This window comes from Corynebacterium sp. c7Ub_26, from assembly GCF_053760365.1.
Genome location: NZ_JBSNBL010000003.1, coordinates 346,030 through 395,922, shown reverse-complemented (window position 1 = coordinate 395,922; position 49,893 = coordinate 346,030). Strand labels below are relative to the sequence as shown.

41 protein-coding genes (1 of these 41 only partly in view) are annotated in these 49,893 nt (G+C 58.8%); 20 read left to right on the top strand and 21 right to left on the bottom strand.

Going from position 1 to position 49,893, the window contains the following annotated elements; genetic code table 11:
- The 5 genes from ACWORE_RS07430 to ACWORE_RS07410 form a co-directional block, all read left to right on the top strand.
- Positions 1–400, top strand: a 400-nt coding sequence (locus tag ACWORE_RS07430; protein WP_455303330.1) for a DUF2871 domain-containing protein, incomplete at its 5' end; no start/stop codon positions are given.
- A gap of 288 nt (positions 401–688) precedes the next feature.
- Positions 689–2,320: a peptide ABC transporter substrate-binding protein gene (locus tag ACWORE_RS07425; protein WP_455303328.1), complete on the top strand. Its 1,632-nt coding sequence runs from the start codon at positions 689–691 to the stop codon at positions 2,318–2,320.
- Positions 2,321–2,356: 36 nt separating this feature from the next.
- Complete coding sequence (locus ACWORE_RS07420) at positions 2,357–3,283, top strand: ABC transporter permease (RefSeq protein ID WP_455303327.1); 927 nt, start codon at positions 2,357–2,359, stop codon at positions 3,281–3,283.
- On the top strand, positions 3,276–4,370 hold the full coding sequence (locus tag ACWORE_RS07415) for an ABC transporter permease (protein WP_296136737.1): 1,095 nt from the start codon (positions 3,276–3,278) through the stop codon (positions 4,368–4,370). The genes ACWORE_RS07420 and ACWORE_RS07415 overlap by 8 nt, the downstream gene beginning before the upstream one ends.
- Positions 4,367–6,160 carry a dipeptide ABC transporter ATP-binding protein gene (locus tag ACWORE_RS07410; RefSeq protein WP_455303325.1) on the top strand — a complete coding sequence of 598 codons (1,794 nt, stop codon included), beginning with the start codon at positions 4,367–4,369 and terminating at the stop codon, positions 6,158–6,160. Before ACWORE_RS07415 ends, ACWORE_RS07410 begins: the two co-directional genes overlap by 4 nt.
- Positions 6,161–6,191: 31 nt before the next feature.
- Here ACWORE_RS07410 and ACWORE_RS07405 read toward each other — a convergent pair whose 3' ends face one another.
- The 4 genes from ACWORE_RS07405 to ACWORE_RS07390 are packed head-to-tail and all read right to left on the bottom strand — an operon-like array spanning position 6,192 to position 13,033.
- The gene (locus ACWORE_RS07405; protein ID WP_455303324.1) at positions 6,192–8,810 is read right to left on the bottom strand and encodes an ABC transporter permease; all 2,619 of its coding nucleotides are present in this window, start codon (positions 8,808–8,810) and stop codon (positions 6,192–6,194) included.
- A complete protein-coding gene (locus tag ACWORE_RS07400) occupies positions 8,807–9,574 on the bottom strand; it encodes an ABC transporter ATP-binding protein (protein WP_455303323.1) in 768 nt (255 codons plus the stop codon). Before ACWORE_RS07400 ends, ACWORE_RS07405 begins: the two co-directional genes overlap by 4 nt.
- Before the next feature lie 8 nt (positions 9,575–9,582).
- Positions 9,583–11,898 carry a hypothetical protein gene (locus ACWORE_RS07395; protein WP_455303321.1) on the bottom strand — a complete coding sequence of 772 codons (2,316 nt, stop codon included), beginning with the start codon at positions 11,896–11,898 and terminating at the stop codon, positions 9,583–9,585.
- A gap of 52 nt (positions 11,899–11,950) precedes the next feature.
- A complete protein-coding gene (locus tag ACWORE_RS07390) occupies positions 11,951–13,033 on the bottom strand; it encodes a pseudouridine synthase (protein WP_406605371.1) in 1,083 nt (360 codons plus the stop codon).
- Between the two features lie 184 nt (positions 13,034–13,217).
- Here ACWORE_RS07390 and ACWORE_RS07385 point away from each other — a divergent pair, with 184 nt between their 5' ends.
- The 3 genes from ACWORE_RS07385 to ACWORE_RS07375 all read left to right on the top strand — a co-directional run bounded on the left by ACWORE_RS07385 (position 13,218) and on the right by ACWORE_RS07375 (position 16,326).
- A complete protein-coding gene (locus tag ACWORE_RS07385; protein ID WP_406605372.1) occupies positions 13,218–14,378 on the top strand; it encodes an LLM class flavin-dependent oxidoreductase in 1,161 nt (386 codons plus the stop codon).
- Positions 14,379–14,620: 242 nt separating this feature from the next.
- A complete protein-coding gene (locus ACWORE_RS07380; RefSeq protein ID WP_455303319.1) occupies positions 14,621–15,520 on the top strand; it encodes a universal stress protein in 900 nt (299 codons plus the stop codon).
- A 185-nt stretch (positions 15,521–15,705) separates the two neighbouring features.
- A complete protein-coding gene (locus ACWORE_RS07375; protein ID WP_012730784.1) occupies positions 15,706–16,326 on the top strand; it encodes a TetR/AcrR family transcriptional regulator in 621 nt (206 codons plus the stop codon).
- Between the two features lie 235 nt (positions 16,327–16,561).
- Here ACWORE_RS07375 and ACWORE_RS07370 read toward each other — a convergent pair whose 3' ends face one another.
- Complete coding sequence (locus ACWORE_RS07370; protein ID WP_406605374.1) at positions 16,562–16,891, bottom strand: class E sortase; 330 nt, start codon at positions 16,889–16,891, stop codon at positions 16,562–16,564.
- Positions 16,892–17,536, bottom strand: a complete 645-nt coding sequence (locus tag ACWORE_RS07365) for a class E sortase (protein ID WP_455303316.1) — start codon at positions 17,534–17,536, stop codon at positions 16,892–16,894. It abuts the gene before it with no gap.
- A gap of 217 nt (positions 17,537–17,753) precedes the next feature.
- Between ACWORE_RS07365 and yidC the strand changes: the two genes are divergently transcribed.
- The gene (gene yidC, locus ACWORE_RS07360) at positions 17,754–19,097 is read left to right on the top strand and encodes a membrane protein insertase YidC (protein WP_455303314.1); all 1,344 of its coding nucleotides are present in this window, start codon (positions 17,754–17,756) and stop codon (positions 19,095–19,097) included.
- A gap of 30 nt (positions 19,098–19,127) precedes the next feature.
- On the opposite strand, the gene ACWORE_RS07355 is transcribed toward yidC, so the two are convergent.
- The 4 genes from ACWORE_RS07355 to ACWORE_RS07340 all read right to left on the bottom strand — a co-directional run bounded on the left by ACWORE_RS07355 (position 19,128) and on the right by ACWORE_RS07340 (position 21,442).
- Complete coding sequence (locus ACWORE_RS07355; protein ID WP_455303312.1) at positions 19,128–19,538, bottom strand: DUF2020 domain-containing protein; 411 nt, start codon at positions 19,536–19,538, stop codon at positions 19,128–19,130.
- Between the two features lie 3 nt (positions 19,539–19,541).
- The gene (locus ACWORE_RS07350; RefSeq protein WP_455303311.1) at positions 19,542–19,781 is read right to left on the bottom strand and encodes a hypothetical protein; all 240 of its coding nucleotides are present in this window, start codon (positions 19,779–19,781) and stop codon (positions 19,542–19,544) included.
- A gap of 146 nt (positions 19,782–19,927) precedes the next feature.
- Entirely contained in the window at positions 19,928–20,296 is a 369-nt protein-coding gene (locus ACWORE_RS07345) for a histone-like nucleoid-structuring protein Lsr2 (RefSeq protein ID WP_455303309.1), read from the bottom strand.
- A gap of 519 nt (positions 20,297–20,815) precedes the next feature.
- Positions 20,816–21,442 (bottom strand): DUF6474 family protein, encoded by a 627-nt coding sequence (locus ACWORE_RS07340; RefSeq protein ID WP_455303308.1) that lies wholly within the window; start codon positions 21,440–21,442, stop codon positions 20,816–20,818.
- 206 nt (positions 21,443–21,648) lie between these two features.
- Here ACWORE_RS07340 and ACWORE_RS07335 point away from each other — a divergent pair, with 206 nt between their 5' ends.
- Positions 21,649–23,616 carry a ribonuclease H-like domain-containing protein gene (locus tag ACWORE_RS07335; protein WP_406605381.1) on the top strand — a complete coding sequence of 656 codons (1,968 nt, stop codon included), beginning with the start codon at positions 21,649–21,651 and terminating at the stop codon, positions 23,614–23,616.
- On the opposite strand, the gene ACWORE_RS07330 is transcribed toward ACWORE_RS07335, so the two are convergent.
- Entirely contained in the window at positions 23,609–26,512 is a 2,904-nt protein-coding gene (locus ACWORE_RS07330; protein WP_455303307.1) for a multicopper oxidase domain-containing protein, read from the bottom strand. The two genes, ACWORE_RS07335 and ACWORE_RS07330, sit on opposite strands and share 8 nt — an antisense overlap.
- A gap of 166 nt (positions 26,513–26,678) precedes the next feature.
- Here ACWORE_RS07330 and msrA point away from each other — a divergent pair, with 166 nt between their 5' ends.
- On the top strand, positions 26,679–27,341 hold the full coding sequence (msrA, locus tag ACWORE_RS07325; protein ID WP_455303306.1) for a peptide-methionine (S)-S-oxide reductase MsrA: 663 nt from the start codon (positions 26,679–26,681) through the stop codon (positions 27,339–27,341).
- Here the strand turns inward: msrA and ACWORE_RS07320 are convergent.
- Positions 27,318–28,550, bottom strand: a complete 1,233-nt coding sequence (locus tag ACWORE_RS07320) for an MFS transporter (protein WP_455303305.1) — start codon at positions 28,548–28,550, stop codon at positions 27,318–27,320. The two genes, msrA and ACWORE_RS07320, sit on opposite strands and share 24 nt — an antisense overlap.
- Before the next feature lie 146 nt (positions 28,551–28,696).
- Entirely contained in the window at positions 28,697–29,302 is a 606-nt protein-coding gene (locus ACWORE_RS07315) for a superoxide dismutase (protein WP_455303304.1), read from the bottom strand.
- A 486-nt stretch (positions 29,303–29,788) separates the two neighbouring features.
- Between ACWORE_RS07315 and ACWORE_RS07310 the strand changes: the two genes are divergently transcribed.
- The 5 genes from ACWORE_RS07310 (at position 29,789) to ACWORE_RS07290 (ending at position 34,657) form a co-directional block, all read left to right on the top strand.
- Entirely contained in the window at positions 29,789–30,775 is a 987-nt protein-coding gene (locus ACWORE_RS07310; protein WP_296136789.1) for an L-lactate dehydrogenase, read from the top strand.
- A 42-nt stretch (positions 30,776–30,817) separates the two neighbouring features.
- The gene (locus ACWORE_RS07305; protein WP_455303303.1) at positions 30,818–31,228 is read left to right on the top strand and encodes a hypothetical protein; all 411 of its coding nucleotides are present in this window, start codon (positions 30,818–30,820) and stop codon (positions 31,226–31,228) included.
- Positions 31,153–32,856 carry a pyruvate kinase gene (locus ACWORE_RS07300; RefSeq protein ID WP_455303366.1) on the top strand — a complete coding sequence of 568 codons (1,704 nt, stop codon included), beginning with the start codon at positions 31,153–31,155 and terminating at the stop codon, positions 32,854–32,856. The genes ACWORE_RS07305 and ACWORE_RS07300 overlap by 76 nt, the downstream gene beginning before the upstream one ends.
- Positions 32,856–33,638: a glycerophosphodiester phosphodiesterase gene (locus ACWORE_RS07295; RefSeq protein ID WP_406605387.1), complete on the top strand. Its 783-nt coding sequence runs from the start codon at positions 32,856–32,858 to the stop codon at positions 33,636–33,638. The genes ACWORE_RS07300 and ACWORE_RS07295 overlap by 1 nt, the downstream gene beginning before the upstream one ends.
- A gap of 98 nt (positions 33,639–33,736) precedes the next feature.
- On the top strand, positions 33,737–34,657 hold the full coding sequence (locus ACWORE_RS07290; protein WP_455303302.1) for a DUF5926 family protein: 921 nt from the start codon (positions 33,737–33,739) through the stop codon (positions 34,655–34,657).
- A gap of 4 nt (positions 34,658–34,661) precedes the next feature.
- Here the strand turns inward: ACWORE_RS07290 and ACWORE_RS07285 are convergent, their stop codons facing one another.
- The 5 genes from ACWORE_RS07285 to ACWORE_RS07265 all read right to left on the bottom strand — a co-directional run bounded on the left by ACWORE_RS07285 (position 34,662) and on the right by ACWORE_RS07265 (position 41,518).
- On the bottom strand, positions 34,662–35,567 hold the full coding sequence (locus ACWORE_RS07285; protein ID WP_406605388.1) for an LCP family protein: 906 nt from the start codon (positions 35,565–35,567) through the stop codon (positions 34,662–34,664).
- Positions 35,543–36,103 (bottom strand): hypothetical protein, encoded by a 561-nt coding sequence (locus ACWORE_RS07280; RefSeq protein WP_406605389.1) that lies wholly within the window; start codon positions 36,101–36,103, stop codon positions 35,543–35,545. The genes ACWORE_RS07285 and ACWORE_RS07280 overlap by 25 nt, the downstream gene beginning before the upstream one ends.
- A 26-nt stretch (positions 36,104–36,129) precedes the next feature.
- A complete protein-coding gene (locus ACWORE_RS07275; protein ID WP_455303301.1) occupies positions 36,130–39,096 on the bottom strand; it encodes a glycosyltransferase family 87 protein in 2,967 nt (988 codons plus the stop codon).
- A 237-nt stretch (positions 39,097–39,333) separates the two neighbouring features.
- Complete coding sequence (locus ACWORE_RS07270; RefSeq protein ID WP_455303365.1) at positions 39,334–40,023, bottom strand: CPBP family intramembrane glutamic endopeptidase; 690 nt, start codon at positions 40,021–40,023, stop codon at positions 39,334–39,336.
- Between the two features lie 55 nt (positions 40,024–40,078).
- A complete protein-coding gene (locus ACWORE_RS07265; RefSeq protein WP_455303300.1) occupies positions 40,079–41,518 on the bottom strand; it encodes an amidase in 1,440 nt (479 codons plus the stop codon).
- A 115-nt stretch (positions 41,519–41,633) separates the two neighbouring features.
- On the opposite strand from ACWORE_RS07265, the gene pheA reads away from it, so the two are divergent.
- From pheA to ACWORE_RS07245, 4 genes are all read left to right on the top strand, one after another.
- Positions 41,634–42,821, top strand: a complete 1,188-nt coding sequence (gene pheA / locus ACWORE_RS07260; protein ID WP_455303299.1) for a prephenate dehydratase — start codon at positions 41,634–41,636, stop codon at positions 42,819–42,821.
- A gap of 81 nt (positions 42,822–42,902) precedes the next feature.
- Positions 42,903–43,298, top strand: coding sequence for a histidine phosphatase family protein (locus tag ACWORE_RS07255; protein WP_455303298.1), 396 nt, complete (start codon positions 42,903–42,905; stop codon positions 43,296–43,298).
- Entirely contained in the window at positions 43,213–43,797 is a 585-nt protein-coding gene (locus ACWORE_RS07250; protein ID WP_455303297.1) for a histidine phosphatase family protein, read from the top strand. Before ACWORE_RS07255 ends, ACWORE_RS07250 begins: the two co-directional genes overlap by 86 nt.
- A gap of 75 nt (positions 43,798–43,872) precedes the next feature.
- Positions 43,873–44,541, top strand: a complete 669-nt coding sequence (locus tag ACWORE_RS07245) for an aminodeoxychorismate/anthranilate synthase component II (RefSeq protein WP_455303296.1) — start codon at positions 43,873–43,875, stop codon at positions 44,539–44,541.
- Between the two features lie 104 nt (positions 44,542–44,645).
- Here ACWORE_RS07245 and pknB read toward each other — a convergent pair whose 3' ends face one another.
- The 3 genes in view from pknB to ACWORE_RS07230 are tightly spaced (at most 3 nt apart) and all read right to left on the bottom strand, a layout consistent with a single transcriptional unit that may run on beyond the window.
- Positions 44,646–46,787, bottom strand: a complete 2,142-nt coding sequence (gene pknB, locus ACWORE_RS07240; RefSeq protein ID WP_455303295.1) for a Stk1 family PASTA domain-containing Ser/Thr kinase — start codon at positions 46,785–46,787, stop codon at positions 44,646–44,648.
- Between the two features lie 3 nt (positions 46,788–46,790).
- Positions 46,791–48,677: a protein kinase domain-containing protein gene (locus ACWORE_RS07235; protein ID WP_455303294.1), complete on the bottom strand. Its 1,887-nt coding sequence runs from the start codon at positions 48,675–48,677 to the stop codon at positions 46,791–46,793.
- A 3-nt stretch (positions 48,678–48,680) separates the two neighbouring features.
- Positions 48,681–49,893: the 3' portion of a penicillin-binding transpeptidase domain-containing protein gene (locus tag ACWORE_RS07230; protein WP_455303293.1), read on the bottom strand. Its footprint extends 251 nt past the window's final position; only the last 1,213 of its 1,464 coding nucleotides appear in the window; its start codon lies off the right edge, out of view — the gene reads right to left on this strand; its stop codon occupies positions 48,681–48,683.

The following is a 49,893-nucleotide window of genomic DNA, read 5'->3' as shown; positions in this document are numbered from 1 at the left end:
TTGGTTGGCCATCGGGCTCATCGCCGGGGTCTTTTATCGCGAATTCACCAGAGCCCACGATTTCGAAGGCACCACTCAACTATCTGTGGTGCACACCCACTCGCTTATTCTCGGTATGACAATGAACCTCCTGTTCCTTGTCTTTGCCCTCATACTCCGAATCGACAAAGATCGGCGCTTCACCACATTCTTTTGGATTTACAACGCTGGTGCAGCTTGGACCGTCGGATTTCTCGTGTTTCACGGCATTCGTCAGGTCCTCGGTCAAGACTTTCCGGAATCATTGGCCATCTTCGCAGGTATGGGTCACATTATTATCACCGTTGGGTTCGTCCTCTTCTTCGTCATCTTGAATAAATATGTCAAAAGGTGGCAGAGGAAAAATAACGTATCTCAATAGTTGCGTCGTTTTTTGAACACGATTATCCGCAGGCGCTAATCATCGGATGGGTCAACCATTCGGGTGTAATGGAAAGTTTCCTGGACGTTAAATCTTTCCAAGGAGATAGGTAATAACGGGAAACCGACGTAATCTAAATTGCGTAATTACGCACTATCGTCCACCAGCGTCGTTTATTAAAGTCTTTTACCAAAACCCACATTGCCGCGCTTAAGCTATCCCGCCCTCGAAGGGCCCGCGCCTAACTTAAAAGCGGCTTTAGCTGTGCTGTTTAAAGGAGCCCTCATTATGCGTCTACGTTCAGTGGCTGCAGCTATCGCAACTCTGGCGTTATCCGCAACCGGCCTCGTTGCCTGCGGTGATGGGGGTGGGGCCACTCTCGACGGGGCGGGCGATCCCAACATCGTCCGGACCGCAGCTTCGGAACCCCATAACGGACTCATACCCACAAATACCAACGAATCAAATGGTTCCCAGGTACTGGAACTTCTGTATCGCGGCCTTGTGTCCTATGACGAAAATGGTAGGTCCCATAACCAAGTCGCTGATTCCATCAACTCTAATCCAGACAGCACAGAATTCACCGTCCGGCTCAAAGACGGGTGGACATTCACCGACGGAACACCCGTCATCGCAGATTCATTCATCGACGCCTGGAATTACGGAGCAGCCGGTAAAAACGCCCAAAAACAGCAAGACTTCTTCTCAAATATCAAAGGATTTGAGGACGTCAAAGACCCCAGCAGTAGCGTCGAAAAGCTGTCCGGGCTGCAGAAAGTGAATGATAAAGAATTCACGATTACGCTCTCCGATCCGGACTCCCAATTCCCCATCAGCCTCGGCGCGACGCCGTTCTTCCCGCTCCCGCAGTCGTTCTTCGATGATCCGAAGAGCTTTGGTGAGCACCCCGTCGGCAATGGTCCCTATAAGTTAGATGGCCAGAATGCGTGGACTCACAACAGTTCGATCCGAACAGTAAAGAACGACAAATACGCTGGTGACGACAAACCGAAAAACGGCGGTGTCACCTTTAAGCTGTACGAAAACCTTGATACGGCGTACACCGATCTGCAGGCAAGCAACCTTGACATCATCGGTCAGACCGTTCCGCCGACGGCGATGCAGACCTTCAAAGATGACTTCCCGTCCACGCACCTGGTGAAGCCGATCGCTTCCAACGGTGGCTTCGTCATTCCGCAATGGCTCGATCATTTCGGCAACGATGAAGAAGGGCATTTACGTCGGCAAGCGATCTCTATGGCGATTAACCGGAAACAAATTTCCGACAAAATCATGAACGGTACGCGCGTGCCAGCGAAGGACTTTACGGCGACGACACTCGGCGACGTGCCCAATGTCGAAGGCAGCGATGTCCTGGACTATAACCCAGACAAGGCCAAAGAGCTGTGGAAGAAGGCCGACGAGATCAAACCGTACAGCGGGAAACTGGAGATCGCGTACAACTCGGACGGCGGCCATAAGGAATGGGTCGAAGCCGTATCGAACAGTATTCACAACGTTTTGAGGATCGACGCCATGGGTAAGGCGTACCCCAACTTCAAAGCACTCCGAAACGAAGTATCGAGTGGGTCGATTCATACCGCTTTCCGAAGCGGCTGGCAGGCAGACTTCCCTTCACAAGCGAATTTCCTCCAACCCCAATTCGCGACGAATGGAGCATCGAATGACGGTAAATACACCAACGCGGAATTCGACAACCTCCTGAAAGACGCGTCGCAGGAAAGCGACCAGAAGAAAGCGCAGGAAATCTACGCGAAGGCGCAGGCGATTCTCATGCGGGAGCTCCCCGAAATCCCGTTGTTCTACTACACCGCCTCTGCCGCGTGGACTACCTCGCTGTCGAACGTGAATTACGACTGGAAAGGCGTCCCCATCTTCACCGACATCACGAAGAGCTGACCCATCGATAAGGCTCCCCCACGATAAGGACCCCTCATGCTTTGGTATATCGGAAAACGATTATTACAGATGGTGCCCGTCTTTCTCGGCGCAACATTCCTCATCTACGCCATGGTGTTCCTCACCCCCGGCGACCCCGTCGCTGCACTAGCCGGGGATAAACCCCTGAGCCCGGAGATTATCCACTCCATCAGCTCGCAATATCACTTAGACCAGCCATTTATCGTCCAATATCTCCTGTACCTCAAGGGGATTTTTACCGGTGACCTGGGGCAAACGTTCTCCGGACAAAGCGTCGGCACCGTTCTGGGAAATGCGTTCCCCGTCACGATTCGGCTGGCTCTGATGGCCATCGTTATTGAAACCGTATTCGGTATTGGTTTCGGTGTTCTCGCCGGGTTGAAGAAAGGTGGGCTCTTCGACTCCACCGCCCTCGTCATCTCTCTTTTCATTATCGCGGTGCCGATCTTCGTCATCGGCTTCGTCGCCCAGTTCCTCTTCGGAATTAAGTGGGGGATCTTGCCAGCCACCGTCGGTGCGCAGGGCGACTTTAAACACCTCCTCATGCCTGCCTTTGTGCTGGGGCTAGTGTCCTTCGCCTACGTATTGCGGTTGACCCGATCAGAAGTGGCTGAAGCGCTGGGCCGGGACTTTGTGCGTACTGCATATGCCCGAGGAATGAGCAAACCACAGGTCATCCTCCACCACGTGTTGCGGAACTCCATGATCCCCGTTGTGACGTTCATCGGCGCTGACCTCGCAGCGCTCATGGGCGGGGCGATCGTCACCGAAGGCATCTTCAACATCAACGGCGTGGGTGGTCTGGTCTATCACGCTGTGATGTTGGGCGAAGCGCCGACCGTCGTGTCCGTCGTCACGGTCTTAGTCATTATCTTCGTCGTATCGAATCTCCTTATTGACCTGCTCTACGCACTTCTTGACCCGAGGATCCGCTATGCCTAATCCATCACACACACCCGCCCACAGGTCATCAGCAGGAGAAACATCAGCAGAATTGCCGACGACTCACGGAGGGAATTCATTGGCAGCGGAAACTCATTCCCCGGCGGCGGGACGCCATGAGAGACACGAGGGCCACGGTGCCGGACTGGTTACGTCGTCGCGAACGGAACGGTGGGTCGCTGAAACGGTGGCCGCGGATGAACCATCGCGTGACGATCTCCTGGCGGACAAAAAACCGCTGAGCACGTGGGCAGAAGCCTGGCAGCGGTTACGGCGTCGGCCCCTGTTCTGGGTATCAATGGTGATTATTCTGGCGGTGCTGCTGGTTACGTTCTTCCCGGGACTGTTCACATCGACGGACCCGAAAACTGCTGAACTGAGTAAATCGCTGGAGGGGCCGGAAGCCTCGCACCCCTTTGGTTTCACTCGACAGGGTTACGACGTGTACTCCCGCACTCTGTACGGAGCGCGCGCCTCGGTCGTGACCGGCGTGTCCGTCACAATCGTCATCACGATTCTGGGGACGATCATCGGCTCGGTGGCCGGCTATGTCGGTGGCTGGCTGGACGCGGTGCTGTCCCGCCTGACCGATATTTTCTTCGCGATACCGCTGATCCTTGCGGGCATCGTTCTGATGCAACTGTTCAGCGAGCGCAATACGCTGACTGTCATCCTGGTGCTGTCCGCATTCGGCTGGCCGCAGATGGCGCGCATTGTGCGTGGTGCGGTCATGACGGTGAAAAACAACGATTATGTCATGGCGTCGCGTGCGCTTGGTCTCTCGCAGTGGAAGATTCTGCTGCGCCACATCATTCCTAACTGCCTCGCGCCCATCATCGTTATGGCAACGACGTCGCTGGGCATCTACATCGTGGCGGAAGCAACGCTGTCCTACCTGGGCATTGGATTACCACCACAAACGGTGTCGTGGGGGAATGACATCTCCACGGCGCAAAACACCCTCCGAGCAGCGCCGTCGACGCTGTTCTACCCCGCGGGTGCCCTGGCCATCACAGTGCTGGGCTTCATCATGCTGGGGGATGCGTTAAAGGATGCCCTCGACCCGAAGGAGCGTACGGCCTCATGACATCGATCCCACATTCTGCGAACCGACACTCCGCGGAGACGCAATCCACGAATAAACCGAAGCACAGCGTTGGCACGCAAAATTCCAGCGACGATACCCGCCCGCTGTTGCAGATGCGCGACGTTGATATCGCCTTCGGCGGGAAGAAGCGGCCGGTACCGACGGTGTTTGGGGTGAACCTCGACATTTACCCGGGGGAGACTGTCGCGATCGTCGGTGAATCTGGTTCGGGTAAATCCACGACGGCGCATTCGATCATCGGTTTGCTCCCTGGTGGGGGCCATGTGACCGGCGGCACCATCACGTTCGACGGCCGGGATATCACGCACACGTCGCCCAAGGAGCTCGCGGCTCTTCGCGGTGCGGACATCGGCCTGGTCCCGCAAGATCCCATGTCGAACTTGAACCCCGTCTGGAAAGTAGGTTTTCAAGTTAAGGAGGCCTTGAAGGCCAACAACGTCGCGACGGGGTCCGCGGCCCACAAGCGGGCTGTCGAGCTGCTCTCGGAGGCCGGGCTGCCCGACGCCGATAAGCGCGTGAACCACTACCCGCACGAGTATTCGGGCGGCATGCGCCAGCGCGCGTTGATCGCGATCGGTTTGGCGGCGCGACCGAAACTACTTATTGCCGACGAACCGACGTCGGCACTGGACGTCACCGTCCAGCGGCACATCTTGGACCACCTGGATTCATTGACCCACGAACTGGGAACAGCGGTGATGCTGATCACTCACGACCTTGGTTTGGCGGCCGAGCGCGCGGATCGGATCGTCGTGATGAGTCAGGGGCGCGTTGTGGAATCGGGTTCTGCGCTGGAGATTCTTCAAGATCCTCGGCACCCCTACACGCAAAAGCTGGTGGGGGCGGCTCCCTCGCTGCGGGCGCGACGTCATGACGTCATTGAACAACGTGAAAAAGTGGCCCACGAGGCCGAAGAGAGGGCCCTCGAGCGCACCACGGGGCCGCACGCGGCGCAGGATGGCGACGTCGAGCACATTATTGAAGTCCATGACCTGGGGAAGGATTTTCCGATCCCGGGTGGCCCGCCGTGGAAGAAGAGCATGTTCACGGCTGCCGCAGATGTGAATTTCTACATCCGACGCGGGACCACAACGGCCCTGGTGGGGGAGTCTGGTTCAGGCAAGTCCACCGTGGCGAAGATGATCCTCGGCCTGCTGCAGCCGACCCGGGGTTCGGTCACGTTTAATGGGCGCGATGTCACCGCTTTGAACCGAAAGCAAGAGCTTGCTTTCCGACGGAGGGTGCAGCCTATTTTCCAAAACCCGTTTGGGTCGATCGACCCGATGTACTCGGTGTTCAACACCATCGCGGAACCGCTGAAGATTCACAACATTGGGAATCGAGCGAGCCGCGAAAAGAAGGTTCGCGAGTTGTTGGACCGCGTGGCTATGCCGGCCGCAATGATGCACAGGTTCCCGTCGGAGCTATCCGGGGGTCAGCGGCAGCGCGTTGCAATTGCGCGCGCACTGGCCTTGGACCCCGATGTCGTCATTTGCGATGAGGCGGTGTCTGCTTTGGACGTGCTGGTGCAGTCGCAGATCCTGAGCCTTTTGAATGAGCTGCAGGCGGAGATGGGACTGAGCTATTTGTTCATCACCCATGATCTTGCGGTGGTGAAGCAGATTGCCGACGACGTGCTGGTGATGCGTCAGGGGCGTTTGGTGGAGCGTGGAGCAACGGATGAGCTGTTCGACCATCCGCGCGAGGAGTACACGCGTAACCTGATTGATTCAATCCCAGGTGGGAGCATCGACCTGGGCGGTGCGTAGCGGGTGTAGGTTTCACAGCCCCGCCCCGCATTTAATCGGCGATGGCGTCGAGTGGACTAATACGCGATGCTCGTATGCCAGGCCAGACCGCAGCGATGATGCCAACGACGGCGGATGCGATGAGCATTGCGATGATCTGTTCCCATGGAATGACAGTGCGCATAATGCCTTGTGCTTTCATGACGTTCATGAACATCCACCCGATGTAGAGCCCGATTATGACCCCAATAATCGCACCATAGAGGGACAATTGGATACTTTCGAGGGTGATCATGCGGCGTACTTGCCCGCGCACCATGCCCACGGCACGAAGCATCCCGATTTCTTGATGACGTTCAACAATACTGAGCGCGAGCGTGTTGATAATCCCAACAATTGCGATCACCACCGATAGAGCCAGCAAACCATAGAGTATGGACAAAAGTTGGTTAACGAGTTGTGCTTGTTGGCCCTTGAATTCGTCCCGTGTTTGCACTTGGACAATGACGTAGTGCTTGACCTTGTCTTTGATCCTCTTCTGCATGGTGACGTCATCGACGGTGTGGTCGGTGCGGATCGTGGTCATGAGGCTTCGCCACGTGTGTTTATCAGGACTGATCTTGTCGATATCCACCTGTGACACCAGTGCGGTGGGGAAGAGTTTGCTGTCCATGATCCCGATGACAGTAGAGGTGGTGCGTGCGTCGGCGGGCGCTCCACCTTCGGATATAAGCCCGCCAGTGGGAACCGCGCTGGCGGCCGTGAGTGCGTCTATGTCGACGGTATCGCCCACGTGGAGGTCGTGCTTCTTAGCAAAACTGGCGTGAATAACAGTTCCGCCGCGGGAGAGGTCCTCGCTACCTTCTTTCATGTTGAGATCGAAGTAATTGTGCGGATTGTTGGGTGTGAAGATCACATATCCACGGTTCTTGTCGTCCCCTCGTAGCGTGGCGTGGGCCAGAGTGTAGAAGGGGGCAACCCCCGTGACACCATCGACAGATGCAATGTCCTTATTCACACCGCCGGGGAGAGAAAATGGGCTTCCCGTTGTCGCGCCGGGCGGCGTTGCGACGAGGTCCGCGGTGATTTCATTGTCAACAAGGTCCGACACGGTACTTTTCATGGAGGCACCGATCATGCCGACGGAACTCACGAGGGCGAGCCCGAGGGTGAGAGCGAACGCAGTAGTAACAGTTCGTCGGGGGTTTCTCGAGGAGTTGGTGGCCGCAAGTTTGCCGACGGACCGCCAGGGCAGTCCAAGGACACGCCCTATCCCACTGACGAGCGGGAGAGACAATGCGGCGGAAACTGCGATGGTACCAACGATGATGGCCACGGCCCCGATGCCGAGGAGGATCATGCGGTTCCGTGCCGTGAAGTCGTCGGCATAGCTTCCCCACCACGCGAGGGCTGCTCCCCCACCAAGAACGACGAGCCCAGTGAGGGTCCGGCGAAGCAAGGGCGCGGATTGTGTCGTGGCGTTCATCGATTCGACCGGTCGTGTGGAACCTGCCCGCCAGGCAGGTGCCCATGCGCTCACCAGGGTGACAATGATGCCAATAATCAGCGGCCACACCATCGATTGCCATGTGAGGGGGATCGAGGAATCGGGCATGTCAAGACCTGTTTTACTGAGTCCCGCAACAAGGAGATGAACGAGCCCGAATCCGGCAGCGATCCCGATGAGTGATCCGACAATCCCGACAATCAGGGCCTCGATGAGCACAGAGCGTGTGATTTGTCCTCGCGAGGCACCCAGGGAACGTAGGAGTGAGAATTCACGGATACGTTGGGCCACAATCATGGAGAATGTATTCGCAATGATGAACGTGCCGACGATGAGCCCGATAGCCCCGAACGCCAGAAGGAAGTAGTTGATGAAGGTCAACTGGTTGGAAATACTCGACGTCATCTCTTTGGACGCATCCTCGCCGGTTTGGACCGTGCTCCCAGGTACAGCGCGGGAGATGGACGTCATAACCTGCTGTTGATCCGCGCCGGGTGTGATAGCGACGTTGTAGGAGCTGATGCCGGTGCCGGCGAGTTTGCGAAATTGGTTGGGATTCATGGCGACGCCGGCCCACCCACCGAAGTTCGTTGATGTCGTATAGAACCCGACGACGGTGACGTCGGTACGCATGGTGGGTGTGGCGACGATCAGGTGGTCACCGAGGGAAATGTTGTTTTTCTTAGCTGCGTTGCTGTTGAGAGTGGCTTCCCCTGACTTGGTAGGGGCGTGTCCTTTGGTAATAGACCACGCGGTGTTGGCTTGCTCGCCGTCGGGATAGTTGGGGAGGATTTGTGCCGTTGCTCCGCCGGTATCGATCATGGTGCCGTCGTCATGGGCGACGGCCACGTTCATGTCGGTCATCTCGTTGGTGGCGCGGACACCGGGAATGTTGTTGATGGCGTCGCGTTGGTGGGCGAAGTCGTTAGCACGGCCAGGTTTGAGGGTGATGTCGACGCCGTCGTACATGGTGATGACGATTTCGGTGAACGCTTTGTTCAGCGTCGCGGTGAAGATGAACGATCCAGAGACGAACGCTGTGCCGAGAATGACGGCGAGGACGGTGAGCGCGAGCCGAACTTTGTGCGCGCGGAGGTTCCGAAAGGAGAGCGTCCACATGGGATGGTGGCGCAGCTGATTGTTGGGTGTGGCGGATGCGTTCATGAGGCCTGGTTATCCGGGTTGTCGATGGTGGCCATGGTGGTGAGGATGGCTTCTGTGGTGGGGTCGGTGAGTTCATCGACAATGTGGCCGTCGGTGAGGAAGATGACTCTGTCCGCATAGGACGCTGCGCGGGGGTCGTGGGTGACGGTGACGACGGTTTGGTTGTAGTCATCGACGACGGATCGGAGGGTGGTGAGGACCTCGGTGGACGAGTTGGAGTCGAGGTTGCCGGTGGGTTCGTCGCCGAAGATGATGTCGGGCCGGCCGATGATTGCCCGGGCGCAGGCGACGCGTTGTTGCTGGCCCCCGGAGAGCTCCGAAGGCCTGTGATCGAGGCGCTCCGTGAGGCCGAATGAGGTGACGATGTGCGTGAACCACTCCTTGTCGACACGATGGCCACCGATGTCCATGGGTAGCGTGATGTTCTCTGAGGCAGTGAGTGTAGGAACCAGGTTGAAAGACTGGAAGACAAAGCCGATGCGGTCGCGTCGGAGCCGGGTGAGTTGCTTGTCGTTGAGGGTGGAGAGGTCTGTGTCGCCGACGAAGGTGGAGCCTTCACTGACGGAGTCGAGCCCGGCCATGCAGTGCATGAGTGTGGATTTTCCGGATCCGGAGGGGCCCATGATGGCGGTGAATTCTCCGGTTCTGAATTCGACGGAGACGGAGCCAAGTGCGGTGACGCGGGTGTCGCCTTTGCCGTAGTACTTGGAAATGGCCTCTGTCCGGGCAATCGGGGCATTGGCGTTGGCTGGTGTGGAGGACATGAGTAAGCCTAGGGGTATGTAGGGTTTTCTTCAGATGTGTGGGCGGCGGGGGTCTCAGGTTTTTCTGTGTGGGGGAAAACAGTGGTCTCCGGCGCGGTGTAACCAGGCTGTAGGGAGCGGGGTAAGCGTTTATCGCTATCGAGTTTGGTCTTGTGCCCCCATTGAATGACGGGGACGGAATTGGGTTGTGTATCCTCCGTGGAGGTGTTTGTCGTGTAGTCACTGGGTTTCGACGAGAACGTGAGCGAATTCCCCTTGGTTAGGGCAAATCCGATGTTTTTGAGGAACCGGGACGGCGACATCGGCGAGCGGTATGCCTCGAATAATGAGACAAAGTCGGAATCATGGAGTGCGATTCGTGCTGCGTGAACCTTCTTTTCGCTATCCCAGAACGTAGTGTCGGCCACCGGCGTAGCGCTGTCGGCAAGTTGCCAATATAAGGGCAGTGATTTGTCGTGCCCGATACGCGCGTTAGATTGTCGCGATTGGCGGGCAGCGAGTGGGTTTGCCAACCCCATGGGGTCCACGACCCGGACATCGAGCGGCGCATTCATGCTGGTCATCCGCAGGTTGATGTAGGAGACCGTGACGGGGGTGTTATCTAGTCCACTGGCTGTGCGGAGTACGTCGTCGTAGTGGGTTGTGGCGTCATCGACAGTCCACGACTTCTTGCCAAGCTTTTCCAAGGCCTCTTTTTCTTCAGGAGTGGTGAAGTTGGGGATGGGGGTCCAGACGAACCGTATGTCTTTATAGGGTTTGGTGGGGACAGCGGCAAAGGGCTGGACGCGGGGGCCGTCGGTAGTAAAGCCCTTATCTGGGGCTTCGTCGTGAGACGAGTCGTTCACGTGGGGAATAGTCCCTCCGAGCGAGCCCGTGTAGTTGATCATGGTGGGGGCGGCCAAAAAGTCTTCCGCCCTGGTCAGGGGGTCACGGGCTGAGTGGCCAGTAAAAGTAGTCCAGAATTCGCGTTCATCGACGATGTCGAGGTGCTTAAAATCTGCGACTGTCGTGGGCTGGGTAAAGGGGTGACCAGCGCATAGGCGGATAATTCCCCATATTCCAATACTCGCGCATCCCGCAATGATGATGATTGCCGACGCAGCCAGTGGCTGCTGCGTCGAGCGGGAATGCTCGTGATGCCTTTGCCATGAGTGCCCGTCAACCGTCGGGAGTTGTGCTCGTGCGGATGATGCACGCGCGAAGCGGCTGGGGATAACAGCGATGGGCATGACCAGGGCGAACAGGGGGAGAAGCCACATGCGTCCGTGCATGAAATCGCCACCGATTCTGATGACGTAGAGCACGTGCAGTATCCCGCAGGACACCATGATGATCACGGGGAGCGGAGTTCGGCGCCCGTCGGCCCGGAGCACTGCGATACCGATGATGATCGCAATAGGAATGATGAGCCACAGCCAATACGGGTTAGCAAAATCGAGGACATAACGCCATCCCTGTTTCCAGTCGGAGCCGGAGGCAGATGTCGCAACCGCAGTGTTGGGGACCAAGAGGCCGTAATAGCCCGCTCGGAAAATCTCGTAGAGAAGGGGAAGTGGAACTGCCCACGCGAGGAGCGTCCAGCGTCGATGAATAACGAGGAGTACGACGATGGTGGCTGCTCCGTAGAGTGCAAGCTCGGGGCGGACTAGCCAGCTCAATCCGGCCCAGAACGCGAGGGCATAACTCGAGCGAGGAAGACGGAGCCGAGAATGACCCCTAGGTGTGCTCGCTGGTGTTGCCTCGTGGCGTGCGTTGTTCCAGTACACCATCAGGAACCACAGCACAGCGATCCAGAAGATGGAGAGCCCCCACTCCAACCCCGAGGTCGCGAAGTCACGTGCTGGCGGGAGGAAGATATAGAGCAGTAGCCCACAGGGAACAAACAGGGCCCCCGGTGAGCGGTGAAGAGCAGCCGATCCCAGAGCAGCAATCGCGACCGCGAGGACTGAAAAGAACAGGCCTGTGTAAATGGCTATGGTCTCTAGGCGCGCCGATGAGACCGCGGCAATTGCGTAGATAATGTATTGCCACACAACGGATGTATTGGCCTCGACGCGCTCGCCTGCATTAAAAACAGGACCATTACCAGCGAGAAGATTACGGACCGTGCGTACCACGATGAGTCCGTCGTCGCTAATCCACCGTCGCTGCCACCCACCGATAGCGAAGATCACAGCGACGGCCAACGTACTCATCCATGAAGTGATGACGGAGAACCGAGCGCTCGCTGACTGTGCCGCACTATCTGTAGCAGGCGTGTTTTTGTCCTCATACCCGGCGGTTTTAGCGTCGGATGAATGCTGCTCGGGGTCCCTCGTGGCCATGCCAGGATACTAACACTTGGGCCGGACATAGTTGCCCCCAATGATGGCGCAGCTATCCACTCAGCCCCAGTGTGTGAGTCAGATCTGGCGCCATCACGATGATGGGCCGGTGGAGGTTGGGATCGGTCCAGCTCAATTGCGTGGAACGCAGGCATAGGGGCTGGTGCCATGCTTCATCAACATGCTGGTGAGCGTCGATAGCTTCGGGCAATATCCGCGGATAGACCTGGTCGCCTACAATGGGCACTCCCAGGGAGTTAAGGCACATTCGCAGCTGGTGGGTCTTCCCCGATAGCGGGTGCATGGTGTAGAGGGCATAGCGAGTGTCACACAATGGATCCCCGAACCAGTTGTGATAGAGCTCCCGAAGTGCGCGTTCATCGTCGTCCGTCAACATGCGTATCGACGAAATGACGGTCTCGGCATTGGGCTTTCCGGGTTTCAGCCGCGCCTGGATAAAACCGTGTGTCTTTTCCATGCGTTGGTGGACGTGAATGCCGTCGTCCTCGAGGCTGATAGTGCCGGAGTCGATGGCGACATGCTCTATCTCGGCGCGGACAGTGCTTTCCGCGAGAACAGGGTGGTAGGGGGCGATAGCCTGGTATGTTTTCCGGACTTGCCGACGCGCGAACAGCGTTTGGTATGGCCCGCGATAGCGAGGATGAGTAGTGAACAGTAGAAGTCCAGAGGTCTGGCGGTCGAGCCGATGGGCTGGAACGAGGTTGTCATTGCCGGTGGCCCGTCGAAGACGGACGGTGGCTGTTTCCGTGATGTGCCGGCCCCTGGGCATCGTCGCTAAAAATGGTGGCTTATCGACGACGAGGATCCCCGGTGACGAAAACACCGGCGTGCAATGCCCGGGAACGGGGGTTTCGTAGGCAGGCATGCGGTAGAACCACATTTCGTCATGTGGTTGAAGCAGGTCAGTGGGGTTGAGGACGCGTCCCCGGCCATCGCGAACGAGCCCGGCGGTGAACCGTTCTGCGCGGGCAGCGGCGGTGTCGGAGGGGTGGCGATGCCGCTCAGAGGAAATCAGGTGCTCGAGGAAATCATCGGCCGTAATCGGCGCTGCACCTGCCGGTACACGGGCATGTGAAGGATTAAGCCCGTCACGAATTCCAAGAGCACGAACCATGCAGACCAGCATAAAGGGCGCGCGCAGGGTGCCAGTAGTGAGGCTCGCGGGACCACGCCTGACGGCACGGAGTGAGAATCATGGACGGAATTGGCCGTCACCGTTGTTATGGGTTGTAGAGCGAACACAACAAAGAATCTCGATAGCTAGAACTTCGATAGATAGAACCGTAGGAAGGGTGTTCATGGTTAACCCAGATAATCCGTCATCAGACCAGGTGACGACGGGCCACGTACCATCAGACCAGCCGTCCGATGCCAGCACCAACGACCTCCGCAATATCGAACTTGGTCTTCTTGACCTTGTCCCGGTGAGCGAGGGCATGACAATGTCGGACGCTCTCCACGCGACGATCCGTTCAGCCCAAGCGGCGGAACGTGCTGGCTACGACCGCTTTTGGCTCGCCGAGCACCACAACTCAAAGTCGTTGGCGTCGTCGGCAACCACGATCATGATTGGGCAAGTGGTGGCGGCTACGCACTCTATTTCGGTCGGCGCGGGCGGGGTGATGCTGCCTAATCACGCGCCTCTTCACGTTGCGGAAGAGTTTGGCACCTTAGACGCTCTCTACCCGGGCCGGATTGAATTAGGGTTGGGACGAGCCCCAGGCACCGACCCGATGACGGCGCAGGCCTTGCGTCGGGGGAAGTCGGATGTGCCGGATTTTGAGCACGATCTAGCCGAGCTGCGCCGCTACATGGGTCCGATGGCGCACCGCGTCAATGCCTTCCCGGGATTGCGCAGTCACGTGCCGTTCTTCATGCTGGGCTCATCGGAAAATGGTGCGATGATCGCGGCGCACGCGGGTCTCCCGTTCGTGTTTGCCAGCCATTTTGCTCCTTTCCGCTTGTCGACGGCACTCGAGACGTATCGCAATAACTTCGCTGCAGGAGCTTATGGCGATCGCGCCGATGGCAATACTGCCGACGGTGAAAGCGCCGATGGTGTCGTTGGCAGTGATGCTGCTCGGGGTGGCGCTGCGTCGGGGTGGTCGTTGAGCAAGCCGCACGTCACTGTGGGGGTCAATGTGATGGTGGCAGAGACCGAGGAGAAAGCTCGCCATCTGTTCACGACGCATGAGCAGAGCTTTTATGGGATTGTGACGGGGACTCGTGGGCTGTTTAGGCCACCGAAGGATGTGAGGGACGGCAATGTGATGGCGTGGCAGCAGGTGGATGCGGCATTGCAGGTAAACGCCGTGGGAACGCCGGATCAGGTGAAGAATAAGATTGCCCGCATTGTTCAGGCGACGGGAGCGCAAGGCGTTATTACCTCTATTTACGCCTTTGACGTGGAGGATCGGCTGAGGGCGATTGAGATGCTGGGGGAGGCGGTGAGGTCCTGACACCTGCTTTCTCGGCTCATATCTGAAAACAACTCCATTTCGGGGGTAGTATCGTGCACCTTGGGGCTATACCACCGCGACTTATGGGGGTACCCTGAGAGGTGGCAAGGGTGTTGCCCGTCGGCTCTGATAAACGGTGCACCGGCAGCAACATTACTGCACAGAAACTAGTTTCGCCTTAGTAGCGCAACGCATTGTGCGGGCAATAACGCTCGCATGAGTGACCTCGAAAGTGGGATGTCATGGTGAAGCAAAACGTTATTGTTGTTGCCGTTGATGGCTCTGCCGCCTCTCAGACGGCTGCCCGGTGGGCTGCGAATACCGCGCTGAAGAGGAAGGAACCGATCCGCCTGGTCAGCACGTACTCGATGCCTCAGTTTTTATACGCGGAAGGCTGGGTTCCTCCGCAGGAACTCTATGATGACCTCGAAGCAGAGGCCATGGAAAAAATTGATACCGCACGCAAGATCATTGCGGAGTTCGACGAGTCCGTTGAGGTCAGCTATCAGGTGGAAGAGGGCAACCCCATCGATATGCTGCTCGATATCTCCCAGGACGTCACCATGATTGTCATGGGGTCGCGTGGCCTGGGCGGCTTTTCGGGCATGGTCATGGGCTCCGTTTCAGCCGCTGTCGTCAGCCACGCGAAGTGCCCCGTCATCGTTGTGCGTGAAGAGTCCGACGTATCGACGGCGACGAAGTATGGTCCCGTCGTCGTCGGAGTTGACGGTACGGGGGTTGCTGAGAAGGCAATCGAAATGGCGTTTGCCGAGGCTAGTGCCCGTAAGGCCCCGCTACGTGCCGTTCACACGTGGATTGATATGCAGGTTCAGGCTTCCCTTGCCGGGCTGAATGCGGCCCAGAAGCAATGGGAAGAAATTGAAGAAGATCAAAAGCGGCTGCTCGCTGAGCGGATCAGTGGTTATAAGGATAAGTACCCCGATGTGGAGGTCGAGCAGATTATTACTCGCGACCGCCCAGTTCGGGCACTTGCCGACGCTTCCGAGGATGCGCAATTACTGGTTGTTGGTTCCCATGGTCGCGGTGGATTCCGCGGTATGTTGTTGGGATCGACGTCACGCGCGCTGCTGCAAGAAGCCCCGTGCCCGCTGATGGTCGTCCGGCCGGAAAGCAAGGTATAGGCGCGACCCGGCGTCTGGGCGCTTACAGTGGGACTGCTACCTCAGTCGCGGTGTCGTGTGGCTTTGGGAACACGCTAAGTAGTAAGTTGGTCGGTTGATGGATGTAGATGCCATCAGAGCCCTTACTCATAGGCCATTGGGCTCTAGGCCCCACGACACCAGTAGACAAGGAGAGTGACGGCGAGGTGCCAGCTGCAAAAACAACGACTCGTCGTCGCCGGGATCGGCCGAGCCCCCGTCAGCGATTGCTTAAAGCTGCCACCCGTCTATTCACTACCGAGGGAATCCGGGTTATCGGTATTGACCGCATTCTCCGCGAGGCCGACGTCGCTAAGGCCAGCTTATATTCTTTGTTTGGATCCAAAGATAACTTAGTCATTGCCTGTCTAGAGCAGCTTGACGAACAATGGCGGTCGAGCTGGCATGAACTCGCTGATCAGCGCGAAAAACCGCAAGACAAGATTCTGGCGTTTTTCGATATCTGTATTAGCGAGGAGCCGGGGAAGAATTATCGGGGGTCCCATTTTCAGAATGCGGCGAGCGAATACCCGCGCCCGGAAAATGATGGGGAACGGGGAATTCGCCAAGCAGCATTGGAACACCGTCGGTGGTGCCGCGACACGATGGCGGAGCTGCTGACCAAGAAGTACGGCTACGCGTCTCGGACTATTGCGGAACAGATCATGGTTTTCTTGGATGGGGGCCTAGCAGGGGCGAAGATGAGCCGCGACGTCGTTCCGCTTCAAATTGCCCGGGAACTGGCACGGCAGCTGCTATCTGCGCCACCCGGTAATTACGTCATTTAGACCCAACATCCTTATACGCGCACGTCGTTATATGGCATCCAGTCACTGACCACAGGGAACACAACCTGCATCAGAATCAGCACTACTGCCGCGATGAGATGAGCACGAGTGCCTCGATTGCGCGAAACCAGGTGGGGCCGGGGAGGTGCCGCCAAATCCATGCGTACATGTGGTGTTCTCCTTAATGTGCTCACATCGAGGTGGAGTGAGCACTTTTTAACAGGGGCAATGGCCCTTAGCTTTCTAGTTCGGCTGGTGTTTTGTATCCATCTTTAGCTTCAACACGGTCAAGGACGGCGTGAATCACCATACGCTCGGCATTGGAGAACTGCGGGTGACACGTGGTCAGCGTGATCATGGACAGCTCAGCGGACTCAGGGGTGGAGTCCTCTTTCCCAGGAACCGGGGCGATCGTGCTGATATTGCTCGGGGTCGTGATGTAGCGTCCACGAATGGAGGCATAATCGCCTGTCGTCGCCTGTTTAGCTACCGCCGGCGATGTGCAGTGTGCCAGGGCGGCTTCACGGTCGGCACCTTTTTCGTCGATAGGAAGAACGCGATACACCTACCAGGATTCACGAGTTTCGACGACGATTGAGTCGCAGGTTTTGAGGTATCCCAAGTCATTAAACGGAGCACCTCGGCCGACACGGTGCCCTGCGAGTGCGAAGTTTCCTTTGTCCCCGGGGTTTTGAGTTCTGGTGTAGTGCCCGGGCCCGCGGCTGAGGTCACTGGCAGACGTACCCTGGATAATGGCGTAGTTCCAGTCTGAACCGAATGTGGGAATGCGCAGCTTTCCCATGGCTTCGCCCTCGTCGGCATTGAGGGTGTTGCGTGCGTTGGCCCATTTGTCTTCGAGCTGGCTTTTGGCCTGTGACTGTTCGTGGTCGGACTGGATATTGGTCCAGTAGGCTTCGTAGATCACAAACAGCATGATGACGATGCCGATGGTAAGGATGAGTTCTCCTCCGACACCTAAAATTTTCGACGCCGTGCTGGTCTGACCCCGGCCGGTACCGGCTGATACCGATCCACCTGACGATGTCGTGGCGTTATCCGTGGATGGTGTGGATGGTGCAGTGTCGGCGCTGGTCTGTGTAGTGCTGGTGCTGGAATGCGTAGCGCCAGTATCGGCCGGGTCGGATTGCTGCGCGGCAAGTTCGCCGGGCGAAATCGGAGACGTGACTGTTTCCTTACTATGGCGAGCCATAGACGGCAGTGTACGGCAGATAGAAGCACTTCTGCGAAAATCGTTGTGTGAGGTGGATGGGTTCCGTACCGCCCGCTGCCCAGGTAACTGATATCCCTCTTGAGGTAGGAACTCTCTTGTTGGAACACTATTGTCTTATGGTGGTGTTCCTGACTAGTTAATAGGAGCGGTTCAGGAATTGTTGTGGCCCTCACGCAGATAACTTGAGAGGTAGTGCATGATCTACAGTCTTTTCGCGTATCCGGTTTCGGGAGTGATCAAACTGTGGCATGTGCTTCTCACGGCCTTAGGTGCAGATCCGATTTCGTCGTGGATCGCGTCCTTGTTTTTGTTAGTCATGACGGTCCGGCTTGTTCTGCTTCCCTTTGCGTATGCGCAATATAAGTCGACCCGCATTCAAGTGAATCTGCGTCCGGTCATTAACCAGATTAGGGAAGAATACAAAGATAAGCCGGGGACTGCGGCCCGGAAGGAGCGTATAGCCAAGGAACAGAAGGCGCGAAAAGACGCAGGTTATCGGCTTAGTGCTGGGTGTTTACCGGTCTTTATCCAGTTGCCCTTCTTCTTAGGTTTATATCGCGTATTGATTCATATGGCTCGGCCGAAAGGTGGTCTCGGAGCCACGCAGCATCAACCTATTGGTTTCTTAACCAGTCAGGATGTGGGGCAATTCCTTCAAGCTAAGGCTTTTGGTGTCCCCTTGCCGGCCTATGCAGCTATGGCTTCGTCGCGTTTACACGAAATGGGTACGGATAAGTCAACGATATATACCCTTGCCGTCCCGTTAGTTCTTATCGCCTCGACTTTTACGACGATTAACATGTCGTATTCGACGTACCGTAGTTATCGTCAGTTGGAGCATGACAATCCCATCGCTGTGAGGATGCAGAAGATCATCATTTCTATGGCGGTTATGGGTAGTGCCAGCCCTTTGTTATTCGGGCTGACGAGTCCGGCTCCTGTGGCCATTTTGTTTTACTGGGTGGGAAATAACTTGTGGACGATGAGCCAAAACATTTTGCTTTATCGAACAATTGATAAAAGGTTTCCCTATACTCAGGAATTCCGTGAGCATTATGCGCGGACAAAGGCTGAGCATGATAAGGAAAAGCACGCCAAGAAAGAGAAAAAGCGCACTCTCAAGCGAAATAAGTGGCGCCGTCGAGGGAGCGGATTGGTACGTCCTTGGCGAATCCCGGCCCTGTGGTTGGAAGGTCACCGGGAGAAAAAGGCCTATAAACAGGAGAAGAAACAGGCGAAGCTGGATAAGAAACAAGAGAAGAGAGAGAAGAGAGCCGCTGATCGTGAGGCCGATAGACAAGCTCGGCAAGCCGCGGCGGCAGTGGCAGCCCGTGCGAACAGACCTCAAATTAAAGCGATTGGGACTGGTCGGCACGCTTTGAAAGAGCCACTAGAAACCCCAGAGTTGGATGAGAAGCGGAAGAAAATCATCGCAGCACAGACTCACGGGGCAATGGTGCCACAACAAATAGCGCATACCGCGAAGAAACCAGCGAAGCGCCGTGGCCCGTCGTATTCGGGTTGGGGGCCGCACGACTAGGCCGGGATTCTGTTAGCAATGGCTATATCATCAGAGATGTAATTGCTCGATCACTGTTTCGGCAATCTTTTGGGTTTTCACAGTCTGGGTTTGATCAGAGTGGACAATAACCACCACTGGGCCCTTGCGGATTGCATACACTGCCGCATTCTCCGCTTGAGCGCGATACCCTTCCCACCCCGTCGGTTGGTTGGTGTGTTCAACATCGCCACCGCTGACGGAATTGTCTGAATTCTTTGTAATTGTTGCGGCATCATCCGTTGTTCCCGGATGAGTGATAGCGGTGCTGATCATATCGATAGCGGCTTGTTCATTTTTAGCTGTCCGAATGATTGTTTGCGCCTGAGGCGTATTTCCATACGAAAGCCATTGGCAGGCTGGGGGATTAAACCGCTTATCGATGGACACTCCGGTGACGCGTTGCCCGTTGAGGTCTGCCATGTTCTAGTTGGCCAAGTACGGGCACGGCGTCGAGTCTGAAGCGTCAGAGGAAGGGCGGGCATCGATGGGGAGGCCATCGGCAGCCACGTCGGCTAAGGCGTTAGAGCTGGCTGCAGAGCCATCTGATTCCGATCCGCTCGACCCGTCGTTGGAGCATGCAGCCAGTGATGTTGGGGTGATGGCGGCAAGAACGGTGGATATGGCCACGCGGGAGCTCTTGTGGCGTGTTAGGTGTCGTTTCATATGTTGATTGTGGTTCGTGTATTTGTTGCAGGCGTTATCGGAACCGAAATGTCGGAATCGATATGTCGTGAAAAAAGCGATGAACACCGCTGTGTGCGGTATCCATCGCGGGCAGGGTTTAATAACCGGAAACGGAATGTTTCGGTTTAGGAATCCTTGTTCACCGGGTGAGCACGATCGTAAGCCTCGATGATTTCTTTCTTAATCTGGCCACGAGGCGCAACGTGGTAGCCATTCTCATTGGCCCACTTACGGATTGCGCGGTTGCGAGCCTTGGTGGCCTCCGACGAAACATTGTTGCGGTACGAGGAACGACGACGTCCACGGCCGCTTTCTTTTGTTGCGGAGGAAATGAATGGCTCTAAAGCCTCGTGGAATTTACGGGCGTTGTCTTCCGAAACCTCCAGCATGTATGCAGTGCTGTCAACGCTGAAGTGGATTTCTGTTGCGTCGGACTCGGTAAGTTCGGTCCCGTCTAGGTCATCAAAAATCTGTGGAACGTATCGACGTGCCATTGTTATCTCCTTATATCAATCTTTTCTTATGGTGAGAGAAGTTAGCCGCGGTGAACTCTACGATCACACACTATGATTGAGCACTGTCACGCGGCATCGTACGACACGATGACATCAAATGGATGACATCAAATGGTCGTAACCATATGTCGATAACACCATATGCTACACCATTATGCGTATATATTCGGCGAAAGTCTACTCGTGCACATCATTAATTTCTCTATTTATTAGAAAGCTTCTTTTACAGCACTCAGCCAGTCCTGAACACTATTAATGTCGTAGCAACAGATATTCCTAAGACGATTTCTCACCACTGTGAATCAGTTTTTACTACGCGTTTACACAGGGTGTTTTGATCTGTTGGGCATAATCCCGATCCAACTGCCAGCAAAACATAAGGAAGGCAAAGAGCTTGTAATAGAAAAGTAGCCCCACCACGCCAGCCACTATCCTGCCCACAAAGAAAAACCTCCACAGGGTAGACGACCCTGCGGAGGGGGGAATGAGTGATGGGGATTAATGCGAGATCTTGTGGTGGATCTCCGGTTGCATGGCATCCAGCTCAGCCGATGCCTTCGATAGCGCACGGTTACGCTGCTGCTTCGGCATCTTCTCTGCGCTCTCAATGTTATTGAGCAGAAGATCGAGCCGCTTGTTGACATCCCTGGCGAAACCGGACGGGGCGTCCTTCGCCTGAACTCGCACATTCTCTACACGAGCTTTCAGCGGAGCACCGTCGCCGCGGAATCGAGACAAGTCCTGAGCAGACAGCCCCAGTTTCTTGGCTTTGTTCGCTACGCTTCGGCCTTCAACTCCATTGACCGCTCTGTAGATCAGGGGGATAACTACCGGAGCCGCCACGCGAAGAGCGCCAGCCCACTTTGCAGCCTTAGCGGGCGAGAAACTCCGTTCACGAATTTGCTGCACAGCGGCCTGTGCAAGGTCCTTTTCATGCTTGCGTTGGTCCTTGCGGTCCTTCGCATCCTGCTTCATGACCATTTTGGCGGTCTTGTTCAGATATTTCTCTTTTTTCGCGTTGAGCTTCTTTTCATCCTTAGCGCGGGACTTCGCCTGACGCTTCGCGATCTTTTCAGCTAATTTACGGTCGCGACGTTTTTGACGTGCTCGATTTAGTAATCCCATGATCCATCCTTGTTGAGTTCAGAGCTAATGCGCTGGCGCGTAACCGACCGGCGCTTGCTCTGCGCTACCGTGTTGGAATGCTCAGTAGTTCACGTAAATTTTAACTACTTCTATCGTCTTCTACTCTAACGGTTATCCTGCCATCGAGCGTTAATTGTGGTGCCCTCACCAGATTTTGCGCGAGCCCGCCTGAAATAATGAACCTAATGACTGCACCGAGACCCCATCCTGCGGATACTCCCGTAGAGGCTACAGAACTATCGGGATGTCGGTATCGCATTCGCCAACGCCGCACCTTCGATCGTGAAGGCCACCCTCGCCCACCGCGAGAAGCAGCTCGAGCACGTCAGGCCCGGTCAGAGCTCGAACGCACGCTGGTATTCGGGCAGCTGAGCGACGACGGAGCCACCGTGCCCGGCGTCGGCAATAAAAAATCACTCACGATGACGATCGCTGATTGTGTGCAGAAAGCTGGATCGACGGCCGATGCCGGATGGGCGACGGACGCCGGGAACCAAGCGGACCGCGATCAGGTGGGGACGCAACCCACATCCCAGGATCGTGACGAAATGTGGGATGCCCAGGAGTGTGCCACCCTGGAGGCCCTGGCTGAGGGCATACGAGTGATTATCAACCCGCGGCTCACGGCGCGAATAGCCATGGCAGAACTGCAGGGTGCGCGCCCCGGTGTGGACGTGGCTAACCCGTGGTGGTTGGCCGATCCTACCGATCCGGCGCTGAGTCCCACGGATGACATCATTATTCGTACCGCGCCTGACCTGCTGGTTCGGGTGGACTCATCGGCGCTTCCGCATGAGGCCCGCTACATGCCGGTCACCGTGAGCACGCACCAAGGCATCGTGCCGGACTCCACGCGGCGCATTATGTCGGTCTCCTTACCGAGGTTGGGCACATCGGCTCCCCTGTGGCGGTCGGGGCGGGCCAAAACGCACTCGGGAGACATTCATCCGCTGGTCGCGGCGCATTATGCTCTTCGCGACGTCGGATTGTCGTCGGATCTGATCGGGATTGTGGGGCAGGGGGCTCATGATGTCGCGGTGTGGCCCGTCGGCACGATGACCGACGGGTTTGTTGATGCAGTTCGAGTGCCTATCTCTACGCAGCCACGAAAAATTAAGGCTTGCAGCAGCTGCCGCTTTGAGAGCGATTGCCACGCAGAGCTGAAACAGATGGACGATATCAGCCTTGTTCTTCACGGGGCCCGGGCGGATAGATATCGCCTTGCTGGCATATCCACTGTTCATCAGCTTGCCGACGCTGACTGCGGCGACGCCAGCATCATGGCGTACGCGTACACGCAAGGGTGGACAGCGGTCCATCGCCCGGACAAGGTGCGGCAACGTCGGAATAGGGCGCATGGAAACACGGTGGATGAAAACACGTCGCGCGTAAATGGAGTACGGACGGACCTTGCACGCGGTGATGCCGACATTGTCCGCAGGGCAGACGTCGAAATCGATGTGGACATGGAAGCCTACCTCGAGCGCGGATGCTACTTGTGGGGGACTTGGGACGGAGCCACCTACCGGCCCTTTGTGACGTGGCAGCAGCTGAACTCTGATGCCGAAGCGCGGAATTTCGCCATGTTTTGGGCGTGGCTGATGGATCAGCGGGACCGCGCACACGCCCGGGGGCAGAGTTTCGCTGCCTACTGCTACGGGGCGCAAGGGGAGAACATGTGGCTCAAACGCTCTGCTCAGCGCTTTGGCGGACTCACCTTCAGCACGGCTTCCTCCGAAGCCCCGGCACCTGCACGCGCTACTGCACCCACAACAACCGTCACTGTCCCCACCGTCGCGGAGGTCAATCAATTCATCCGCTCGCCAGAATGGGTTGACGTGTATGCAGCCGTCAAAAGTGAACTCGTGGGGCCAGCAGGATTGGGCTTGAAAACTGTCGCACCACTGGCCGGTTTTCACTGGGAAGACGCCGACATGGACGGGGAAGCATCATTATCGGTGTTTATGCAGGCCAAAGGGGTCGATCCGTTAGCTCCCATCCCCACGGGAGTGACGAGCAAACACGACGCCCGCGCACTACTCCTCCGCTACAACAGGGATGACTGCCGCGCGACCGCCGTCGTCAGGAACTGGCTCACGGCAGGCGCGCCGGGCGCGCACACCATGCCCGCCCCACACGCTGCTCTTAACTGACCTTGATCTTGCCCATTGCGCCGCGTTCAGCGTCGGCAAACTGGTGATTAACCATCGTGTAGGTACCAGCCTCGGGGAAGTCGGCCTCCACAAAACCGCCCTGAGCGGCTAAAAGATCAAGCGCCTGAGAGCCGCCATCGTCGACACCGAAGGCGTCATGCCCATGCCGAAGAGTGTACGAGCCCTCCTTGAAGCTGGTATCAAACTGCGTACCCACAATGTGGAAGGACTCGGAAATATTCGGGCCTGCATTAAGCAACCAGAACCGTGCGCGCTCACCGTGCTTGAGCTCGAGAGGCTTTTGGACGTACTGGTTCTCGAGGCCGTTGAACACCACCTTGCTGGGCTGTTCGCTGTGGAGCAACGCGGAATCAACCGGATTGTCTTTGTCCTTACCCAGGCCATACAGCTCCGACTGAACCATGATGTATTCATGATCCACGGGGTCCAGGTCCGGCGGATCAATAATCACAGCACCGAACATTCCGGCAGCAATATGCATACTGATCGGGGCCGTACCGCAGTGATACAACCAGATCCCGGCGTGCTCGGCGCGGAATCGGTACTCCAGAGACTCACCAGGTTTGATGGACCGCATGGGCTTGTCTGGGCTCACCATGCCCGCGTGGAAATCAATCGAGTGACTAATAGAACCATCATTCGTCAGATGGACGACGAACTCATCGCCGACGTGACCACGCAGCACTGGCCCCATGGGCGCACCATTGAATGTCCACGACGCACGCTTCGTGCCGTCCTCGTGGATTGTCCGGTTAACCTGTGAGACCGTCAAATCAATATTGTGCGTTGTCCCCTCGGGTGCAGGGCCCACCGACGGATCACGAATGAACTCTGGTTTCAGCGGACTATCCGTATTCGTCGATGCTATAGAGTGCCCGCTGGCATGAACATCATCCTTATCCGACGCAGTATCGCCGCTGGAATCGCTATCGGTGGAGTTCGCTCCAGCGGAACCGTTTGAGCCGCCCTTGGTATTCACGGTCAGTTCCATACCGCGCATTTGATGGCCGGGGATGGTGCACCAACCTTTGGTCTTCTTCGTGATCACGCCCGACGTGAACGTTTTGCTCTCTCCGGGGTCTACTTTCCCCGTTTCGCTGCCATCGGCGAGTTTGAGGTCGTGGACTTGGTCGCCGTCGTTCTTTAAGGTCACTTTGAGACGATCACCAGCGGGAACGTCAATGGAATTCGGGCTAAAGGACATGCCTTTGGCCGTCACGGTGACCGACGTCGTATGCCCGGTTGCTGCGACAGCGGAGCCCCCGGAATTGTCCGACGAACCATTGCCACTACCGGTTATGGCAAGAGTCGCACACGCAATGAGGGCGATCGCAGACATCGTGGCCGCAACCTGAGCAAGCGGCGACCGTGAATGCGGCGGGTTTGGGGGAATTATACGGGCATCGTCGGCAGGCGAAGTAGACGAAGCAGACGACGTTGTCTGCTCCTCAGCTTTTTTCCGACGTGCTGCAGCCTGTGTACGAATCGCCTTAACCTGGTTTTTAGCCGACACGGCCGCCAACGGGATAAACATCGCCAAGCCAATACCCGCAGCAAATGAGCCCACAATGTGAAGCCACCCGCCCACGGGAAGAACCCACAGGGTCAAGCCGACGTTCACCATCGTCGTCCGCGCAGGCTCTATGAAATCCAGCGTCGCAAGCCCCTGTGACACGGCCTTACCGCCACCTCCCATCGTCGAGGGAAGCAGGTAGCACATCACACCGATGAGTAATTGTGCGCCGAAACCAACCACCAGAGGCACTGTCGGCGTCGAAATAATCTCGTCCGGGTTCAGGATCTGGCTGATCCCCGCGGCCAGCATTGTGCCAATGACCCAAAGAACTGCGAACACCACTGACGAGCGGGCGAAAATCGCAGGTGGCTCGTGGGAAATGCGCCGGGAATTCCGGACGATGCCCGCCCACGGGCGTGCGCACAGGATCCAGCCCGCCCCGTAGACCACCATGCCGATGCCGACGAGCTCGAAGCGTCCGGAAATCGTGCCGATGCTCAGGACCAGGATGCCGCCCAACATCGTGGCGAGCGTTGGAGTAGGGCGAAATGCCGACACGCGCGCACGCCAAATAGCTGGGAAAAGAATGGTCAGCGTGCCCGCTGCGGTTAGTCCGACGAAGCCAAGGACGTTAACCGCCATGTGCATCACAATCAGTCGGTCATGCCACGCCCCGGGAAGGGGATGGGCCAGTGTTGCGCCTAAGCCCGCGCCGATGGGCAAGATTAACGACGCTGCAATGTAGAACATGACGATCGCTGCGTAATCTCCCAGTTCAGTGCCAGATTTCGCAGCACCGCGACGTGCTTTCACCCATTGCAAAATGAGCGATATCGCGTGGATCGCCACGGCCACTCCAACGATGACAGCTCCCACAGTGACGACGATCCACGCCCACCCCTGAGTGCCGCGTGCAGCATCGTTAAAAGCCTGTCCAATGACGCAGAAGATAACGCCCACATTGAGGGCATAAATTAAGGCTACCTGCCTCGGCCTGGAGGAGTCTGGGAGCCGCTGGTGGAGGAACTTCTCGGTGAAGTGCTGCGACCACACCATAATCGAGTTCATCAGCGCGCCGAGAGTGAAGAAATGCACCATCATCCAGCGGTTATTCGGTACAAACGGGTGCGCCAGTGCGAGGACGATGATGGCGGCGAGCCACAAGCTCACGGGGCGGGAGGCGCGTCGGTGCCAGGACCGCGCTGATGTCTTCGAGGATGATGACTCGCGCGACCGGTTGGAAGCAGACCCGTGGGGCCGCCCGGGGAAGACCCGCCCAGAGGACTTGTTATCGGCGGAGTGAGAAGAACGAGCCGAACCATCGGGGGAGACAGGGAGAGATTCATCGCGGGAACTCATAGTGATTTCTACGCTATTCCACACCGAGGGCAAACGGGAAAATAGGCATCGAAAATGTGCATATAATCATGGTTCGAGCGGTCCGGAAGACATGGCATTCCCACGGGGGCACGGGTGGAAACGACCAGCCCTTTCGAACACCATCACTTCGGTCTACCCTGTGCTCATGGGATTTCTTTTTGACACACGGCCCACACCAACAAGCACCGTGAACAGGGAAGATGCGCTTCCCGGACGCGATGAATCTATCCTGCCGCACCCCAAACCGCACACAGCTCGGGGAACACCCATCGATGGGCCCTGGAAAGACGGGCAGCGGAGCGTAGTCGTGGGGCTCGGATGCTTCTGGGGAGCCGAAAAGCTCTTCTGGTCCATGGACGGTGTCGAAAGCACGGCGGTCGGTTACGCCGGTGGCTACACGCCGAACCCGACCTACCAGGAAGTATGCACAGGCCGGACCGGCCACGCCGAAACTGTCCGCGTCATCTATGACCCGCAGAAGGTGTCATTCGAGGATCTCATCCGCACATTTTTCGAGGCGCACGACCCCACGCAGGGCTTCCGCCAGGGGAACGATGTGGGCACCCAGTACCGCTCCGTAATCTACGCACAGACCGACGATGAAGTGCAGAAAGCTCGTGAAATAGCGGAGTCCTTCGCCCGCTCGCTGGCCGACGCCGGCTACGGGGACATCAACACCGACATTTCTTTGCTCAGCGACACACCGACGAAGACGATGTACCTCGCTGAAGACGAGCACCAACAGTACCTGGATAAAAATCCCAACGGCTACTGCCCGGTCCACTCAACGGGAGTCGCGTGCCGGTGACGGCGTCGCCCGCGTCGATGGGGTGGTCCGCGCGATAAACAGTGCAATCACCGTCGCTATGGCCAACCCGGCGAGCAACCACACGACGAGCCCACCCCACTCCCACGAGTGGAGAACATGGCCGGAAAGCCAGCCCACAATCGACGATCCCATGTAATAGCAGAATAAATACATTGACGATGCTTCCGCCCGGTTGGAGGTGGCAACCACCCCGACCCAGCCCGACGCCACAGAATGGGCCGCGAAGAAACACGCCGTGAACAGCAAAATCCCAAGAATGCTGCTGATGAGCTCGGGGGAAAACAGCACAGCCATGCCGATCATCATGCCGACGATCGACCCGACGAGGACACGCGCTCGCCCGAACTTGTGAACCATCGTCCCGGCCTGCGTCGCACTCCACGTTCCGGAGAGATAGAGGAAGAAAATAGCGCCGGCAACGCCCTCGTTGAGGCCAAAATGCCCTGTCAAACGGTAGCCAACATAGTCATACAGCGACACGAAAGCGCCCATAAAAGGGAAAGCAAGGGTGAACAGCGCACTCAAGCGCGGGTTTTTCATGTGCTGGGCGATAGCGCTGAACTCGGAACGAAACGTCAGGCGCTTGGGCTGAAAACGCTGTTGATCAGGAAGCGCCCATGACGTGATGAACGCGAAAATAATGGCTACCGCCACGGTGGCCGCGAGAGCCCACCGCCATGACGCAAACTCAAGCACGCCAGAAGGGATAACGCGGCCGGACAGACCGCCCACGGACGTCCCCGCCACATAGAGCCCCATCACTTGAGGAACATATTTCGGGTGAATCTCCTCCGACAGGTACGCCATCGCCGTCGCCGGAACCCCCGCAACAGCGATGCCCTGCAGTCCATGCAGGATAATCAGCATGCCGACCGACGTCGATAAGGGAAGAAGACCTAGCAACGTGGCCGATAGGGCGCTGAGCATGATGACGCGGTTGCGCCCGAAGCACTCTGAAATGATCGACGCCGGAATGATGGACAGCCCGAGCATCCCCGTCGTCGCGGAAACGGTTAATGATGCTGTTGCCGGTGTGACGTGGAGGTCCTCAGACAGGACGGGGAGGAGAGCCTGCGTGCAGTACAGGGCGTTGAACGATGCCAACCCAGCGCCCACCATCGCCAAGATGACTTTGCGGTACATGGGCGACTGCGGGGTATACCCGTCAGGTAAGCCCTGAGTGGCCATAGTGTGACACCTGATTTCCCGGCTCGACGCTAGATTACCGAATGAGAAGAAGAGACACCCGCGGGTGCCTCTTCTTATAGCGCTATGTACCGTGGCTGCCTATTTAGTGTCGCCACGTGTGCGGCCGGTTATCTGGCCACAGGGTTTTATTTGGACTTTGCCCGTGCGTAGCGTTCTGCAACATCCTCCCAATTGAACACGTTCCACACTGCCTTGACGTAGTCAGCCTTGACATTCTTGTACTGCAGGTAGAAAGCGTGCTCCCACATATCCAGCATCAGCAGCGGGGTGAAGTCAACGGAGACATTGCCCTGTTGGTCGGTCAGCTGCTCGATAATGAGGCGGCCAGCGATGTGGTCGTAGCCGAGGACGGCCCAGCCGGAGCCCTGAAGACCGGTAGCAGCAGCGGAGAAGTGGTCCTTGAACTTTTCGAAGGAACCGAAGTCGCGGTTGATAGCCTCAGCCAGCTCTCCGGTCGGCTCGCCGCCCCCATTCGGGGAAAGGTTCTTCCAGAAGATGGAGTGGTTGGTGTGACCACCAAGGTTGAAGGCGAGGTTCTTGGAGAGTGCGCGAATCTCGTTAGCATCTGCCCCTTCTTCGCGGGCCTTCTCTAGCTTCTCCAGCGCAGCGTTGGCGCCAGCAACGTAGGTTGCGTGGTGCTTGTCGTGGTGAAGCTGCATAATCTCGCCGGAGATGTGAGGCTCGAGAGCATCGTAATCGTAGGGGAGATCAGGAAGTTCGTACACAGCCATTTCAATACCTTTCGTTAGTAGCTAACACGCGCCGCTAAAACATGGCGCACTGTGATTTTTTCAACATTGTGACTCGCACAACTAATTTGCGCTTGAAACCCAGTGTTGTGGAAGCTCCGGGCTTTCGCAACCTTTAACGTGAAGAAATTTCTCTTTATTCCGAAATAGATGGGATAAATGGGCGCAGGTCGGGGGCGTAAGAGATTAAAAACCCCTATTAATCAGGATGAATTCATAGGATTGAGGTAGTTTGTGAGTGTGTGGCCGGCTGTGCCCTAAAAAGGGGGAGCGGTGGCACAGAGTGCTCATGCCTAAACAAAAGAAACCCATATTCAATCAATCAGAACCGGGGTTAAATGTTTGATTGCTTGTCAAAACACTAGCATATTCGGGCAAAACCGGGCACAATAACACTGAAGAATAAATCACGGCACATACGCGCCGTCGCACCATCTTTTCCAGATCTCATTCCTTGGAGGAATTCTCATGGCAGATCAAGAACACCGCCGCCTTGGTAACAAAATCGTTCTTATCGGCGCTGGCGACGTCGGAATCGCCTACGCCTTCGCCCTTATTAACCAGGGTGTGTGCGACGAACTGGCCATTATCGACATCGACGAAAAGAAGACCGCCGGCAACGTCATGGACCTCAACCACGGCGTCGTGTGGGCATCCAGCCCGACCAACGTTAAGGTCGGCACCTACGACGATTGCGCCGACGCCGCCATGGTCGTCGTCTGCGCTGGCGCTGCACAGAAGCCAGGTGAAACCCGCCTGCAGCTCGTCGACAAGAATATTAAAATCCTGAACAGCATCATTGGCGATGTCATGAGGCACAATTTCGACGGCATCTTCCTCATTGCGTCGAACCCTGTCGATATCCTGACCTACGCCACCTGGAAGATTTCCGGCCTGCCGAAGGAACGCGTGATCGGTTCGGGCACGGTTCTGGACTCCGCACGCTTCCGCTCCATGCTGGGCGACATGTATGACGTTGCCCCGAGCTCCATCCACGCCTACATCATCGGTGAGCACGGCGACTCGGAGCTTCCGGTGTTGTCGTCGTCGACCGTCGGCGGTGTGTCGATGCGCAAGAAGCTTGAGAAGGACCCTGAGCTGCACGGACGCTTGGAGAAAGTCTTCGAAGAGACCCGCGACGCCGCCTACACCATTATCGACGCTAAGGGCTCGACCTCATTCGGTATCGGCATGGGCCTGGCTCGGATCACGCGGGCTGTCCTGCAGAACCAGAACGTCGTCCTTCCTGTCTCTGCATACCTGCAGGGTGAATATGGTGAAGACGACATCTACATCGGCACCCCGGCTCTCGTGAACCGCGGCGGAATCCACCGCGTTGTTGAGCTGGAGCTCGATGACCACGAAGCTGAGCAGATGAAGGCATCAGTTGCGCAGTTGCGTGAAATCAAAGACCGCTTCTACGGCCCGAATGCCGATCAGGAAGCAACGAAGTAGTATTCGGTCGTACGAGAAATCCGCCGCTCCGGAGGGTACATAGTGGAACAGAATGGTCATAACGGTGAACTCAACGATGCCAGCACGTCAGGGGCGTCGTCGTCGAAGGCAACTACGACAAATTCAGCGACGACCTCACTGAATGAGTTGATCCGTGGTGTCGATAGCCTCCTGACCATGCTCAGCGAGGTTGACCAGGATAAACGCGACCGTATCGACGCCGCAGACGCGGAACACCGTGAGGGGGTTCGCAATGTGCAGCACTTCGCGCGCCTCCAGGCTGATGATGCGCACCACATTGTTGCCCAGCTGCGGGGGTCGGGATTCGTGTATCTGACCAGGCACCCGTTGCCGACCAACTCCGCGCGGCGAAAACTCTGCTGCAGAACCTGGGTGGACAGTCCAGTGATGACGGTGGTGCCGAGGGAGAGTCCTACGACATCACCCGTTTAGCTGCAGCGATAGAGCGTTCCCAGGAGCAATTAGCGTCCAACAGCTCTGCTCTGTTGGGTGAGCCCCGGGATGGCATGCCGAGCTGCGTTATGGTGACTCTCCCCACTGAGGCAGCCGACGATCCCGACCTTGCCCAGTCCTTCGCCGACGCGGGGATGGACATCGCCCGGATCAACTGCGCGCACGATACTCCCGAAGCCCGGCGCGCAATGGCAGCGAACGTCCGTGCCGCCAGCGCACGCGTCGGCCGCGACATCAAAATCTCTATGGACCTGCCGGGTCCGAAACTGCGGGTTGGGGCTATCGAACCCGGCCCGCGGATCGCGCGTACCCGCGTGACCAGGACGAAGACCGGGCGGATCCTGACTCCCTCCAAGTTGTGGATCACCCCGTTCGACCACAATGCCACAACCCCGGCACCCGTGCCGGAGGGCCTTCCTGGCCGGCCGACGTTGGCCATCCAGGTCGATCCGGAGTGGCTGCAGACGGTCAACGAGGGCGATGAGCTATCCATGCTGGACGCTCGCGGATCCAAGCGCTATATGACCGTGCACAAGGTCACCGATGAGGGAGTCCTGGCCTACGGGCGTCAGAACGTCTATTTGGCCAATGGCAGCCTGGTCGCATGCCAATACATCAAGACTCGAATCCACGGGATCGGGCGCTCTGAACAGCGTGTTCACGTCGACGTTGGGTCACGCCTGACGCTGACCAGCGACCCCACACCCACCGACCCGACGGACGATATCCCCGCCGTCAACTGTGGCGAGCCACAAGCTATCCGCAGCCTGGACGTCGGATCCACCGTCCTTTTCGACGACGCGAAAATCGAGTGCGAAGTCACCTCCGTCACCCGCGCCGGTGAGAAGGACGCCGAGGGCAACACCGCGGAGTACGATTCCGCGGAACTCGTCGCCGTTCACACCCGTGAAGGCGGGAAAAACCTGCGTGAAGGGCGCGGCATTCACTTCCCCGGCGTCCACGTTCCGCTCCCCGCTATGACCGACGAAGACCGCGCCATCCTCCCGGAAATCGTTCGCACGGCAGACATCATTGCGCCGAGCTACGTCCGCTCCGCCGAGGACCTCACCGAAATTCTCGACGCCATCGAGAAAGAAATCGACGTAGCAGCGTTGGAAAGCGAATCTAGCAGCGCAGATGCCACGGATACCGCTGGCGATAGCGAAGACCCTGCCACAGTTAGCGCGCGCATCCGGAACCTTGGCGTTATGCTGAAGATCGAATCCGAAGAATGCTACAACGACCTACCCAATGTGGTGACCGAACTGCTCCGTCACAGGAACTCGGGCGTCATGATTGCTCGTGGTGACCTCGCGATGGAACTCGGCTTCAGCCGCATGTCCGAAGCCCGCGAACAGATCATGGACGTGGCGAATGCTGCTCACATTCCCACCATCTTCGCGACGCAAGTCCTCGAAACCATGGCGAAATCCGGGCTGCCCTCACGCGCAGAGATCACCGATGCGGACGTTGCGCTGCGTACCCAAGGCGTCATGCTGAACAAGGGAACGCACATTCCGGATGCCATTAACATCCTCAACAGGATCGGTCAAGCGCTCAACACCAGTGACAATTCTCTAGATTTACGAAGCCGAGGACGGGCCTAATGAGCACACGGCTGGCTCGGCGGAAAGAAAGAGAACCGATGGAGATCATCGCCCACCGCGGAGCCAGCTGCGACCACCCCGAACAGACACTCGCTGCCTACGATGCCGCGCTCTCCGAGGGAGCCGACGGCATAGAATGCGATATCCGCCTCACAAAAGACGGACACCTCGTATGCTCACACGACCGGACATTCGAACGCGTTGCGGGAGATAAACGCCCCATTGCTGAACTCACCCGCGATGACCTCCCCAGTATCAACGTGGGCACCGCTGCGGAGCCGCAACAACCGTTGCTCTTCAGTACGCTCTTGGACTTGGTTGAGGGGACAGACTGTGGACTGTTTGTCGAAACGAAGCACCCGTCGGTATATGGTGGCCAGTTAGAAAAGACACTGGTCTCGGTGCTTCGTGATCGAGGGCAGGTCGACAATCCCCGGTTACACGTCATCTCATTTTCAGCCATGTCGCTTGCGAGAATGCGGCATCTCGAGCCCTCTGTGCACCGGATTCTGTTGCGACGCGAAATCCAACGCCCGCTAGGCCCCATTCTTTGGCGGATGGATATTCCGCAGGCGTATGGCCCGTCCATTATCAACGTGAAACTGCGTCCGGGGCTCATACGGCGTGGCGACGGCTGCTACACGTGGACCGTCAACACGCGAAATGACGTTATGTGGGCAGCTCAGCACGGGATTGACTGGTTGGCGACTGACAAACCACGCCAGGCGCGCGAGTGGATGGATGAAGCGTCTGCACAGGCTGAGTATCCGGCGGCGAGCTGAGGGAGGACATCGTCCTGCGGGGAAAGCCGGGTCTAGGAACTCCCGATCTGCTGCTACAAACTGGCTAGCTGGGGGAGTGGGCAGGTAGCCTAGGCCAGGTGTCAAGGAAGAAAAAGAAGAATGAGAATCTGCCCGAAGGAATGACCCGCCGTCAAGCGAAACTGGCTAAGCGGGCCGCTGAACGTGCAGCACTAGAGCGTGACCCGCGACCATTCGGGGGTTTTGCTTCGGAAGCAGATCTTATTGCCATGCAGGAATTCGCCCCATCGGCCCGGGCGAAAATCGCAGTGAAGGGCGTCGATTACCCCGTCTACCTCGTGACCGTCCTGCCCGGAGCGACCGCCGCCATCGTGCGCGACACCGACGGTGACACTCCCCCTACCGCGTTCGTTGCACTTCAATGCCAGCATCGCGGACCGAACCCCCACAAAGATTTAGCGCAGACCCTCGCGTGGTTGCAAACCGCTCAAACAGGGCAAACGCTGGGAACGTCCATTGCCGACGGCACTGAGCCGGAGCTGAGCGAGCTGATGGACCCCACTCAGAAGCTCGACGTACAGGTCGAGAAAGACTTCGACTGGTGGCTCCCGGAAGGTCAAACCATCGATCCTGCCATGCAGCAAAACATGAAGCAGGTGAACGAGTCGATGCTTCCGACCGAAAGAATCGACGTCTCCGCGCCGGGAGCGGTCTGGTGGACCGATGGCGGCGACAAAGGCTACATCCGGTGGATCCGACAGGACGACGAGGACGCGTTATTCACCGCGCTGGCACGCTTGTACGCTGCAGGAGACTTGACACTGGGAGAAGGCACACGTTTTGCCGGGGCGTTCCGCACCCACGGTGTTGCGGTGCCCGTCTTTGACGTTGACCCCACGGTGACGGCGCAAGAATTCCAGGAGCCTATTCAGCAATTGGCTGTTGCGCTGGAAAAGGTGTTGGCCGTGGACACCCCGTTGACTGCTGACGAACGCAAGGCGCGGGATACAATCCGTTCCCGCCAAGTGACTATTCGGTAGACGGCTAGCGCAACGACTTGAATAGCTCTTGTGCTCCGTCGTCGTCCCACACATCGACGTCCCCGACATCTGTGGACTCATAGGATGCGATGGGGATCGTTTCGGTACGCGGCGACATGCCCAACCCGATGCCCAAACGCGCGAGATTCCACACGTGATCGTGCTTGTCCACTGTGAAAGAATCCGCCATACGGCTGACAAACGGGAAAAAGCGGAACGGGTTGAGGAACGTGGTGGGGGATAGCGCCTTCTTCACTAGCGCGGCGAGGAACGTCCGCTGGTTCCTGGCACGGCCGATGTCGCCGTCGTCCATCGAATGCCGTGACCGAACGAAGCCCAGGGCGGTGGGGCCATCAAGTTTTTGGCACCCCGGCTGCAGATTAATCCCAGCGAGAGGATCATCCATGGGCTGCTCGACGCAGATTTTGACGCCGCCCACAGCATCGACCACCCCGGCGAACCCACCGAAGCCGATTTCCGCATAGTGGTCAATGCGCAGACCAGTGGCCTGTTCCACCGTCTGTTGTAGCAGCTGCGGGCCGCCCAGCGCATACGAAGCGTTAACCTTGTCCTTCCCGTGACCGGGCACATCGACGTACGAATCGCGGGGGATGGACACCATCGTCGCTTTCCCCACGAAGGGAATATGCACCAGGATGATGGAATCTGTGCGCCCGCCGCCCGTATCGCCGCCGGTAGACAGCTCAGCTTGCTGATCCTCAGAGAGGCCGTCACGTGAATCAGAGCCGACGAGCAGCCAGTTCGTTCCCGAGCCGCCGCTGGGCCGTCCGCCATAATTGGCCAGAGCGTCAACTCGATGTAGCCGAAGATCGACCCATACCATCGTCCCGAGTGCGACAAGTATGAGGACGCCCAGTAGTGCTCCTAGCTTGTGTCCCCACCCGGACAATCGCCACCGACGTCCACGGCTTGTGGCAGACGAAAGCCATCGATGCCCTCGGGTTGGGCCGGATGGGCGGCTCTTCTCGGACGGGCGGCTGCCGGCGGGAGGATAACTGGGCGCGCCGGTGCGTCGGTTATGCTCCTCGATCCCGCGAGGAGGCAACGGTTGAGAGTATCGACGGGAGCTCGAAGCGTACTGCCCGGAACATTGTTCATCACGGCGGCGTGGTGATTGAGGGGAATCGGTTCGCTCCGACTGCTCGCTTTGGTATCTCGCACGGGACGACGCAGGCCCCGGTTGCGCACGAAAGTGCTGGTATTCGTGCTTCTCGTGCCGCGCAGGAGAGCTCCCCCCGGAGTAGTCGACGCGGGACCCGTCGGCCCGGCTGCTGCCAGTACGCCTACTGTTTGCTTCGTGACGGTAACCCCCACCATCAGCACCGTTGCTCGAAGCTGCAGTGTTTTTCCCCGACCGGCGTCGGATAGGTCGCCCGTAGCGGTCGACGATCGGGCGGCCATCAGGGCCGCGGAGGTAATCGTCATCGCTAGTGGTATTCATGTGAATAATGTTACTGGGTGTGGCGTCGGCGCACGTGGTGGCGTCCACCCGATGCCCGCGGAGCATCCGTCACAACAGGTAGTGGCGCGGTCACATCATTGCGATACCTGTGGGACAGCGACGGCCCCGATGACCGCAGCCGTTCGTCGTCACGGTCATGTGCCTGTTGCCACTGTGTGATGCGCGACCGTGTGCGTGGTGGAAGAACCGAGCCGGGCAGAAGGGCCATGATGCACATCAGCAGAATGAGCCCAATGAGGGCAATTAAGCCGCCGGACTGAACATGTACCCTAGCCTGGGCAGGGGAATTCATCACATCAGAGAGAGGCGGGACGAAGAACAGGCTCAAACCGATGGTGAGAAAACCGGCCAGGCGACGACGTTCCGCCAGGACTATGGACCCGAAGGCGGGGAGTATCGCAACCTGGAAATAGTGGGTCCACACCAGCCCAGAGCAAGCCGTCGCGATGCTGGTAATTCCCACCATGAACAGCGGGAACGCATATTCCCGACGCACATACGCGGCCGCGAGAACCAGGATGGCCAGCAAAGCTGCCATGATGAGTGGAACCACCACAACCCAGGTGGGGGGATTCCGGATAATAGGAACCAAGATATTGGTGTCGTCGCGAAGATGACTTCTCAACATAATCGACGCGAAACTTTGACTCTCCACCGCAACGATGCGGGCGGATGATAGATCGTGAATGACACGGTACCAGGTGCGGAATACATCCGCCCCCAGCGTGACCAGCGACATGAGGAACGCCACCACAGTGGTGAAGACGGCGACTCCGCCTGTACGGCGTGACCGACGGAAAAGGAACATCGGGGCGATCAGAGCGAAAGGACTGAGCTTTACGACGCTGACCAAGCCCAGCACAATGCCCGCCGAGCGAGGACGAGTGCGTGCAGCGGCAATCGCGTAGGCAATGGCCGCGTAGATCAGGGGGCTTGTTTGGCCCAGACAAATAGCCATGGAAAATGGCGCTGACACCCAGGCCACGACAACGACGGGTAGCAGAAGAACGAGTGGGATCGGCCGCCCCACCCAGATGCGATAGGCGCAGGCGACAGTGATCACCATGGCCCAGCCGGAGAAGAACCCCAGCGCGAGCGTCGAAAAGTCGTAGCTCATGATGCGAGTAATGAGGCTCATTACTTCTGCCACGATCGGCGCCTGAATAAATGGGTGAGGCAAGGGGGATGTGACGTGCTCATTGGCAAATGGTGCCCAGTACTCCCCGTCCCAGCGCGCAAAATCCTGATGGTTGTAATCGTAAATATGGTTCTTATCGCCTTGCGCGACGAGTTTGCCGGCGATCCACAGTGAGGACCAATCATCTGTCTGCCGGTGGGAGTTCCACGCTAAGACAGTGACAAGGCCGGAGAGCACCGCAACGATATGGCCCATTCTGCCGACGATGTGGCCACGCTGACGTGGCGATGAACCGGAGATGAAGGTGGAATGGGGCGCGTTAGCGTGGGCGAACCAGCGGGCGACTGCGGAACGTGCGCCCGCTCGCGGGGTGGAGCTCCTAGCTATGGGTGTGCTGGTGCGTCTCCTTGCAGATGCCCCTGCGTCCCACGGCGCCCGGAACTCCGGTGCGGAGTTGGGGAGCCCAGCGCTAGCCGCCCGACGTGCGGGTACCACAACAGCGGCTGCCAGCAAGAACAGCATGACAATCGTCGCCATCAATGCCCCGCCGGGGACATAAAAGCCTGTTTGAGCAAAGTAGCGGTTATCGTGCTGCGACGAAATAACGTCGGAAAGCGGAGGGAAATAGAGGACACTGACCATCGCAATGCACGCCACCGCCCACCTGCGGCGAGCGGTCAGCGCGAACACACCGAAGGCCGGCAACACAACGATGATGAAATAGTGCGTCCACACGAATCCGGAGAAACACGTGGCCACGCACATGGCGCCCACCATGATGATCTCGAAGGCCCGCCCGCGACAGCGGTAGGCCGCGATGCCCAAGGCCAGGGCAATCACGGCGGCCAGCATCATCGGTGTGACCACCATCCAGCCGGGCGTGTCCTGGATAATCGGCGCGCTCGCGGGTCCCTCGTCGATAAGATGGCGCTTCATGATTGACACGAAGGTCTGGCTCGTCGGCGCGATCAGTTTGTACGTGGAGAACATGTGAATCCGCGCACGCCAGATTTCGTGCAGTGGCCACCCCACGGTTAGTACGGAGAAGCCGAAGCAGAGGGCCGTTGTTGCGATAGCGATGAGCGACGTTCGACGTGACCGACGGAACAGCAGCATCAGCGGAATGAGAGCCAGCGGCGTGAGCTTAATGACGCTAACGACCCCTAGTGCGATGCCCGCTGACCAGGGACGACGGCGCGCTGCCGCGATGCTATACGCAATGCCAGCGGTGACCAAGGGCGTCGTTTGTCCCAATGTGATCGACCACTGGAATGGGGTGGAAAGCCACACCACCAGCGTGACGCCGACCAACACGCCCATGGGGATCGGGCGGTGAAACCACACATAAAATGCGATGGCCACCAGCACGACCAGCGCCCACCCAGACGCCACCGTCAAGAAGAACACCGATGTATGGAATGACATTACGAGTGTCAGGGCCTCGGCCATTTGAGCAACGAACGGTGCCTGAACAAACGGATGTGGTGAGGCTGATGTGACATCTTGCTGCGCGAATGGCTGCCAGAAAGGGCCTGCCCAGGCAGCAAAATCATCAGGGGCGTAGTCGTAGATGTGCGGATCATCGCCCTGGCGGAGGAGCTTGCCGGCGATCCACAATGCGGCCCAGTCGCCGTTCTCGCGTGGGCCGTGCCAGATTAATTGTGTCAGGAGCCCCACGAGGAGGCCCAACACGTGGGCCGGCCACCCGATGATTATGGCCGAGCTGCTATTTGAACCGCGGCTCTGTGTTCTGCTTAGTGCTTTACGGGCACGGCCGGTACCAAACCGGCTAGCACTCCGAAGCGACAAAGCAGGCACAAAATTTCCTTCCGACAAAAGTATCGCTTACCAGTGATAACGCTGGCAGCACCCCGGCGACGGCAGGGGACGTTCCGGCCTAGCGACTGACGCTCAGGCTCTGGGACTGCGATCATTCGGTTCACTCCCATCTGGGCCCGTGAATATGCAGGTGACGCAGCTACAGGTGAAAACCAAGCGTTGAGTATATCGGAACGCGTGGGGCTAGAGTTACACGGCCTAGTGTGGGCACATTATCTACAGCCCCAGCCACGGCAGATGGCCGGCTAATAGCGCTGCGCCCACAAAAGCCATGCAGTCAATAACCGCGTGAGCAATGACCAGCGGCCACACACGGCCTGTACGCTCAAAATACGTCCCAAAAATCAGGCCCATGATCGCGTTCCCCACGCCCGCGCTCGGGCCCTGGTACACGTGATATAGGCCTCTCAACAGCGCCGACACCACCACGCGTGGCGCCCCCGACACACCACACTGAGTCAAGCGGGTTTGCAGCCACCCCACGACGACCACTTCCTCGGCCCAGGCCGTCGCGCACGCGGAAATGACCAGCAACACGTACGACCACCAGGCGCGGACCCCCGCCGCAGGATCAACCGTCGCCGACAAACCCCACGCGCGAGCAAAGCCATAAAAGCACAGCCCGGGCAGACCAATCGCCGCAGCGGCCGCCAGCCCGTGCCACACGTCGGACAGTCCGGACCACCGCAAAAACCGCAGAGGATTCGTCGTCACGGGATGAACCCACAACATATACACAGCCAGCGCGCCCCAGGCCACCAAGGTCTCCGCCGACAACACCTGCAGCGACATATCAAGCCACGCCGCTGGCGCCTGCGACGGATTCAACTGCGCGGTCTGCCCCTTCAACGGCGTCGGGGAGGCCAGGGCCTCCACCAGGCGCAACGTTGTCCGCAGCCCTGACATACCAAATGTCACGGCCAGGACAATGACGATTTCCCAGCGCAGCGTCGCGGTGACACTACTTTTCGACGATGAGCCCGACACCAAGAACCTCCCACGGCGACACACGATCCCCCACAGCGCCCACGTGCACACTCACCGGCCACCCGTGCCACGGTCCCTCAATCGCCGTCGTCACGACGGGGACGGAAAGCCCAGACCAGCCCGTCAAATTCCACAACGTACACCACGGGGTCCACGCGGTTTGGGCCGCGAAATCTTCCTCCGGAGGCAAGGTCGCGAACGTGCCCACCGGCGGAGGCGGATACGCAATGATCGGGTTCAGCACAAGATCTACATTCGCCGCATCAGACCATTGGCTGAGCACCAGATCCGGGAGCTCCCGAAGTCGGGCCAGCGTATCCTCATACTGCTCGGCTGTGATCGTCGTGCCCAGGTCACGGAAATACGTGCTCAACGGGGACAACGCGCCATCAAGATTCCTGCACCGGTAGGCCAGCACGATACGCAGCAGCTCGATCGTCTCCGGCGGATATGGGCTGGTCACGGGGACAACATCGTGCCCCGCCGCCCTCACGCGATCGGCCGCGATTCGAAGAGCGCCCGTCATCAGGGAATTCGGCGCCGGACGAGGCGCAGGGTGCGGCGCATTCTGGCCCGCACTATGCAGCGGTTTCGTTAAAATTCCCACACGTAGACGTTGAGAAGGAACACTCACATTCGGCGTCCCCGGAACCCACTGGGTGCGGGTCACCCGCGGTTGACCAGGGAAAGTAATTAGCGACGACGCTACCGCGACATCCGCGACCGTGCGCGCGAGAAAACCATCCGCGCGCAGCTGCCCATCGATTGGATCGTGCGGAGGCTTAAACCCGACGATCCCGCAACACGCAGCGGGAACGCGGATCGAGCCGCCGCCATCGCTCCCATGCGCCACCGGGACGATACCGCGCGCAACCAACGCTGCCGCCCCTCCCGACGAGCCACCTGGCGTGCGACCGGGCAAGGTCGGGTTAACAACCGTTGGCAGATGGGTCGGTTCCGTATAGCACGATAGGCCCAGCTCAGAGGTCGCTGACGCTCCGAAAATGGTGGCGCCCGCGCCCAATAACGCGTCCGCCACGGGGTCGTTCTTGTCCGGCACAGACACTCGGTCGGCCGAACCTTGCGTGCAGGGAACCCCCCGCACAGGGAGCAAATCCTTAATCGGAATAGGTAAGCCGGCGAACGGGCCGCTACTGCGCTGAGCGCTCGGGTACGTCACGGGAATCTCGTCCAGGGCAAAACCCAGCTCTTGTGTGCTTAGCCCGGTTGACTCCCGGGCGGTCTGCACACGGTCCCGCGCGAAGCCCGCCAGCACGTCCGGGGAAAGATGCTGGTCACGACTATGCTGGTCAGAAGGTGTACCGGCCTCCTGAGTTCCGACGCGACGACGCCCACCGCGCACCATAGCGAGGATATCGGCCAAAGGGGCGTCCAGCACGTCGTGGAAATCCATACCTGACAGCCTACGGGGAGGCGGATACGGTTGCGCCACCACCACCTTGTCTATCTGATTTCTTGATTCCCGGTGGTTTAGGGTTGAAGAGAACACCACAACATAGGCAGGTGGAATGAGTAGCGAGCAGTCAAAAAGCGTGGTAACGAATCAAACCAGTCACACACCCGAGACATCCGAGCGGGACATTCCCGTCGTCGCATTTCTCGGACCCTCAGGGACGTTTACGGAAATGGCCATGCTGGAATTCGCCGGCCGTGGGTGGTGCGACACGCCGCCCCAGGGCGCAAGGACGGGGGCTGCTGGGCTAGAAAGCAGCGGCGTGAAAGCCACCGAGCCCATCACCGCACACGGTCACCGCATAGTTCCGCTCCCCGTCGATTCGCCTCAACACGCTGTTGACGCCGTTATTCGTGGCCGCGCCGATTGGGCGTGCGTTGCCATTGAAAGCTCAGTTGAAGGCCCTGTCACCAGGACTTTCGATGCGCTCGCAGGATCTCACCCGTTGCAGATCTACCGTGAAATCGCCATCCCGATCGCCTTCTCTATCCTCGTCCGGCCGGGCACCCGCCCCCAGGACATCGCCACCTGGAGTGCCCACCCTGTTGCCCGTCCCCAGTTGACATCGTGGGTTGATGACCACCTTCCGCCGGCCGAGTTCGTTGCCGCCCACTCCAACGCGGCAGCTGCAGAGATGGTTGCTCGAGGAGAGGTCGACGCCGCCGCAGCGCCTGCTCGCGCCGGGCAGCTGTATGGCTTGGACTCACTAGCCGATGGCGTTGCCGACGTTGCCGGCGCGCAGACTCGCTTCGTGTTGGTGGGAAAGCCGGGCAAACCCACAGCTCACACGGGTCGTGATCGCACGTCGGTCGTCTTTAACGTCCGCAATGAACCGGGTGCGCTGGCTCGGACGCTGACGGTGGTGTCGTCGAATGGTGTGGATTTGACGCGCATCGAGTCCCGCCCCACGCGGAAAGCGCTGGGAGAATACCGCTTTTATATGGACATGAGCGGGCATATCTCCGATCCACATGTGGCAACGGCTTTGCAGCATTTGCATAGAACGGTCCAGGTGCTGCGCTTCCTCGGCTCATGGCCGATCGACGACGGACCCCACGTGGCGACGACGTCGGGCCAAACGGTTGCGTCCGATACTGTAACCGCGTCCGATGTTGTGGCTCCGTCGTCGACAATGAGCCCGGATAAACCGTCGACGGCAACTCCCGATGAGTGGTTCACCGCGCAGGAGTGGATTGCTCATCGGGCGGAAGGGACCGCCCCGGATACAGATGTCCTGTGGTAGAGCGATACAACGCTGGGTCGTCGGCACGGCGGCACGCGGTGAGCGAGTACAGAATGATGACAAACGGCTGGAGGAAAACAGGTGAATAACGTGGGTACAACAGTCAACAGTGGCGCATCAAACAGCGGCGTATCGGGGGAGAAGCAGCAGAACGCACCCCGCGGACGGCTGATTCTTTTCCGCCACGGGCAGACGACATCCAACCTCATCACCGCTCTCGATACCGCTGTGCCTGGCGCCGATTTAACGTCAATGGGTGTTGAGCAGGCTTTTACCGGTGGCGAGCGAATTGTTGCCGACGGCACCCTCTCCGGAGTAGGTGAGGTGCAGGAAGGTGATGCCCCACCGGGCTCACCGCGCCCGGAAGACCGCCCGGTTTGCCGCGCAAGGGATGGTGAACCAGGGCGCGTCGGTGTTTACCGCGTCGCCGTCGACAGATGGTGTGAAGACCGTTCCCATCACGGCGGAGCTGGATGATCCCACTGTGCCGACGGCGATCCCGGGTTTGACCGAGGTCACCGCCGGTGATCTGGAAATGAACACCGACATGGAGTCGATACACACGTACCGCTACACCCAGTTGCAGTGGTCGTCGGGAAAGATGGATATGCGCATGCCCGGTGGGCAGTCCGGGTGGGAAACACGCCGTCGCTTCCTGGAGGGCATTACCCCGATGCTGCCGCTCCTTGTCCCCGGTGCGGTGGGGTCGGATATGAGTACGCCGAGTGATCTTATCGTGGTCGTTCACGGTTCGGTGATGCGCTTTATCGCTGGTCAGTTGGCCGGTGTGGAGGCCCATTTCGTGCAGGACGGCTATGTGCCGAATTGTCGGTGGATTGTGTTGGATTCCCCGGCATCGCTGGACCTGGCTGCGGCATCGGATTCAGACGTTGATCAGTCGTGCGGTTCGTGGCGGGTGAAGCAGTGGGCGTGGTTGCCGGGTGATCGTGTCCGGCTGAAGGGGTCTGCCCAGTAACGGTCAGTAACAGGTGGGACCAGTGATAGCTAGGTAGCTACGCTGCGGGTTGGGTGTGCCGTTAGTATTGCCGGTATGCGGATTCTCGTCGTCGATAATTATGACAGTTTTGTATACAACCTTGTGCAGTACATCGGGCAGCTGGGGGAGACGTGCACGGTGTGGCGTAACGACGACGACCGTTTGGTGGATTCCGCGGAGGATCGGGCCGCGGGCCGGTCGGTTGTTCAACGTTTCGACGGCGTGTTGATTTCGCCGGGGCCGGGGACTCCGTCGGCGGCAGGTCAGTCGATTCCGCTGATCAAAGCATGTATCCGCCATGAGATCCCGATGTTGGGTGTGTGTTTGGGGCATCAGGCGTTGGCCGAGGCTTTGGGCGGTTCGGTTGTCCGTGCGGACGAGTTGTTGCACGGGAAGTCGTCGCCGGTGTGGCATGACGGTACGGGTGTGATGCGTGGTTTGCCGGATCCCGTGACGGTGACGCGATATCACTCGCTGACGGTAGATGAGGCGTCGCTGCCGGAGGAGTTGGTGGTGACCGGTCGGTCGGATTCGGGGATGGTGATGTCCATGCGGCATGCGTCGCTGCCTTTGCATGGTGTGCAGTTCCACCCGGAGTCGATCATGACGAGCTGCGGCCATCGTATTGTGGCGAATTGGATGGGATGCGCTGGTTTCCCTGTCGACGAGGAACGCGTGCGTGAGCTGGAGAATCGGCATAACGCCGTCTTGTCGGGGCTGTAGGTCGCGTGAAAGTGACCAGGCAAGGTTTTTCCTCAACCTGGTCCTGGTTGTGGCGAATTAGTGAACCGTACATGCGGTTGTGCACTAATTCACCAACCCCCGTTTTATGGCAGGAGGCTAAATGAGCCGACGCCGACGTCGATCGTGGAGTCTTTGTCGACGGCCTGACCAGCGGGGATCGACTGAGTCATGATCTCGTTGATTTTGGTGAGGTCATTCGTCTTTTGATCGTGGGTGGTCAGCCGGGTGGTCCCACCGGTCCATCCAGCCGAGCGGAGCGCGGATAGCGCCTGGCTCGTGCTTTGCCCGACGAGGTTGGGCATGGTCAGCTGGTTGCCGCGGGAGACCTGAAGTTCGATCGTCGCTCCCTTGGGCATCTGGTTGCCTTCGTTGGCGGTGCGGAGCACTGTGCCTTCAGGGCGGGTGGAATCGACTTCGGTGACCGTCACTTTGAACCCGGCACCTTCGAGGTTGCCGCGGGCGTCGTCGATGGATTGACCAGTGACGACGGGAACTCGGACGCGTTCCGGCCCAGTGGACACCGTGATGGTCACACTACTTCCCTTGGCGACGTGGGAACCCGATGCCGGCGTTTGCTCGATGATGCGGCCGGAGGGCACGCTGTCCGATGGCGCCTCTTTCACCGTTTGGTCGAGAACGAGCCCGGCTTCTTGAAGCAGCCGCGAAGCCTCCTGTGTGTCCTTCCCCGTCAGGTTCGGTACGTCAGTTTGCTCTTTTCCGGTGGAAATCGTGAGCGTGACCTGGGTGCCCTTGGGCACTTGTGATCCCGCCGCTGGGCTCGTGTCAATAGCGTGGCCCTTTTCGACGTCGGCATTAGACGCTTCCCGCGTTTTCACCTTGAACCCCGCGTCTTCGAGCTTGGCGATCGCGTCATCCTCAGTGAGGTTCCGAACGTCGGGGATACTTATCTTCTTGTTGTCGTTAGTGTCGACGTGGGGGAGGCTGCTGTTCGTCGTGTTGTCGTGGTAGTAGGACCATGCGACGGCCCCACCGATTCCGAGGACGGCCAGGATAACGAGCGTCCAGATGATCCGTATCCATGTGGACAGTGCGCTGCGTTTCTTTTTGCCCTGCTCGGAGTGCCTGCTGGCGTGTTTGCTGCCGGAGTTCCGCGTGGTGGTCTCGCTCCCTGCGGGTGCGACAGCCGCGTGTGCTCCTTGCGCTTGGCCGGGTGCGTCTGACGGGCCGGGTTGGGCTGCGTGGGCACCTTGGGTGGCCGCACTGTGCGCGCCGCTTCCCGCTGCGTCGGCTACTCCAGCTCCTCCCGCGGCACCAGCAGCGGGCATGACAGTGGTCGCGACGTTACTGGGATCGTTCTGGTGCGGCACCGGGCTATATGGGTTCGTCCGATGCTGTGCGGCCAGCGGTGTGCGGTGGCTAGCCAGGCGTCGAAGGTCGTCGGCGAAATCGGCGGCATCGTCATAGCGGTCGGCCGGGTCCTTCGCCATAGCTGTCATGATGACGGCGTCGACGTTGGTGGCAGTGGTCGGGTTAAGGCTGATGCCGTCGACGTGCGACGGCGGTACCGGTGTGCTTTGCACGTGTTGATACGCGACGGAGAAGGGCGACTCGCCCTGGAAGGGCGGTCGCCCCGTGATGAGTTCGTAGAGCACGCACCCGCTGGCGTAGATGTCAGATCGTGGGTCGGCGGAGTGCCCGCGCGCCTGCTCGGGAGAGAGGTATTGCGCTGTTCCGATGACGGCGGCGGTTTGCGTCATGGAGGAGGTCGCGTCGCCAAGCGCCCGCGCGATGCCGAAGTCCATAACTTTGACGGACCCGGTGGCCGTAATCATGATGTTGGCGGGCTTGATATCGCGGTGGACGATGCCCGCTTCGTGGGAGAAGTGGAGCGCGTCGGCGACGTCGGCCATGACGGTGGCGGCGTACTCGGGATCGAGGGCGCCGTCTTCGCGGATGATGTCCCGCAGGGTGCGTCCGCGGACGCGTTCCATGACAATGTAAGGAACAGAACCGTCAGCTTCGCTTGTTTGCCCGGTGTCGTAGACGGCGACGATGGCGTGATGGTTGAGCTTGGCGGCATTGAGCGCTTCGCGGCGGAATCGTTCGAGGAACGTGGTGTCGCGCGCGAGGTCGGGCCGCATCATTTTCACGGCGACGTCGCGTCCGAGGAGGGTGTCGGTGCCGGCGTAGACGTCGGACATTCCTCCTGTGCCGATGATTTCGGAAAGTGTGTATCGGCCCCCTAGTAGGGTGTTTGAATCCATCGTTTAGACCCCGCTCCGAGCGTTATTTCCGTTACTGGTTCCGTTGTGGGAGCTGTGGCCTTGCCCGGTGGTTCCTCCTGTCCCGGTTCCCCCGTTGATGGCGGAGTTCTGTTGGTTGGTGTTGCCGGATCCGCTGTTGCCGCCGTTGCTGTTTCCGCGGCTGCCGTTGTTTCCTGCGTTGCCGGACCCGTTGTTGGCGCCCCCGTTGGAGTTATTCCCGCCGGTGTTCGTGTTACCGGAGTTGCCGTCGGTGGTTCCGTTGTTTCCGTTTCCACCTGTGGTGTCGTTGTCGGTACCGGGGGTGTCGTTTGTCCCCTGGTCTCCGGTTTCGGTCGGTTGGACGGGCCGGGTCTCGGTGCCAGGGTTGGTTTGTTGTTCAGTATTGGTCCGCTGGGGCGGCTGGTAGGTCTCCGCTGGCGCGGTGTCATTGTCGTCGTTCTCACCAGGGACGACGGTGGTGATGACGCTGGTAACTGTCGCGCCAGTTTCGTCGCGCCCGCCATCGCGGTGAACGCCGAAAGCCATCCACGCACCGATAGCGACGACGATGAGGACGAGGAGCCCGATGAGCGTCCAGAGCCACCGCGTGGCCTTGGAGTTGTTGTTCTTGTTGGACGCCGCGCCTTTGTTGGTGTTCCGGGCAGGGCCTTGTCCACGATTGGGCGTGCCACCAGGGCGGTGGGTAGCGGCCGCTGCCGCGCCGGGAGCTGCAGCATTCTGCTGTGCTACGGGGCTGACACGTGTGCCATCGGAGGGCCCACGGTTGGTAGCCGCTCCGCCGAGGGACGGATGGACAGTGCCGCCGGGTTGCGGCGCTGGCCCCTGGACCTTGGGGGCAGGGGTTTGAGGTTGTTCGGTGACTTGCGCAATGGATTCGCCAGGCGCTGTAGGCGAGACGAATTGCGCGGTCGGCTGAGGCTCACCATTGGTCGCGAACATGGCGGTGGGGGCGTCAGGCCCGCCGGGGGTCACCATGCCGTCTTGGTTGATTTGTTGATGAAGCGTTTCAGGCAGTGGCGGCATGTCGCCGTTGCGAACATGGGCGACGGCCAGGGTGAGTTCGGCACCATTGGCGTACCGTGCGCGCGGGTCCTTGCCCAGCGCCGTCGCAATGAGCTCGCGGGTGTTCCGCCCGATGCTCTCAGGCAGGGCAGGCGGCGTCGTGTTGATATGCGCGATGGCGACGGACACGGTGGAGTCGCCACGGAAGGGCCGCTGGCCGGTCAGCATTTCGTAGCCTACGACACCGAGCGAGTAAATATCGCTGGCAGGCCCCACTTTCATCCCTTGGGCTTGTTCAGGGGAGACGTATTGCGCGGTGCCAACCACCATGCCGGTCCGCGTGAGCGGCACCGCTTCGGCGGCTTTGGCGATGCCGAAGTCCGCAACTTTGACGGTGCCGTCGGGTGTGATGAGCAGGTTGCCGGGTTTGATATCGCGGTGAACCATGCCGGCAGCGTGAATGGCCTGAAGCCCGAGCGCGCTTTGTTGCAGCACGTCGAGCGCAAGTTTTTCGGGAAGTTTCTTTTCGCGCGCGAGGACGTCGGCAAGCGATTCGCCACGCACGTATTCCATGATGATGAAGCAGAAAGTCAGCCCGGCATCGAGAACTTCGCGGTAGGCGTGGGTGTGAACGACATTGGGGCTGTCGATGAGCGATGACGCGTTGGCTTCGTTCCGGAAGCGTTCGCGGAACTCAGTGTTGTCGGTGTACTCGGGTTTGAGGACTTTGATGGCGACGGGGTCGCCGGTGTCGTTGTCGGTGGCGAGCCACACGGTGGACATGCCGCCTCGGCCGATGATCCAGTTGAGGCGGTAGTGGGTTCCTACGAGACGTTGAACGCGCTCAATGTCTGATCGATCCGGTTGGAGATCGTTGTCATTGGTCATGTTTTACACCCCGTCCTTGAGTGCCTGGGCGATGACGGCGCGGCCGATGGGGGCTGCGACGGATCCGCCCGTTGCTGCTTGTCCTCGGTCACCACCATTTTCGACGACGACGGCCACGGCGACGTCGGCGTTCTGGGAGGGACCGAAGGCGACGTACCAGGCGTGTGGTTTGGAGGACCGTGAGTTTTCGCCGTGTTCGGCGGTACCGGTCTTGGATGCGATGTCGGCGCCGGCGTACCCGCTGGTCCCTTTTTCGGATCCGATCATGAGCTGCGTGATGCGGTTCGCGATGTCTTCGTTGATCGCGGTATTGACTTGTTCAGGTTTTGTGGTCTTGATGGGCTTGAGGCTGGAGTCGGTGATTTGTTTGACCAGGTAGGGCTTCATCCTCTTGCCCTTGTTGGCAATCGTGGCAGCGATGATGGCGTCCTGCAACGGTGTGATGGACACGTCCCGCTGTCCGATGGAGGACTGTGCCAGTGACGGTTGGTCAGCGATCTCGCCGACGGTGGACGTCTGGACGGGGAGCCCGAATCCATCCGCGGTCTCACCCACGCCGAACGCTTTAGCGGTCTTCTTGAATTGTTCGGTGCCCGCGGCCATGCCGAGCTGGGCGAACGTCGTGTTACAGGACAGCGTGAACGCGGTGGACAGCGTGGTCACGGAGCCACTTCCGCACCGTTCGCCGTCGTAGTTCTCCATGGTCGTGTAGCTATCCGGCAGTGTGATCTGCGGTTCCGCGGTGACCGTGGTGTTGGCGTTGACGTTGTTCTTCTCCATGGCAGCGGCCGTGGTGATCAGCTTGAACGTCGATCCGGGCGGGAGCGTCTGCTGCGTCGCGTGGTTGAGCAGCGGTGATTCCGGGTTGTTGTTGAGAGCAGCCCAGTTTTGCTGTGCTTCCTCCGCGTTGGAAGTCACGATGCTGCGCGGGTCGTAGCCAGGGGTGGACGCCAGCGCGAGTACCTCACCAGTGGATGGCCGAAGCGCGACGACAGCACCGGTGTAGCCACGGCTGGTCATGGCGTCATAGGCGACGCGCTGCGTCTTGGGGTCGATGGTGAGCTCGACATTGGCACCCTCGGTTTCCTTACCCGTGAGGGTGTCGGTGAACCGTTTGGTGAACAGGGAGTCGTCGGTGCCGTTGAGGATGTTGTTCTGGCTGGCCTCGATACCTGCTGTCCCGTACCGGTCAGAAAGGTAGCCTTCGACGGGCCCG

What these genes read in the sequence shown, in the direction of transcription:
- ACWORE_RS07315 (WP_455303304.1), bottom strand. Translation starts at nt 29,302, where the DNA reads ATGGCTGTGTACGAACTTCCTGATCTCCCCTACGATTACGATGCTCTC.
- ACWORE_RS07415 (WP_296136737.1), top strand. Translation starts at nt 3,276, where the DNA reads ATGCCTAATCCATCACACACACCCGCCCACAGGTCATCAGCAGGAGAA.
- ACWORE_RS07350 (WP_455303311.1), bottom strand. Translation starts at nt 19,781, where the DNA reads ATGAAACGACACCTAACACGCCACAAGAGCTCCCGCGTGGCCATATCC.
- pknB (WP_455303295.1), bottom strand. Translation starts at nt 46,787, where the DNA reads ATGGATTCAAACACCCTACTAGGGGGCCGATACACACTTTCCGAAATC.
- pheA (WP_455303299.1), top strand. Translation starts at nt 41,634, where the DNA reads ATGAGTAGCGAGCAGTCAAAAAGCGTGGTAACGAATCAAACCAGTCAC.
- msrA (WP_455303306.1), top strand. Translation starts at nt 26,679, where the DNA reads ATGGGATTTCTTTTTGACACACGGCCCACACCAACAAGCACCGTGAAC.
- ACWORE_RS07405 (WP_455303324.1), bottom strand. Translation starts at nt 8,810, where the DNA reads ATGAACGCATCCGCCACACCCAACAATCAGCTGCGCCACCATCCCATG.
- ACWORE_RS07235 (WP_455303294.1), bottom strand. Translation starts at nt 48,677, where the DNA reads ATGACCAATGACAACGATCTCCAACCGGATCGATCAGACATTGAGCGC.
- ACWORE_RS07310 (WP_296136789.1), top strand. Translation starts at nt 29,789, where the DNA reads ATGGCAGATCAAGAACACCGCCGCCTTGGTAACAAAATCGTTCTTATC.
- ACWORE_RS07270 (WP_455303365.1), bottom strand. Translation starts at nt 40,023, where the DNA reads ATGTCAGGGCTGCGGACAACGTTGCGCCTGGTGGAGGCCCTGGCCTCC.
- ACWORE_RS07400 (WP_455303323.1), bottom strand. Translation starts at nt 9,574, where the DNA reads ATGTCCTCCACACCAGCCAACGCCAATGCCCCGATTGCCCGGACAGAG.
- ACWORE_RS07420 (WP_455303327.1), top strand. Translation starts at nt 2,357, where the DNA reads ATGCTTTGGTATATCGGAAAACGATTATTACAGATGGTGCCCGTCTTT.
- ACWORE_RS07425 (WP_455303328.1), top strand. Translation starts at nt 689, where the DNA reads ATGCGTCTACGTTCAGTGGCTGCAGCTATCGCAACTCTGGCGTTATCC.
- ACWORE_RS07340 (WP_455303308.1), bottom strand. Translation starts at nt 21,442, where the DNA reads ATGGGATTACTAAATCGAGCACGTCAAAAACGTCGCGACCGTAAATTA.
- ACWORE_RS07385 (WP_406605372.1), top strand. Translation starts at nt 13,218, where the DNA reads ATGGTTAACCCAGATAATCCGTCATCAGACCAGGTGACGACGGGCCAC.
- ACWORE_RS07295 (WP_406605387.1), top strand. Translation starts at nt 32,856, where the DNA reads ATGAGCACACGGCTGGCTCGGCGGAAAGAAAGAGAACCGATGGAGATC.
- ACWORE_RS07380 (WP_455303319.1), top strand. Translation starts at nt 14,621, where the DNA reads ATGGTGAAGCAAAACGTTATTGTTGTTGCCGTTGATGGCTCTGCCGCC.
- ACWORE_RS07365 (WP_455303316.1), bottom strand. Translation starts at nt 17,536, where the DNA reads ATGGCTCGCCATAGTAAGGAAACAGTCACGTCTCCGATTTCGCCCGGC.
- ACWORE_RS07390 (WP_406605371.1), bottom strand. Translation starts at nt 13,033, where the DNA reads ATGGTTCGTGCTCTTGGAATTCGTGACGGGCTTAATCCTTCACATGCC.
- ACWORE_RS07355 (WP_455303312.1), bottom strand. Translation starts at nt 19,538, where the DNA reads ATGGCAGACCTCAACGGGCAACGCGTCACCGGAGTGTCCATCGATAAG.
- ACWORE_RS07250 (WP_455303297.1), top strand. Translation starts at nt 43,213, where the DNA reads ATGGTGAACCAGGGCGCGTCGGTGTTTACCGCGTCGCCGTCGACAGAT.
- ACWORE_RS07320 (WP_455303305.1), bottom strand. Translation starts at nt 28,550, where the DNA reads ATGGCCACTCAGGGCTTACCTGACGGGTATACCCCGCAGTCGCCCATG.
- ACWORE_RS07395 (WP_455303321.1), bottom strand. Translation starts at nt 11,898, where the DNA reads ATGGCCACGAGGGACCCCGAGCAGCATTCATCCGACGCTAAAACCGCC.
- ACWORE_RS07245 (WP_455303296.1), top strand. Translation starts at nt 43,873, where the DNA reads ATGCGGATTCTCGTCGTCGATAATTATGACAGTTTTGTATACAACCTT.
- ACWORE_RS07410 (WP_455303325.1), top strand. Translation starts at nt 4,367, where the DNA reads ATGACATCGATCCCACATTCTGCGAACCGACACTCCGCGGAGACGCAA.
- ACWORE_RS07330 (WP_455303307.1), bottom strand. Translation starts at nt 26,512, where the DNA reads ATGAGTTCCCGCGATGAATCTCTCCCTGTCTCCCCCGATGGTTCGGCT.
- yidC (WP_455303314.1), top strand. Translation starts at nt 17,754, where the DNA reads ATGATCTACAGTCTTTTCGCGTATCCGGTTTCGGGAGTGATCAAACTG.
- ACWORE_RS07335 (WP_406605381.1), top strand. Translation starts at nt 21,649, where the DNA reads ATGACTGCACCGAGACCCCATCCTGCGGATACTCCCGTAGAGGCTACA.
- ACWORE_RS07345 (WP_455303309.1), bottom strand. Translation starts at nt 20,296, where the DNA reads ATGGCACGTCGATACGTTCCACAGATTTTTGATGACCTAGACGGGACC.
- ACWORE_RS07265 (WP_455303300.1), bottom strand. Translation starts at nt 41,518, where the DNA reads ATGGATTTCCACGACGTGCTGGACGCCCCTTTGGCCGATATCCTCGCT.
- ACWORE_RS07280 (WP_406605389.1), bottom strand. Translation starts at nt 36,103, where the DNA reads ATGACGATTACCTCCGCGGCCCTGATGGCCGCCCGATCGTCGACCGCT.